Here is a 57,671-nt window from a genome sequence, read left to right as displayed (position 1 = left end):
CGTGCGGCGCAGGCTCTCCCCCGCGCTGCCGCCCTCGCTCGACGGCAAGCTGGAGTTCCACGTGCGCATCGTGCCCGGTGGCTGGTGCTCGAGTTCGATCGTGGCCGACACCCAGCCCGGCGATCAGTGGCGAATCAACGCGCCGCACAGCGTTTTCCACATCGATCCCGAGGCCGCCGAGGTCGTGATGATCGCGGGCGGCACCGGTCTGGCGCCGTTGCGCGCGCAGATCCTCGATCTGGCCCGGCACGAGAACCCGCCGCGCACCTACCTGTTCTACGGCGGCCGCTCCCCCCGCGACCTCTACGCCTCGGACATGCTGTTCCTGCTATCCGGCGAATTGCCGTGGCTGACAGTGATTCCGGTGGTCGAGAGCCCCGACGACCCCGCCATCCGCGACGAATGGCACGAGCACTCGCGCGTCGACATCGGCTTCGCCCCGACGGAGATGCTGCACGGCACCCTCGCCGACGTCGCCGCCGCCCACGGCCCGTTCCACCAGCATCAGGTGCTGGTCTGCGGTTCCCCCGCGATGGTGCGCACCACGGTGGACACGCTTGTCGCCGCAGGTACGCCGTCGGCCAACATCACCGCCGAGGGTGCCTGAGCTTCACTGCGGCGCGGGAAAATTGGCTATCTGAACCATTTCCTGCTCCCGGGTGCGCGACGCCAGGATGCCGCGGCCAGGGGGAAGCTTCATCGGCCGGACGTCGCCGATGATTCTTCCTTCGTCGCGGGGGCCGCTCATCACCAGCGTTTCGACGGACAGGTTCCGCAAAGCGCCGAGGACGGGGTCATACAGTGCCCGCGAGACACCACCCGTGCGGCGGGCGACGATGAAATGCAGTCCGACATCGCGGGCCTGCGGAAAATACTCCACCAGTGACTGGAACGGATTCGCCACCGAACTGGGGGCGACCAAATCGTAGTCGTCGACCACGAGGTAGATCTCCGGCCCCGACCACCAGGCGCGCTCCCGTAACTGCTGCGCGGTGATGCCGGGGCCGGGGATGCGCGCCGCCAAGGCATTCACCACCTCCGCGATCATCGGCGCGGTCGTCTGCGATGAGGTGGAATATCCCGCCAGCGCGTTCCCGAACTCGCCGAGCATTCCGCGCCGATAGTCGATCAGCACTACCTGCGCCGCCGCCGGGCTCGCGTTCTCGACGATGCCGGTGATGATATTCCGCAAGAGTGTCGTCTTGCCGTGCGCTACGTCCGCGAAGACCATGAAGTGCGGCTCGGCCGCGAAATCGAGTACAAAAGGCTGCAACTCGGATTCGCAGAGGCCGACGACCACCTTCGTCGGGCCCAGCGAGATACCGTGCTCCGCCGCGAGCGCGGGCAGCGCTTCCCGGCTGAATTCCAGCGGCAACGTCCGCACCTCGGGCGCTCGGCGCCGCCCGTACATCGCGCTGAGTTCGGCCGCGGCCTCGCCGAGCCCCTCGCTGAGGGACGACGGATCGGAATCGGAATCCAAGCGGGGCAACGCGATCAGCATGTGCAGGTGATCGGCGGTTATCCCACGCCCCGGCCGTTCGTCCGGAACCTGCTGCGCGACACGACGATTGATTTCCGAATCAGAGGGATCGCCCAATCGCAGTTCGATCCGGGTGCCGATCTGATCCCGGATCATCGGCCGGATCTCCGGCCAGCGCGACGCGCTGATCATCAGGTGGATACCGTAGGACAGTCCCTGGGTGGCAATGGCATTGATCTGCGGCTCGAGCACTTCGAACTCTTCGCCGACCGCCCGCCAGCCATCGATGACCAGGACGACGTCACCGAACCTGTCCGGTGACGACGAAGTCGCGGAATCCGCTGCCTCGGACGCGGCGGACTTCCGTCGCCGATACTCCACGATCGACTCGATACCCAGTTCGGCGAATCGCTGCTCGCGCAGGCGCAGCAACGTCGTCAGCTCGGCGATCGTGCGACGTACCCGATCACCGTCCAAACGGCCTGCCACCGAACCCACATGCGGCACCCGAGCCAACCTCATGAGACCGCCGCCGCCGAAATCCAGGCAGTAGAACTGCACCTGCTCCGGAGTGTGCGTCACCGCCGCGGCAAGCACGATCGTCTCCAACGTCGTCGACTTGCCCGCGCGCGGACCGCCGACAACGGCGACATGCCCTTTGGCACTGGAGAGATTGATCGTCAGCACTTCGCGACGATGCTCGGACGGCTTGTCGATCACTCCGATGGGCATCCGCAACCGGCCGGCCCGATTCACGGTCGACCGCCAATCCCGGTCGGGCAACAGCTGATCCAGCGTCGGAGATTCGTCCAGTGGCGGCACCCACAGCGGATACGCCGGCTTGCCGTGCCCGTGGATCCTCGACACCACCGCTTCCAGCAACGTGCGCTGCTCGACACTGCCGGTGCTCGCGCCGGGGCCGACCCGTTCCGACCGGCTCACGTAGGCCGACTTGAACCGCAGCGGATCGGAAGCATCGACCTTCAGATAGCCGGAGCCGGGATCGCTGGCCAGATGGTAGGCGTCAGCGGTGCCGATGACGGCCCGCGACTCGGCGGCGGAGAACGTGCGCAGCACGATCCGGTAGGACAGATGTCTTTCCAGCCCGCGCACCTTGTCCTCCTCGAACCGCTGCGAGGCGAGCAGTAGGTGCACGTGCAGCGAACGTCCGAGCCTGCCGATCATCACGAACAGCTCGATGAAGTCCGGTTTCTGGGCGAGCAGCTCCGAGTACTCGTCGACCACGATCAACAACGCGGGCAGCGGGCCCACCTGCATACCCGCCGCACGGGCTGTCTCGTAGTCGGAAACGTCGGCGAATTTCCCCGTCGCCCTGAGTATCTCCTGCCTGCGTTTGAGCTCGCCGGCCAGCGCGTCCTGCAACCGGTCCACCAGGGACAGATCTTGTTCCACGTTGGCGATGACGGTCGACACATGCGGCAGCGATTCCAGACCGGAAAAGGCCGCGCCACCTTTGAAGTCGACCAGAACCAGATTCAGCGCATCCGGGGAATGGGTGGTGACCAAGGCGAGGATCAGGGTGCGCAGGAACTCCGATTTGCCGGAACCGGTGGCGCCGATACACAGCCCGTGCGGGCCCATGCCGTACTGGCCCGCCTCCTTGAGATCCAATTCGACGACGTCCCCCGTGGCGGTGACCCCGATCGGTACCCGCAACCGGTCGCGACCGTGCCTGGGCCGCCACATCTCATCGACGTCGAAGTCCTGACCGGAACCGATGCCGAGCAGATCGGTGAAGTCCACCTCGCCATCCAGCGGAGACCGGCCGAGGCCGTCGAGCGCGAGCTCTTGCTGGTATCCCCGCACCAGATCGACCAATTCGGCGGCGCCATCGGAAATTTCCGCCGCGCTCAGCAACTCCGGCTGCAACTCGCGCAGATCCGGCATCGCGACGCGAAACGGCCGCTCCCCGAACAGCGCCCACCCCGGCCCGTCGGGAAGGCGGGCGGCGCGCTCCGGATGCAGACGCGAATCGGCGGGGCGGTGCAAGCGCAATTCGATATGCGCCGACAGCAAGTCGACCAGCTCGCCGGGCGCCTCGTTCCAGTCGCGCGCGGTCACCACCAGATGAACGCCGTACTCCGGGCCCGCGCTCGCGATCTGCTTGATCCGGCCGTCGAATCCGGGGATCTGCTCGCGGAAATCGCCGAGCCGGTCGATGAGCAGGAATACATCGGGCACCGGACCGGCCAGCGACGGCCGGGCGGCGCGCAAACTGGCCGGTGAATCGATACCGGATTCCCGATACAGTCTCTTGCGGCTGCGGATCTCGGCGGCTACCCGGTCGAGGACCGCGCCCACCTTGTCCAGCTCGTCGTCGCCCACCGCGCTCGCGATATGGGGTAGCGCGCTCATCGAACCGAGGCGGTTGCTGGATTCGAGCACATACAGTTTCACCTCGTCGGGTGAATGGGTCAGCGCCAATGATCCGGTGAGCGTCCGCAGCAGCGTGCTCTTGCCCGACCCCGCGCGGCCGACGATGAAGAGGTTGCGATCCGCGCCGGCCAGATCCAGCCACACGGTTTCGCCCGGCACACCGTCGGTCCGCCGCTCCTGCCCGATGGGAACCTTCAATCGGCCGGTCCCCCACCAGTTCGCCGCCCGCAGTCCACTGTCGGGCGTCTGTTCGAGCCGCCCGACGAGCGACCCGAGCTGCACTCGATCGCCCACCTCGATGAGGCTCGATTGCCGCCGCCGAACCCGGGCGATATAGACCTCGTCCTTGAAGACCCCGTAGTGGTTCGGCGTCTGCCTGGTTGTCCGGCTGCGGACATCGGCGTGCACGAACGTCCACAGATCGTGGGTGCCGATCAGGCCGCTGCCGTTGTCGGCCTGACCGGTGCCGATTCCCTTCACCAGCGCCGAGGTGAACACCGACAGGGGTGCCGAGTCACCGTCGGCGCGCCCCTCGGCCGCGGTCTCCACCGCGCTCGACGCGGTCAGCACGCAGATCCCGTCGCCCGCCGCGAGTTGCTGGGCGACATCGTCGATGGTCGGTGCGGACTTCATCACCTCGGAGCCGAGAAACGCGCCGCTGTAGCAGCAGTCGAGCACGATGATCTTCGCCGCAGCCGCGGACTCCCGGATCAGCTCGCGGATGAACGTCGAGGACACCGCCGTGCTGCTCAGCAGCTGCGGGTCGGTATTTCCGACAGCCAGGTACAGATTCTGGCGGGTGCGCAGTCCGTGACCGGAGAAGTAGAACAGGATGACGTCGTCTGGTTCGGCGCCGCGGAAGACCCGCTCGATGCTGCGCTCGATCTCGGCCTTGGACTCGTTGATCAGCAACTCGGTCGGGCGGAAGCCGCCGATCTCGGGGTCGCGCAACAGTTCCCGGAGTTGCTCCGCGTCCGAGATCGGCGCGTAGAGCCGCGACAAGCCGTCGAAGTGATAGGTGTCGTTCGCTACGAAGAGCGCGATTCGCCGTCCGGTCGGACTACTCATCGGCCAGCAGGTCGCCGAACTTCTCGATGGCATTGTCGACCTGGGCCATGCCCGGGCGGACGATGGTCACCTCTCGATCACCCTTCTTGATCGTGATCGAATCCGCCTTGGTTCGCTCCAGGAACCTGAGGCTGACATCCCGAATCGACCACACCACGGCACCGATCGTCCCGCTGGACACCAGCAGCTGACCGATCTGCTCGACGGCGCCGGATTTCTGGCCGTCCGCCGCGGCGGTCGTCACCCGGCTGACGTGTAGTCCGCCGATCTCGGACAGATCGGTCTGTAGCTCGCCGGTCACCTCGTCCAGCCACTCGGCGTCGCGACGCCCCCCGGAATTGATCACCAGCACAACGTCATCCATCGATCCGCCCTCCCTCACTGTGATCATCCTCGTCAGACCACTCTAACCAGGACGAAGCGAACCGACAGGTCGATTCACGGCGCGGGGGCGCGCGCTCAGAACAGTGGGTCGTGGCGGATCGACTTGGCCTGGGTGCCCGCCGCCATCAGGCGGAACTTGGTGGTCTGCACCATCGATGGCGATCCGACGATCTGCACATCGCGATCCGCCCACGAGCCGTAGCTGGCGACGACCTTGCCGATCTGGCCGGTCATTCGCGGTTCCAGGCCGGGCAGATCGCCCTGCGGTTCGCCGGACTCGTAGTACCACCAGGGGTTCTCGTCGCTCTCGGTGACGGGGGTGACCGAGAGCCACTTGTTGGCCATGGCCAGCTGGCTCAGGACCTGTAGGTCGTAGAGGTCGCACGGGTGGTGGCCGCCGACGAACAGGTGGACCTTCGGGTTGACCCTGCGCTGGGCCATCGCCATGATCTGGGCGCGCAGCGGCGCGATGCCGGTGCCGCAGCCGACCATCAGCATCTTGCGCTTGGTGTTGCGCGGCACGCCGAGGCCACCGAGCGGTGAACCGAGCAGCCACTGGTCACCGACGGCGGTGTGCGAGACCATGGACGGGCTGACCCAGCCGCCCAGCACGCTGCGAACATGGAACTCGATCTCGCCGTTGGCATTCGCGGGGTTGGCCGGGGAGAGGTAGCGCCACATCCGCGGCCGCGCCGGTATCTGCACGCTGAGGTACTGGCCCGCCGCGTACTGCATCGGCTGGTCGAGCTGGACGCGGATGACGGCCAGGTTGCGCAGCACCTCGCGGCGTTCGACCACGGTCGCCGACCACGCGGCGGGTGTCGTCTCCTTGTCGGCGGCGCTGATCATCGCGCCGCTGATGGTGGCCAGGCCCTCGTCCCAGGCGGTGGCGACCTCGTCGGTCCACATCTCGGTGCCCGCGAACTGGCGCATGGCCGACTTCAGCGAGTTGGCCACCGCGACATAGTGGGCCGGCTGCACACCGTACTTGCGGTGGTCGCGCCCGAGCTGGGCGAGGAACGGCAGCAGCTTGTCGGGCTCTTCCAGCCGGTCCAGCGCGTAGCCGATCGCCGAGACGAGCCGTTCACGCTGGGAATCCATGGCCGCCGGGAAGTAGTCACGGATGCCTGGATAGTCCGTGAACAGGATCGAGTAGAACGACCTGGCTAGCTTCTCGGGCCCACCGTCTTCCGCAGCAACCGCCTTGAACGTAGTACGGATCAAAGCGACAGTCCGCGAATCCATATGTGTCACAACCTCGTTTCGCCATCGAACGCTAGCCGCGCCGGCGAGTGACGGGCTGGGGAGGACACTCGTCAGCAGCCGATGCGAGAAGTCTAGGCGAGGTTTGCCAGCTTAGGAATCGTACTCTTAAACATCACGCATGTAATTCGTTTAAAACCGGGCGGTACCTGTTCAGTACCAGCTAAAAACATACCAGTGGACCGTGAATCTTGGGTGAACATGACCTCAAGATTCTCCGATCTTCCCGGCAATTGCGGCAATAGCGACCCAATGTGCCTGGTAGAGCGACCTTTCCGCTACGGACCCGATCTCTCCGGCCCGACGCGCCGTGCCACGACACGCAAGGAGGGTGTGCCGGAGTGGCTGGTCGACGGGAGGGAATTAGCCTCCGATCGAGCCGAATTCAGCGTCCTATCAGCAACCTTTCGTGATGATCCCGAGATATACGCCCACCTCAGAGCCCTGCGGCCCCACAAGCCCCGGCCAAGATCACGAATAAATAGGTTGCTGGATAGTCACCAGCCGATCGCCGGGGATTGACCGGGCACGAACGAGCCCCCGGCCCGCGTCCGCCGGAGCGGATCGCGAACCAGGGGCTCGGGCGAATCGTGGAACCCTACCGCCGGTGCCGCGGCTGCCACACCACGAGCGCGGTGCTGCGCTGGGGCGGCGACAGATCGGGCCGGTAGCCCGCCCGCAACTGCTCCAGCTCCGCGCTCATCTCCTCGACGCGCTGCTGCAGCGCCTCGACCTGATTGGTGAGCTCGATGATGCGCTTGATGCCCGCGAGGTTGACACCCTCGTCCTGCGACAGCCGCTGCACCTCGCGCAGCAGCTCGACGTCGCGGGTCGAGTAACGGCGTCCGCCACCCGAAGTGCGTTGGGGGGTGACCAAACCCAGCCGGTCATACGTACGCAACGTCTGCGCGTGCATACCCGCCAGCTGAGCCGCCACCGAGATCATGAAGAACTCGGCACGCGAGGTCCCACCCGACGCGGACTTCGGACTATCGGACATCAAGCACCCGCCCATCCCGCACGCGGATCGAAGCCACCGGCCTTCTCCGCCTCCTGATAGCGCTTGAGCGCATCGGTGGCGTCGGAGTCCAGATTCTGCGGAACCGCGACCTTCACCGTGACCAGCAGGTCACCGGCGCCGCCCGCCGCGCCGCGCTTGGGCACACCGCGACCGCGTACCCGCAGGATACGCCCGTCGGCGGTGCCCGGCGGCACCTTCACGCCGACCCGGCCGTCCAGCGTCGGCACGGAAACAGTTGTCCCCAGCACCAATTCGCTGTAGCTCACCGGGAGCACCAGGGTCAGGTCGTCGCCCTGGCGGCCGAATACCTTGTCCTGGCTGACGTGCACGGTCACGTAGAGATCGCCGGAGGGCGCTCCACGCAGGCCGGCTTCGCCCTGCCCGGCCAACCGGATCTTCTGCCCGTCACTGACACCGGGCGGGATACGCACGGTGATGGTGCGGGTGCGGTTCTGGATGCCGGTGCCCGAGCAGTCGGTGCACGGGTCGTCGATGATCGACCCGGTGCCGCGGCAGTCGTCGCAGGGCTCGCTGAAACCGAACGCGCCCTGATTACGGCTGACCACGCCGGAACCGTTGCAGTGCGGACACACCCGCGGGCTGGTGCCCGGCTTGGCGCCGCTGCCGTGACACGTGGTGCACGGCGACGGACTGGTCATCCGCAGCGGGACGGTGACACCCTGGGCCGCCTCGCGGAAGCCCAGCGTCGTCTCGGTCTCCACATCGGCGCCACGGCGCGGACGGCTCGAACCGCGCGCGCCACCCCGGTTGAACAGCCCGCCGAGCAGATCGCCGAGGCCGCCGTCGCCGGGTGCGCCTGCGCCACCGGCCTGACCGAAGATGTCACCGATGTTGAAGTCCTGCGAGAAGCCGCCGCCCGCACCGGGTGTGAATCCGCCGCCGTAACCGCGACCGCCACCGCCCGCGAACAGGCGGCGCGTCTCGTCGTACTCCTTGCGCTTGGCCGGATCCGACAGCACGGCATTGGCCTCGCTGACCGCCTTGAACCGCTCCTCGGCCTTGGTGTCACCCGGGTTGGAGTCCGGGTGCAGGTCACGAGCGAGCTTGCGGTAGGCCTTCTTGATCTCGTCCTGCGAGGCGCCGGAGGAGACACCCAGCTCCTTGTAGAAGTCCTTTTCGATCCACTCCCGTTGGCTCACCGAGCATCTCCTCCTCTCGCGTTCCTATTGGTCGTCGCCGTCGGCATCCGAATCCGATGCCCCCACGGCCTCGGCATCGGTTACCCCGACCAGCGCGTGCCGAAGCACCCGTTCGCCGAACCGATAGCCCTTGCGCATCACAACGCCGATGACCGGATCGGCGCCCGAACCCTCGTGCTGCACTGCCTCGTGCAGCGTCGGGTCGAACGGGTCACCGATCGCACCGAACTCGACCAGACCCTGCTTGGTGAGCGCGGTCTCGAGCTTGTCGGCGACGGCCTTGAGCGGGCCGGTCTCCAGGTCGCCGTGCGCCCTGGCGCGGTCCAGATCGTCGAGCACACCGAGCAACTCGGTCACCACCACGGCCTTGGCCGCGTCGATGTTGGCCTGACGATCCCGCTCGACCCGGCGGCGGTAGTTCGCGTATTCCGCGGTCAACCGCTGCAGGTCGGCGGTGCGCTCGGCCAGCTCGTCGCTGACCGGCGCCTCGGCCTCGCCGTCACCGGAGGGCTCCGCCACCTCGGCGGCGGAGTCTGTCTCGGTGTCTTCGACGATGTCTTCGATCAGCTCCTGCTCGGAGTTGGCCTCGGTCACTTCTTCTCCGTGTCCACCGGCTCGTCGACAACCTCGGCGTCGACGACCTGGTCGTCGTCGGCCTGGCTCGGGCCCGCGCCGTTACCGGACTGGCCCTCGGCGGCGCTGGCCTCGTAGAGCGCCTGGCCAAGGGCCTGCGACTCGGTGGCCAGCTTCTCCACGGCGGACTTCACCGCGGCGATGTCGGTACCGGCGAGTGCCGTGTTGGCCTCGGCGATGGCCGCCTCGACCTTGGACTTCACGTCCGCGGGCACCTTGTCCTCGTTGTCCTTGATGAACTTCTCGGTCTGGTGGACCAGCGACTCGGCCTGGTTGCGGGTCTCGGCCTCCTCGCGGCGGGCCTTGTCCTCGGCGGCGTGCGCCTCGGCGTCCTTGACCATCCGGTCGATCTCTTCCTTGGACAGGCCGGAGCCGTCCTGGATCTTGATCTTGTTTTCCTTGCCGGTGCCCTTGTCCTTGGCGGTCACGTGCACGATGCCGTTGGCGTCGATGTCGAAGGTGACCTCGATCTGCGGCACGCCTCGCGGGGCCGGGGGCAGGCCGGTCAGCTCGAAGGAGCCGAGCAGCTTGTTGTGCGAGGCGATCTCGCGCTCACCCTGGAAGACCTGGATCTGCACGGACGGCTGGTTGTCGTCGGCCGTGGTGAAGGTCTCCGAGCGCTTGGTCGGGATGGTGGTGTTGCGCTCGATGAGCTTGGTCATCACGCCACCCTTGGTCTCGATGCCCAGCGACAGCGGGGTGACATCGAGCAGCAGGACGTCCTTGACCTCACCCTTGAGCACACCGGCCTGCAGGGCGGCGCCGACGGCGACGACCTCGTCCGGGTTCACGCCCTTGTTCGGCTCGCGGCCACCGGTCAGTTCCTTGACCAGGTCGGAGACGGCGGGCATACGGGTGGAGCCACCGACGAGCACGACGTGGTCGATGTCGGCCACGTTGATGCCCGCGTCCTTGATGACGGACTGGAACGGCGCGCGGGTGCGATCCAGCAGATCGGAGGTGATCTTCTGGAACTCGGCGCGGGTCAGCTGCTCGTCGAGGAACAGCGGGTTCTTGTCCGCGTCGACGGTGATGTAGGGCAGGTTGATCGAGGTGCTCTGGCTGGAGGACAGCTCGATCTTCGCCTTCTCGGCGGCCTCGCGCAGACGCTGCAGCGCCATCTTGTCCTTGGTCAGGTCGATGCCCGAGCTGGCCTTGAACTTGTCGACCAGCCAGGTCACGACGCGCTCGTCCCAGTCGTCGCCACCGAGGTGGTTGTCACCGGAGGTCGCGCGGACCTCGACGACGCCCTCGCCGATTTCCAGCAGCGAGACGTCGAAGGTGCCGCCACCGAGGTCGAAGACCAGGATGGTCTGCTCTTTGTCGCCCTTGTCCAGGCCGTACGCCAGCGCGGCCGCGGTGGGCTCGTTGACGATGCGCAGCACGTTCAGGCCGGCGATCTGGCCGGCTTCCTTGGTGGCCTGACGCTGGGCGTCTTCGAAGTAGGCCGGGACGGTGATGACCGCGTCGGTGATCTCCTCACCGAGGTAGGCCTCGGCGTCGCGCTTCAGCTTCATCAGCGTGCGCGCGGAGATCTCCTGCGAGGTGTACTTCTTGCCGTCGATCTCGGTGCTCCAGTCGGTGCCGACGTGGCGCTTGACCGAGCGGATGGTGCGGTCGACGTTGGTGACGGCCTGGTTCTTCGCAGGCTGGCCGACGAGGACCTCGCCGTTCTTCGCGAACGCGACGACCGACGGGGTGGTGCGCGAGCCTTCCGAGTTCGCGACGACGACCGGCTCGCCGCCTTCGAGAACGGCGACGACCGAGTTCGTGGTCCCGAGGTCGATTCCGACCGCACGAGCCATAGTGATTTCCTCCTGTGTGACGTACTTGGGGCAATAGTCTCAGCAACGCTGAGTGTGGTGGGCTCAATCCTGCCTTCCGAGGCCTCCGGGCGTCAACCCGAACTTGAGTCCATCACACTCAACGTCGTTGATCAGCACAACCGGTAGCTGCGGCGATTCATTCCCGCCACCCGAAAAATCTTTCCCGCCCCCGGGCCATTCTTGCCACGACCGCGCTCAACTGTGGCGGCTGATGCGCGATCGTGACGGATCGTTCATGCCGGCCGAGCCCCGAATATCGGGGACCGCGCCTCCGCCGCTATCCGTTTCGCGCGGGCTTGACGAAGGCGGTTGTCGCCAAGGCGAGGACGAGTAGGCCCGCGCACAGGTAGCTCGACACCTCGATACCCGCCGCCATGGCTCCCCTGGCCGCCTCGGCGACGGGGAGCGCGTCTTCCGCGAGGGCCGGGATCACCGATCCGGCGCTGTCGGTGACTGTCGACGTCAGCTGGTGTGCCTCGGATTCGGACAGTCCCGTATCGGTCAGGCGGTCGCGCAGGCCGGTTCCGAGGGTGCTGAAGAAGACGGTGGTGAGGACGGCGATCCCGAGGGCCGAGCCGAGTTCGCGTGCGGCGCTCTGGATTCCCGACCCCTGCCCGGCGCTCTCGGCGGGGACGTCGGCGAGCACGACATTGGTGACCTGGGCGGTGGCGAAGCCGACGCCGATACCGTAGACGAACAGGGCGACGGCGATCGACCACCAGCTGCTGTCGGCCGCGGCGAACAGCCCGAGCAGGGCGAGACCGGCGGCTTCCAGTAGCAAGCCGATCCTGACCTGACCCAGCGCCGAGACCGACGCGGTCATCGAGAAGCTCGCGCCGCTGGCGACGAAACTGCCGATCGCGAGCGGCACCAGGGCCAGGCCCGCCTGCAGGGCGGTGTAGTCGAGGGCGAACTGCATCCACAGCGGCAGGACCGCGATGATGCCGAATTCACCGAGGCCGACGAGCAGGGTCACCACATTGCCCTTGCGGAACGAGTCGATGGCGAACAGCCGCACATCGAGCAGGGGCTGTTCGTCCGCGAGCCTCGCTTGCCTGCGCCAGAACATCCCGAGCGCGAGGATCGCACCGGCCAGCGCGACGAGCACCGGCGATGGTCCACTACGCCAGGTGAATTCACCGATGCTCAGGGGTTCGGTGACGATCAGCCATCCGTAGTGACGGCCTTCGATCAGAGCGAAGGCGAGCAGGCCGAGGCCGAGTGCCGACAGCGCGGCGCCGAGCCAGTCCACGCGGCCCGCCGAGCTCGGCGACACCGGGAGATAGATCAGCACCGCGGCCATGATCACGGCGACCATCGGGATATTGACGCCGAAGGCCCAGCGCCAGGAGAAGTCGGCGAGCCAGCCGCCGAGCAGCGGGCCGACCGCGGCGGCCGCGCCGATCGTGGAGCCCCAGATCGCGAAGGCCTGCCCGCGCGCCTTTCCGGTGAACGCGGAGTTCACCAGGGCCAGGGAGGTCGGCAGGATCATCGCCCCGCCGATGCCCTGCAGGAAGCGCGCCAGGATCAGCAGACCGCCGCTCGGGGCGAGCGCGGCGAGCAGGCTGGTCACGCCGAAGACGACGAGACCGATCAGGAACAGTTTGCGCGCGCCGTAGAGGTCGCTGAGTCTGCCGGTGAGCAGCAGCAGCGCCGCGAAGACGATCGCGTAGGACTCCTGGATCCATTGCGCCTGAATCGAGGTGATCGCGAGGTCGTCGACGATCGGCGCGACGATCACGTTCACGATCGTCAGGTCGACCACGATCAACGCGACGCCGAGCGAGACGGCGATCAGGCCCAGCCACAACCGCAGCGGTGGGGTCTCGGTTTCGGTCTGCAATTTACCTCCATCATCAAGTGACTTTATGATGAAGGTAAATTGCAGCCGGTAGGTTGTCAATGAGCGGCCAACGAGAGGACGACATGGCGAAGACATCCGGCGATGTCGCGGGGCAACGGCAGCGACTCGCCGCCGGGCTCATCGGCTACGGCGCGAGCTTCACCGAACTGGGCCGCCGGTTCGCCGAGACGCTCGGCGTGCACTCGACCGACGCCTTCGCGCTGATGGAGATCGCCGCCGCCGAGGCAGCAGGCGCTCCGCTGTCCCCCGCGCTGCTCGGCAAGCGGATCACCCTCACCTCCGGGGCGATGACCACCCTGATCAACCGGCTGGAGCAGGCGGGATACGTCACCCGCAGCCGCGAGCACACCGACCGGCGGGTGGTGACATTGCGATGCAGCGAGCAGGCCCGCCGCCTCGCCGACGAGTTCTTTCACGCGGTCAATACCGAGCAGGACGCGATCCTGGCCGAATACTCGAACCACCAGCTCGAGCAGTTCGAGACCCTGATCGCGCGGTTGCGCGCGACGATGGACGGGTCGTCCACCTAGACAAGGGAGAAACCGTGCACACCGTTGATCTTCTCGTCGTCGGCCGCGGCCAGAGTGTGGTCGACACCTCCACCGCCTACATCGACGGCCTCGGCTTCCGTGTTCTCGGCACCACCCTCGACGAGGAAGCGCTGGGCATCCTCGACCGCGAGCGGGTTCGTCTGCTCGTCATCGGCGGCGGTGTCGAAACGGAATCACGAAAGACGCTGACGGCCAGGGCCGATGAGCGCGGGACCACCGTGGTGGCGGCGGAGCGGGCCGGGCGCGGGGTGGAGCAGTACCTCGCCGAGGAGATCGTGCCGGTACTACAGAGCTAGCACCGGCCTTGCGGAGTGGCCCGCGTCAGCGGGGGAGTTCGGAGAGGACTCCTTCGGCGCTGCGGGCGGCGGCTCGGCAGGCGGTGGCGGTGGATTGGTCGGCCAGGGGGTGGGCGGCTCGGGATCGCCAGGTGCGGACCGCGGTGGAGGCTGCGGTGCGGAGGGTGTTCGGGTCGGCTTCGGCGGGGAGGCCGAGGCGGAGGTGTGGTGCTACGCCGGTGCCGCCGAGGATGCGGTGCAGGTCGGCGAGTACCGGTGGGGGGAGGGGGAGCTCGTCGGTGCGTAGGCGGCCGAGGAGGCGGAGTTCGGTGAAGCCGTGGACGTCGGCCAGGCGGGCGCGGACGCGGGGCAGCAGACGGTCGGCTTCGGTTCCGGGGTAGGCCGACAGGATGCGGTTCAGGGTGCTCAGGGCGGAATGGGCCTTCAGTTCTTCTGCGCGCTGGCCGAACTGGATCTCCAGTACCGAACGCAGTTCCTCGATGCCGCTGCGTGCGGCCAATTCGGCTGCCAGCGAGGAGGAGTCGCGGACGCCGAGGCGGATCAGCATGGTGGCCATGCGGATTCCGAACAGGCCGAAGCGGTCTGCCAGTTGGGCGCGCAGTTCGGGGGCGACCGGGAGGGCGATGTCGGCGCGGGCGAATCGGTCTGCCGAGAGCAGGGCGATGCCGAGGTCTTCCGCGGGGACCGTGGACAGGGCCTCGAAGGCCGCGAATTCTGGTTGCCGCAGGGTCGAGGCGGCGAAGGCGAGCAGGCCCGCCACCGGAATCACCGCCTGGCACAGGCCTGTTCGCTCCAGTTCGCCGGCGAACCGGGCTGCCACCTCGCGGGCGGAGTGCAGCGCGTCGATGCGGCCGGCGCCGATCTCGTCGGCGCGTGACACCACTCCGATCACGCCGAGCGGGCCGGCACCACCGGCGCCGGCGCCGATCTGTTCGAGAAAGCTCACGTCGGTGGCGTCGAGGCGGCGCAGCAGGTAGACGACCGCGTCGGCGCCGGGCGCCGAGATCGCCGACCGGCCGCGCGGGTTACCTTCGGCGCCTGCGGGGGTGAGCAAGCGCGCGGTGCGCAGCGAGACCTCGCGTGACAGCGACGAGGTGCCGGGAGTGTCGATGATCGTCGTCTGGGCCAGGGCGGCCGACGGCCAGCCGACCTCGAGGTGGTCCACCTCGCGGGGGCCGTAGGCATCCCAGTTCAGGGCGCTCAGGTCGAAGGTGAGACCGTGCGCGCCGCCGCCGCGCCGCACGATCACATTGGCCCTCGCGCCGTCGGCGGCGTGGGCGGTGACAGTGGGGGTCGAGGCGTCGCGGTACCAGGTGACGACCCGGGTGCACTCGGTGGCGTCGGTCGGGGCGACAGCCTGGCCGACCAGTGCGTTCAGCAGCGTCGACTTGCCTGCCTTGATCGAACCGGCCAGCGCAACCCGCAGCGGCTCACGCAGTCGGAATTCGCAGTCGGCCAGCAGCGTGCGCGCGTACTCGTCACGACCGAATACCCGCGCCGCCGCGCCGACCAGCTCGTGCGCCTCGGCCAGGATCCTGGGTGCCTGACCGCCGGGCGCGGCGGTGTCGAAACGGTGGGTCACCCAGATACCGTACCGTCGGCCCGTCCTGGTTCGAGTTGCATCGTTTCCGCGTAGCGACGCAGCTCGGCGACCGCGTTCAGCTGGCGTTCGAGCACGACGGTGCGCTCGGCGCGGTGCGTGGCTGCCATCGCGGCCGCTTCCTGGGCGGCGCGCAGAGAGGCATCGATCGAACGCAGGCTGCGCTCGGCGACACCGGCGAAGTGGTCGCGCAGGGCGCGGTGGATGCGGTGCAGGCGGTCCTTGGTGTCCTTGGCCGCCTGGAACGCGACGTCGTCGAGGAAGCGGCGCACCTCGGCGTTGGCTTCGATGCGGCGGCGAGCCAGTCGTGCGGTCTTGTCGTCGCGGTAGGCCTTGCCGCCGACGATCAGGCCTGCGCCGAGGGAGATCGGGTTCAGCATCGCGAGGCCTGCGAAGGTCGTGGCGAGGCCGATCATCAGCACGCCGCCGTAGGAGCCGCGCATGCCGACCAGCACCTTGCTGGTGAAACCGATGTCGGGTTCCAGGTCGGCCAGGGAACCCGAGCTGGCGAGGGTGCTTTCGTCGTCCATTCCGGCATGGACCTCGGGCAGCTCGACGGCGCCGACCTCGTTGAAGTGGTCGGCGATGCGTTCGGCCAGCAGTTCAGCGCGGCGGTGGGTCAGCAGGAGGTTGTCGCCGAGCGCGGTGTCGACGGTGCCGGACAGCCATTCGGCGATCGCGCCCCAATGCCTGCCCGGGTCGTTCTCGTCGATCCATTCCTGGCCGGTGCGGGCGACGCCGCGCAGGCGCTCGCGCAGGTCGTGGTCGACATCGCCGACGAGGTCGGTGATGCCGTCGGCGAGTGTCTGCTGCCAGCTCGCGGTTCGCCGCTGAAGTGCCTCGGCGGCGGCGCGGGCGGACTGGAGCTCGTCGACGGCGGCGGAGCCGAGCGCGGGATCGCGCAGGGCTACCAGTTCGCTGCCGAGGGCCAGTGCCAAATGTTCTGCTGCCGATTGCAATTCGCGGGCGACGGCCTGACGTGTGACGGCCTGGTCGCGGGCGACCACCCGGTCGCGGAGGAAACCGAACAGCACACCGAACCCGGACTCCTGGCCAAGCTGCGCGTCTTGCAGGCGCAAGGCGTGGGCGCGCAGCAGGGCCGACACCGGGATCAGGGTGACGTCGGCTTCGGCGCGGCTCAGGTGTGATCGGTCGGCTTCGAGTACCCGGTGCCAGTGCGGATACAGGTCGGTTTTGGTGAGCAGGACGGCGACCGTGGGGCAGAGTTCGCGGATCTGGCGGACGAAGGTGAGCTCGGGTTCGGTGAGCTCGGTGGAGGCGTCGGAGAGCACCAGTACCGCGTCGGCCGCTGCGGCCAGGCCGAGAACTCCTGCGGCACAGGCGCTTCCGTGGCCGCCGACACCGGGGGTGTCGATCAGGACGATGCCGTCGGCCAGCAGCTGGTTGGGCAGCTCGGCCTCGATCCGCACGATCTGCCTGCCCTGTGCCAGCGGGCTGCGTTGATCGACGACGCCGATCTCGTCGAACGGGATCTCCACCCGTTCGTCCTCGGCGCCGGGCGCGCTGAGCACCAGGTATGCCCGCTGCTGCGTGCCGTAGGACAGCTGCAGCGGGAGCACGGTGGTCGTGTCGTCGCCGACCTGGCACACGTCGAGCCCGAGCAGCGCGTTCACGAACCGGCTCTTGCCCTGACCGAGCTGGCCGGTGACGACGATGCGGTGCCGCGGATCGCGCACCCGCTCGGTGACCTTCTCCAGGCGCCCGACCAGGTCGTCGCGGCCTGCGGCGCGGGCCGCTGCGACGGTGTCGGCCAACACCGTCGTCAGCGGCACCGCATTCGGTGCGAGAGTCCCCATCGCAGCGCCCGTTTCGCTCAGTGGAACAGTCCGTCGGAGTGCACGTCGGCACCGGTCTCGGCGACAGTACTCGACTCGCCGAACAGCGATGTCTCGCCGCCGAGGCTCGAACCGTGCAGGCCGGAACCGAACGCGCTCGACACGTCGACCGAGGACCAGGTGTCGGCCGCGGTGGTGACCGCGCCCTGGGTGGTGCCGGAGGCGTCGGCCTGGGTCGTGCCGGTGAATTCGGTGGTCGCGGTGGTGCCGGTCTGCGCCGCGCCTTCCACGGTGCCGCCGAGGCCGCCGGCGATCTGCGTGCCGCCGGTCATCGTGCTCGACAGGCCCGCGTCGGCGGATCCGCCGAGGCCGGTCTCGAGGCCGGTGCCCGCCTGGGCGCCACCGGTCGCGGAGCCGGCCAGGCCGGTGCTGGTCTCGGCGAGACCGCCCAGACCCGCTTGCGCGCCACCGGCAGCGGTACCCGCCAAGCCCGTGTCGACGGCACCTCCCAAACCTGCCTGCGCGCCACCGGCAGCCGAACCTGCAAGGCCGACACCGGTTTCGGCGAGACCGCCGAGACCTGCCTGTGCGCCGCCGGCAGCGGAACCCGCCAAGCCTGCGCTGGTGTCAACGGCGCCACCCAGACCAGCCTGCGCACCACCAGCAGCCGAACCCCCTAGGCCGACACCGGTTTCCGCGAGACCACTGAGACCCGCCTGCGCGCCGCCCGCCGCGGAACCCGCCAAGCCCAAGCCCGCGTCCGCGGCACCGCCCAGACCGGCCTGAGCCCCACCGGCGGCCGAACCCGCAAGGCCTACACCGGTTTCGGTGAGACCGCCAAGACCTGCCTGCGCGCCACCGGTCAGGCCGGCGCCGGTCTCCACCGCCGCGCCGAGTCCAGCCTGCGCACCGGTGGCGACTGAGCCGGACACTCCGGTGCCGAGGGTTGCGGCGGTATCGAGGCCGCCCTGCAGACCGGTGGTCAGCCCGATACCTGTCGTGGCGGACAGTGCCGTGTCCAGCCCGGTGGTGGCCTCCGCGGCAGCACCGCCGGTGATCAGCCCATCGACACCGAAACCGGTGTCGAGCCCACCGCCGGCACCACCGGTCAGGCCGCCGATGAGACCGGTGCCCGCCGACGCGGCGCCGCCGAAACCGGTTTCCAGCCCGGTACCGATTTCCGCGCCCGCTCCGACCACACCGTCGAGCCCGGTGATCGCCGTGGTGGTCGCGGCAGCGCCGAGGCTGCCGGCAGCCTGCGCACCGGCATTGGCCGCCGCACCCAGCCCAGCAGTGGCCCCGGCGCCGAGCCCACCCACTGCACCGGCCGCACCGTTCAGCCCGGCATCCAGTCCGCCACCCAGCTGACCCCCCAGGTTCGCGCCGAAGTCCGTGGTGAGCCCAGCGGCCCCATCGACCAGACCGTCGACCCCAGCCGCGACATCGCCACCAGCACCAACTGCCCCGTTCAGGGCACCGTCCACACCGGCGCCTGCCGCACCGGTCAGGGCACCGCCGAGTCCAGCGGCGACATCACCACCAGCACCGACCGCCCCGTTCAGAGCACCATCGAGACCGGCACCGACACCAGCCGCACCGGTCAGCGCGCCATCGAGACCAGCGCCAACACCAGCAGCACCGGTCAAGGCACCGCCCAGTCCAGCGGCGACATCACCACCGACACCCGTCGCCCCCTCCAAGGCACCGTCGAGACCGGCGCCGGCGCCAGCCGCACCGGTCCAGGCACCGCCCAGTCCGGCAGTGAGATCGCTACCCGCGTCCACGACACCCGACAACGCGCCGTCCACACCGACGCCTGCCGCACCGGTAAGAGCACCGCCCAGTCCAGCGGCGACATCACCACCGACACCAGCCGCCCCGTCCAAGACACCGTCGATACCGGCATCGACACCGGCCGCACCGGTCAGCGCACCACCCAGTCCGGCAGTGAGATCGCCACCCGCGTCGACCGCACCCGACAACGCGCCGTCCAGGCCGGTGCCAGCCGCACCGTTCAGGGCGCCATCGAGGCCGGCACCGATGCCCGCGCCGGCATCAGCCGCGCCGGCCAGCGCACCACCGAGGCCGGCACCACCACCCACCGCGCCGTTCAAAGCACCCCCGAGGCCAGCTTCGACACCTGCACCTGCCCCCACTGCGCCGTTCAGGCCTGCAGAGAGGTCAGCGCCGGCACCAGCCACGCCCGACAGCGCACCACCGAGGCCGGCGCCAGCGCCCACCGCGCCGTTCAAAGCGCCATCGAGACCAGCACCCACACCGGCCCCACCATTCAGCGCACCGCCCAGGTCGGCAGCGATATCGCCACCCGCGTCCACCACGCCCGACAACGCACCACCGAGGCCGGCACCAGCGCCCACCGCGCCGTTCAAGGCACCGTCAAGGCCAGCTTCGACACCGGCACCCACACCCGCCGCGCCATTCAACGCACCGTTCAGGCCTGAAGAGAGGTCGGCGCCCGCACCCGCCGCGCCCGACAACGCACCATCGAGGTCGGCACCAGCGCCCACCGCGCCGTTCAAGGCGCCGCCGAGACCGGCGCCCACGCCCGCCGCTCCGTTCAACGCGCCATTCAGGCCGGTGGCCAGGTCGACGCCTGTGCCGACCGCGCCGTTCAAGGCACCGCCGAGACCGGCGGAGAGGTCCGCGCCTGCGCCAACCGCGCCATTCAGGGCGCCGCCGAGACCAGCGCCCACGCCCGCCGCGCCGTTCAACGCGCCATTCAGGCCGGTGGCCAGGTCGACGCCTGCGCCAACTGTGCCGTTCAAGGCACCGCCGAGACCGGCGGCAAGGTCCGCACCCGCGCCAACCGCGCCATTCAAGGCACCGCCGAGACCAGCGGCAAGGTCCGCACCCGCGCCGACCGCACCATTCAGGGCGCCCCCGAGACCAGCGCCTACGCCTGCCGCGCCGTTCAACGCACCGTTCAGGCCTGCGGCGAGGTCGGCGGCCGCGTTCACTCCGGCGTTGATGTCCACGTTGGCGCCGGTGACGGTGGACAACGCGACATCGAGGCCCGCGCCGACCTGGGCGGCGGCGCCGGCGACTGCCGAGGCGGCCGCGCCGAGGCCTACGTCGAGGCCGAGTTCGGCGTCGGCGGCGGCTGCGGCCGTGACGGCGGCGGCCGCGGTGGCGGTGGAGGCGAGGGCCGCGCTCGTGCCTGCCGCGGCGCCCGCGGCGACGATCGACTGGAGCTGGGAGCCACCGCTGACCAGCGCGGATTCCGCCACCATCGGGGCGACGGCGGAGATGTCTTCGGGGGTCACCTCGAGTCCCGCCTGGGCCAGCGCGACGCACGGGTTGGCGCAGTAGCTCGCCGCCGCGTCGGGGTCGCGCAGCAGGTTCAGGATGAATTCCAGAATCGCGTTGGGGGTCATCGAGATCAGCTCCTCCAGATCATGGGCGGTGGTGCCCGATCCGTTGTGGTCGGAATGTCTTTCACGCTAGGTCCGCCAGTCGTTACAGGTAATGGGGCGAATACCTAGTTCACTCGGGGCGCGTCCATTAGGGGCTCATCCCCGATTAGGGGCATTTCCCCGTATTTGCCCCGGCGCAGGTAACAGCGGCCTATCGGCAACCGACAGATCGGGTGGGACGTCGGCCACCCTGGCGATCTCGTTGTCCACACTGCCTACCGGTCCACCGGAAGTCCTGCGAACGGGGTTGTCCAATGACAGAGCGTCTGGCGCTCGGCATCACTGTCGGAGCCGCGAATTCGGTCGCCGCGGCCACGACCGCCGACGGGGCCGGTGCCACTGTTCGCAGACACCGCAGCACCTTGCTGCTCGGCGCGGACGGCTCGATCGGGTTCGCCGACGCTACCCGCCACGCGCGCGGAGTGGTTGTCGACGACTACCTGTCCAGGGTCGGCGACCCGGTAGACATGCTGGCAGAAGACGGTTCGACACACGACGCGGCCGACCTCGTCGCCGCCGCCACACGCGCGCTGGTCACCGAACTGTCCGGCGCCGCAGGCGAATCCGCCGAGGTGGCGACCATCGTCGCGTGCTGCCCGGCGTGGTGGCCGGAGCAGACGATCGAGAACGCGCGCGCCGCGCTCGCGCGCGCGGGACTGCCCGAAGTGACATTGGTCCCAGAGCCACTGGCCGCGGTGCGCCGGTACGAGATGGAGAACGGCCTGCTCGACGACGGCGCGCTGGCCGTGTACGACCTGGGCGCGAGCGGCCTGACGGTCACCGTGCTACGCACCGGCGAACAGGCGGGCCTGCTGGGCGCGCCGGTGCACAGCACCGCGATCGCCGGCTCGGAATTCGATTTGCTGACGATGCGCTACGTCCTGGCAAATGTTCTGGACGGAAATGACATCGATCCATTCGACCCGGTCGTCGAAGAAGAACTCTCGGCATTGCGAGCCCGCTGCAGAAATGCGAAAGAGGACCTCTCCAGAATTACCGCGACGGTGGTTCCGGTGGGCATGCTCGACCCCACCGGCCGCATCGAACAGGTCAGGCTGACCCGCGGCGAACTCGAAGATCTGCTGCGGCCGATCCTGCTCGACTCGATGAACCTGCTCCGCGACGCGGTGCGCCGCGCCGGACTCACCCCCGGCGACGTCAGCCGGGTGCTGCTCACCGGCGGCGGCGGGGCGATCCCGCTGGTCGCCGAGCTGATCTCGACCGAATTCGGGCTGCCCGTCACCGCCTGCGCCGACCCGGCGACCAGCGCGGCGCACGGCGCGGCCGAGATCGCGCTGGACGTGGCCGCGATCTCCGTGCCCACCGAGGCCATCCCCGCCGTGCGCGTCGCGCCGGTATCGGCGGCACCGGTCGTCGAGGAACTCGCGCTGCCGCCCGCCGATCCCGCCCCAGCCCGGATGTCGTCGGCCAAACGCGCGGCGCTCGTCACCGCGGCGGCATTGACCATGGCCGCCCTGGCCACCGGCACCCTCGCGATCGGCGGCGTCACCCAGCCAACGCCGAGCGGACCCGCCGCGACGACGAGCGCGCCGCAGATTCCCGGCGCCGCCGCGTCGACCAGCACCGGCGGAAATCCCGGGTCGGCGCCGAACACCACGGACTCGACCGTCGCCGATCCGTCCCGGCCTGGCGCGACCAGCGCTGCCGTGCCGCCGGGTGCGATCCCGGTCGGCACCACCGAAGCCGGGGCACCCGGCGGCGCGCCCGCCGCGGGAACGCCAGTACCGGCCGGTGCGACCGCCGACGGCACCACGGCACCCGCACCCGCACCGGCAGGTGGACAACCCGCCACCGGTCAACCCGCGCAGGCGCCACCCGCCGAACAGCCGCAGTCGCCCGCACCTGCCCCCGCTCCCGCACCCGCGCCCGCACCCGCGCCCTCCCCAGCCCCGCGCCCACAGGTCCCGCCCATCAAGGTGAACCCCGGCGACCTCCTCGACGGCGTCGGCGGCGCGGTCGAGGAGACCATCGAAACGGGCACGCAGCTGCCGGGACGGGTCCTCGGAGGAAACGGTGGCTGATATCGCACTCGACACCTTCCCGAACGCCCGAACCATCTTCCGCGAACTCGACACCGCGGCTCAGCAGCCGGTACTGCTGCTGATCCGCGGCCGGGCGGGAACCGGAAAGTCGATGCTGCTCAAGGCCGTTCGCGCGCACCTTCGTGGCCGTGACATCCCGGTCGCCGAATCCGCTCGCGACCACAGTCGCTCGGTCCTCATCGCCGACAACGTCCACCGCTACACCGACGCCGAGCTACACACCCTGTGCGCGGCAATCGAATCCGGGAACCGATCGATCGTTCTCGCCACCCAGCCGCGCCCACACGATCCCCGGCTGCGCGCCCTGTCCGAAGCCGTCGCGCGCCACGGCCGCACGGTGGACCTACGGGCGCTGGGCAGCGCCGACATCGCGTCGTTCGCCAGGGAACTCGGCATGGCCGTGTCCCAGCCACTCGCGCTGCACATCCACCAGCTGACCGCGGGCATTCCCGGCGGCGTGGTCGCGGCGCTGACCGCGGCCCGCTCGGCGCCGCTCGAGTCGTGCGTGAGCGCCGTCGACGCCGCCGTCGCCGCGTGGACGCGCACCATCCTGGACACGATCGAACCCGACCTGCTCGAAACGCTGGTCATCGCCGCGACCGGAACCGGTTTGGACGCAACCGAACTCACCGAAGTACTCGGTGTCGGCACCGAGACCGCGCACGACCTGATCGACCGCGCCAGGGCGGGCGCGCTGGTCACCGATGCCGACCTGCTCCTCGCGCCCGCGGTGGCCCCGCTGCGCACCCTGCTCGGCGACCGCCGCTATGTCGAGGTGCAGCGCAGGCTGCTCACCGCGCGGATCGACTCCGGCCTGCTGCGCGATCGGACGGCACTGATCCTGGCCGAGTCCGGCGTCGTCGATCCCCGTCTCGCCGAATTCCTGTGCCGCACAGCGGAGAAGTCGGATCAGGCGACCCGCTACTTCGCCGCCGCGGCCGCGGCGGGCGCCCCGGTCGAGTCGATCGCGGTGCGCTGGGCCGAAGCCGCCGCACACGCCGGTGACACCGACACCGCGCTGCGCCTGGCCGAACCACTGCTGACCACCGACAACGCCACCCACACCGAACTCGTTGCCGCGGTGCGCATCTGCGCGGGCGTGCTCACCCGGCGCGGCTTGGTCAGCCGCGCGGCCGGGCTCTACACCTGGCTCGGCCCCGACCGCGTCGGCGCGGACTGGGCCTCCGCGGCGATGGTGCTCACCCTCGCGGGCGACCTCGCCGGCGCTACCCAGATGTCCGGCGCCGCACAGCACTGGCCGCCGACCGAGGCCGACGCCGGCGCGCGGCTCATCGCCTCCGCGCTGCACGAATCGCTCGACCCGCACGGCGCGGGCACGACCGCCGCGATTTCCGCACTGATCCAAGCCGGCAACGCCGGCGACGATCGATACCTGCCCTGCACCGCGGTCTCGATCGCCACGCTGCTCTGCCTCGGCGCCGGTGAGCCGAGCCGCGCCAGGGACTCGCTGGCCAGGGCGGCCGGCGGCGCTCAGCTACCGGTGCTCGCGGCCTGGACCGCTCTGCTCGGCGGCGACGAACGCGGCGCGGCGAGCACACTGGCCGAGATCGACATCCCCGTGCTCGCCCCGCGCGATCAGCTCCTCGCGCACGCCCTCGCGGTGGGGCTGGCCCGCCGCGGCGGCGATCACGCGGCCCTCGCGCGCGCCTGGCAAGCCGCCTGCCCGCTGTTCGACCAGCTCGAGGCCGACCTGTTGAGCCTGCTGCCGATCGGCGAACTGTGGCTGGCCGGCATCCGGCTGCGCGATGTGCGCCGGATCGGCCCGCTGGTCGACGCGGCCAAGGCGCTGCTGCGCAAGCTCGGTCGCGCACCCGCCTGGACCAACTCCTTCCACTGGTACGGGGTGCAGGCCGCGCTCGCCGACGAATCGCCCCAGGAGCTGCTACCCCACGCCCACGCGCTGAAGACGGCCGCGGAGGCGGGCGACCGGCAGGCGGTCGTGCTGGCCGACGCCGGACGCACGTGGGTGCTCGTGCTGCGCGGCAACGTGGCCGCGGCCGAGGTGCAGGCCGCGGTATCGGCGCTGGCCGAACTAGGGCTCACCTGGGACGCTGCCCGCCTGGCCAGCGAGGCCGCGCTCGCGGCGGGCGATTCGGCGACCGCGACCACCCTGCTCAAGCTCGCCCGGTCGGTGCGGGTGCAAGCCCAGCCCGTCGAACCGTCGCGACCCGCGGCGCAGCCGCTGCCACAGACACCGGACGGGCCGGCGCCGCTGACCGGCGAGGCCGCCGCGCTCAGCGATCGCGAGCGCGAGGTTGCCGAGCTGGTGCTGCTCGGTCTGACCTATCGGGAGATCGGCGCACGGCTGTACATTTCCGCGAAAACCGTGGAGCATCACGTCGCGCGAATCCGACGCCGGATAGGCGCGCGCTCACGATCGGAATTATTGTCAATGCTCCGCGCCATGGGACACGGTTCACTGCTCGTGTAACCCGACGCGGAGGACGTCGACGCCGAAGCGAGGTAAATCGGATGGCCACTGGGGTCGGCCTGCGCATGGCCGATGACGAGTGCATCGCCGCGGTGGTCACCGAGGACGACACGGTGCGGATCGTCGCGCGCGACGCGGTGCTGCACATGTCCGACGACGGTGACGCGGCGCTCGGCGGGCCTGCGCCCTCCGGGCACACCCACTCGATCGCCGGTTTCGTCCGCGCGGTCGGCGACCCGGCCGGGGTGGATGTCGACGGCGGCGAGGCCTACCGCGCCGAGGATTTGCTGGCGACGGCGATGTTCTGCCTCATCGATCTCACCACCGAGCACCTCAGCGGCCCCGCCGAGTTCTACGCGACGCATCCGGCGCACTGGTCGCCGGAGATCGTGCGCGGTGTGCGCGAGGCGCTGGACTATCTGGGCCTGAAGTCGGTGGCGCTGCTCGGCGAGGACGAGTTGCCGCCCGCCGCCGACGATGCCGACGCAGGCCGCTCGTTCGCGACGGCCGCCGCCCAGGCCGCGCTGGTCGCGGTGCTGGCGACACCGGCGGGCGCGACCCCGCCCGATCCGATCGTCACCGAGAACGCGATGGTCGCCACCGATGTGATGCCCGCGGTGCCGCGTCCGGCGGCGACCGCGCAGGCGTATTCGGCGGCGATGCCGGTGATGTCGCAGCCGACGAAGGCGCTGAACCCGACCACGGCCATGCCGGTCGTGCCCGTGGAACCACCGGCGCCTGCGCCGGCTCAGCGCAGCCGGACCCCGCTGCTGATCGCCGCCGCCGCGCTCGTCGGACTGCTGCTCGGCGGCGTCGCGGTCTCGGTTGTCCTCAGCGGCGCCGAGCCGACCGCGCCGCCGCCGATCTCCGACGCGCGCCCCGACTCGCTCACCGTGACGCCGACGCCCGTGCTGCCCCCGCCGCCGGTCGCCGAAACCGCCACGCTGGAGCCGGTCGTCACCGCGACCACCGAGCCCGAACCGGAGCCGACGACCAGCACCGAACCACCGCCGACGACCACGCCGGAACCGACCACCACCGCGCCGTCGACCACGCCCGGCCGCAGCACCACCCGCCCGCTGCTGCCGTTCGAGAACTACCCGCCGGGCTCGCTCCCCTCACCCATGCGGATTCCCGGCTACAACTGATCCGGTGCGGGGGTACCGTAACCGCGCCCGCCGCGCGATCGTGCCCTAGAGTGATGCGCTGATCGACATCACAGCCGCCGGCGGTGGTCTCGATCACTCGTGCCGACGAAGGGATTTCATGCGCAAGTTGGTGGCGCGTCGCGCCGCAGTCAAGGCAGCCTCCGCCGGTTTCGCCGCGACTGTTCTCCTGGCACCCCTGCTCGGCTCAGGCATCGCCGCGGCTGAACCCGCCGCGCCGCTTCAGCTTTCCGCGGACGCCCTGCCCGCCGAGCTGGTGACGGCACTCTCGCGCGATCTCGGGATGACCCCGACCGAATACCTCGACCGCGCCGCCCGCGCGCAGCAGCTGCGCGACTACGCGACCGACTTCCGCGCCGAGAACCCCGACACCTTCGCGGGCGCCTGGCTGACCCCGGAAGGCAAGGCCGTCGTCGCGGTCACCAACGCCGAGGCGGGCAAGCTCGCCGCGGCGGACGGGTACCAGACCCACCTCGCGCCGATCTCGGCCGGCGGCCTGGAAGGTGCGCTGCTGCAACTGAGCCAGTGGATCGCGAGCCTGCCGCGCGAGATCTCCGCGCCGATCAGCTCGATCGCCATCGACGTGCTGAACAGCCAGCTGGTGCTCAACGTCGCCAACACCGGCACCGGCCACCTGCTGAACCTGCCGACCCTGATCGCCACCATCAAGGTGGTGCTCTCCCCCGGCGGCGGCGGACCGGTCGAGCGCAAGCCGATGGGCGGCGACACCTACATCACCGCGACCAAGGACCTGCGCGACGCGACCCTGCGCGGCGTCGACGTGTGCTCGTTCGGCTTCAACAGCACCGACGCCGCAGGCAACGCGCTCAATATCTCGGCGGGCCACTGCAACCCGAACATCGACAAGGGCGGCAGCGCGCCGGTCTACGTGCCGAACGTGCGCGACATCCCCAGCAGCCCCGAGGTCGGTTCGTTCGCCAAGGCCGTGCTCGGCGGGCCCGCCGCGCTGGACTACTCGGTGATCACGCTGAACGAGCGCGCGGTCAACGCGGGCATGGATCAGCCACGGGTGCGCGGCGCGAACGGTACGACGCTGGCGATCACCGGCACCGCCGAACCGGTCACCGGAGCCCCGGTCTGCAAGACCGGTCAGTCCTCCACCTTCACCTGCGGCTTCGTGTCGGCGGATCGGGTGGAGACCCAGCTGTTCACCGCCGAGGGCGTCAGCAAGACCATCCGTGGCTTCGCCAGCACCGCCTGCACCCTCGGCGGCGACAGCGGCGGCGCGATCGTCTCCGGCACCCTCGCGCTCGGCATCACCAGCGGCTCCAACGCCTCCGAGGCGCCCAACTGCACCGAGGCCAACACCCAGCTGGCCCCCTACGGCGGTACGGCCTCGCTCGGCGTGCCGATCCGGCCCATTCTGGCCGATATCGAGGCCACCTCCGGCGGAGGTCTCGGCAGCGGAATCTCGGTGCGCACCAAGCCGAACGCGGGCTGATCCGATAACGATCCGACCACGCGGACCGGGTGAGCGAAATCTCTTGCCCGGTCCGAGTGGGCATAACCCGCTCCAGCCCATATAGTTCGATCATGCTCCTGCCACGTATGGGTCGCACCCCGTCCGCGCGAAGCTCGAGAAGAGCTCGGAAGTCCATGATCGCCGCTTCGGCGGCGATTCTGCTGTTCGGCCCCACGATGGCGGTTGCCGATGCGCAGCCCACCCCCGACCTGCCCGCCCAGCTGGTGGAGGCGGTCACCCGCGATCTGAAGATCTCCCCGGAGGAGTACCTGCGCCGCGCCGATATCGCGCAGCAGGTCGCCGCGTTCTCCACCACCGCCCAGCGGCAGTTCCCGGCGACGTTCGCCGGCGCCTGGCTGAACGACGCCGGTAACGCCGTCGTCGCGCTCGCGCAGGGCCCCGGTATCGACGAGGCCCGCGAAGCCGCCCAGTCGGCCGGTTTCGAGGTTCGCAATGTCGCCAAGAGCGAGTCCGCGCTGCGCGGCGAGAAGACCGCGTTCGAGAACTGGCTGGCCGCCGCACCGCCGGAGGTCGCCGCCCTCGTGCGTGGCGTCGTCGTCGATCCCGTGAACAACGCGATCGCGGTGCGTGTCGACCAGGCCGGGCTGCCGCTGCCCAGCTTCATCGACCCGTCCCGCGTCGTCGTCACCGCGCCGCCCGTGGCAGGCGAGCGCGTCGAGCTGAACGCCACCCCCGTGGCCGGCGACGGCAACGGCGCACTGGCAGGCGGCGACGGCTACGCCTCGGTGGTCGGCCGCAGCTCGCTGCGCTGCTCGCTCGGCTTCAACGGCACCGACCGCGCCGGCAACGTCGTCAACATCTCGGCGGGTCACTGCAACCCCGATCTCGGTACGGCCGGTACCGCCGACGCGGCCGCCGTCTACGAGCTGAACGGTGATCGCGCGGGCGCCCAGGTGGGCACCTTCCAGAAGTCGGTGCTCGGCGCGCAGGACTACTCGATCATCCGGATCAACGACAACTCCCGTCCCCGCTTCGAGAACAACCTCGTGCGCGTGCCGGGCAACGCCCCGATCGCGGTCGACGGCGTGGCTACCCCGGTGGTCGGCGCCCCGGTCTGCAAGTCGGGTGCGCGTACCGGCTTCAGCTGCGGCATCATCAACGGCGTCGACCAGACGGTGCAGGTCGGCGATCGGCAGATGACCCAGAGCTTCTCGGCCAACATCTGCGCCCTGCCCGGCGATTCGGGCGGCGCGATCGTCACCGGCCGCCTGGCGCTCGGCATCTCCAGCGCGTCGTCGGTCGCCGACTACCCGATCTGCGAGATCCCGAACATCATCGGCGCGATCACCGGTGACGTCCCGCAGCTGTTCGCGCAGCCGCTGAGCGTCGTCCTCTCGGACAACCCGGGCCTGGCGGTCCGCACCAACTGATCGCGGTTTCCGCGGGCACAGAGCAGCTCGGAAAGGCCGGTAGCAGTGCGCTACCGGCCTTTCCGGCGTCCAGGGCATGCTGGGGGCATGTGTCTGGTTCTGCTCGCCTGGCGGGCGCACCCCGAGTACCGGCTGATCGTGGCCGCCAACCGGGACGAGTTCTACACCCGCGACACCGAGTCGCTACGCCGCTGGCCAGGGGAGATGCTGCTGGCCGGGCGTGATCTCGGCGCCGTCGCACCGGGTACGTGGCTGGGTCTGCGCACCGACGACCCGCGGTTCGCCACGGTCACCAATGTCCGCAATCCGCACGACGTCCCGCCGCACCCGCGCTCGCGCGGCGCACTGCTGATGGACTACCTGCGCGGCGCAGCGGCGCCGTCGGACTACCTGGGCGGGATCGCCACCGCGCCGGACGACTACATCGGCTACAACCTGCTCGTCGGCGACCTGCGCACGCTGTGGTGGCATTCCAATCGCAGCGGCACCGGCCCCGCCGAACTCGCGCCCGGTCTGCACGCGCTGTCCAATTCCGCCCACCTGGCGTCGGAGCCCGGATTGATCCACACCCGTCCCCAGGCTCCGGTGGTGACCGGTGCAGGCGCGCCGCCGCTGTGGCCGAAGGTCGCCACCGGGCTGGCCGGTCTGCACGACATCGTCGCGACCGCGCCGCATTCCGTCGAGGACTACTTCACGCTGCTCGCCGACCGCACCGAAGCGCCCGACGAGCTCCTGCCGCGCACCGGCATCCCGCTGGAGTTCGAGCGGGCCGTCTCGGCGCGCTTCGTCGCCCACGATCTGCACGGCACCCGCGCGAGCACGGTGCTGCTGGTGCGCGAGGACGGTCACTACACCATGGCCGAGCGCACATTCGGCCGTCACGGTGAAGCAGGCGGCTCGGAATCACTGTCCGGGGTCGTCGATCTCGGCTGAGAACGCGGAAGGCCCCGCTCCGGATCGGAGCGGGGCCTTCGCGGTGAAGCTGTGAATCAGTTGGCCGGAGCGGCGGCCGGAGCAGCCTTCGGCTTCTCGGCCCAGACGGTGGTGCCCTCGGGCGCCTGCATGACGTTGAGCAGCTCGATGCCCGCGGCCAGCATGGTCGGACCGCCGATGACGATCATGCCCAGGATGCCGCCGACAGCGGCGCCCAGCGGCAGACCGGCCAGGCAGCCGACACCGAACAGCGGCAGACCGAAGACGCAACCGACGACGGCGCCGATGGCGGTGCCGACGAAGGTGCCGATCGCGGTGCCGATGCTGAACTTGCTGGAGAAGTCGTTGATCGCCTTCTGGTTCTCCTGCGCCGAGGCGATCGGATCAGCCTTGAGGACCGGCTTCACGCCGACCGGCTCGGTGCCCAGCTGCAGGCCTTCCGGCTTCTCCGGGGTCAGCTCGAGGACGGTGCTGTCCTTGGTGACCGCGGACTTGGTCGGGATCTCGGTGCCGTTGACAGTGAAGTCGATCGGCAGCGAGACGACCGTGGCGCCGGTGGTGTCCTTGATCTCGGCGACCTTGGTCTTCGGCGCCTCGGGAGTCTCGCCGTCCTGCTCGACGATCGAGAAGGTGCCGTTCTGCAGGGTGGCGACGATGGTCTTGTCGACCAGCTTCACCGAGTACTTGATGTCCTGAGCCGGGGCGGGCACCGGCTCGGCGTGCGCAGTCCCCAGCGAAACAGTCATTGCGCCGATAACCAGTGCGGCTGCCGCAGTGGTCCTACGGAAGTTCATTCGGGTTCCAATCCATCAGGTGTGATGTGATGTGCGATCCGCGACACGCGAGACCCGTCAAGCAGGGACACACCATGAGGTGTCCCTTACTTCTCCCCGAGCAGTGTGAAGACCGGCACAGCAGCAGAACAGCTGGAGCCTAATGGACCGAAACCCGGGAAGCCAGAAGCAATCTCGGTCGACGGAGTTAGCCTGACCTTAGCTCCGCCGCAGATCACGCACGGTTTACGGTGTTCACCAGCAGACTTGGACACCTTGCGGCAAACATTTATGTGATATTGCTCACAGGCAAAACCTAGGTCAAGCCGCAGTAAACAAGGTCAGAGCGCAAATGCCGATCCTACGGTGGACACCGGTAGTTACTGGCCGGTAACTTAGCGCCGGTTACGATACGAGCCAACCGGGTGAGTTCGTCTCGCCCCAAGACCCTCGTGTTGCCTCTAAAGAAAGGTCGCGACATGAATGCCCTGACAATCACGTTGGGCACGATTGGAGCAGTGCTCAGCCTGTTCTGTTGGGCGTCGTTCCTCGGCGGCGCATGGAGCATCGGCAAGGCCGTGACGATCGGCCAGTCCGCGCCGGACCGGTGGCGACCGTTCTTCCCGCGGTTCAAGACCATGCTCGTCGAGTTCATCGCGCATACGCGGATGAACAAGTTCCGCACCGTCGGCTGGGCGCACTGGCTGGTCATGATCGGCTTCCTGGCCGGCGCGCAGTTCTGGTTCATGGCCTACGGGCAGACCTTCGAGCCCACCTGGTCGTGGCCGTTCATCGGCGAGACCTGGTGGTTCCATCTCGGTGACGAGATCCTCGGCGTCGGCACCGTCGTCGGCATCGCGACGCTGATGATCATCCGCCAGCTGAACCACCCGCGGTTGCCCGCGCGCCTCTCCCGCTTCAGCGGCTCGAAGTTCGGTCCGGCGTACTTCGTCGAGTGGGTCGTGCTCACCGAGGGCATCGGTATGGTGCTGGTGAAGGCCGGTGTGCTGTCGCTGACCGGGCACTCCACCTGGACCGACCCGGTCACCGGCCAGCTCGCCAAGATCATCCCGCCCAACGTCACGCTGATCTCGATCTTCGCGTTCGTCAAGCTGATGTCCGGCATGGTCTGGCTGCTCGTAGTGGGCCGCAACATCACCTGGGGCGTGGCCTGGCACCGCTTCTCGGCCTTCTTCAACATCTACTTCAAGCGTGAGGCCGACGGCACCGTCGCCCTCGGCGCGGCCAAGCCGATGATGTCCAACGGCAAGGTCCTCGACATGGAGAACGTCGACCCCGATGTCGACAACCTCGGTGTCGGCCGCATGGAGGACTTCTCCTGGAAGGGCTGGCTGGACTTCTCCACCTGCACCGAGTGTGGTCGCTGCCAGTCGCAGTGCCCCGCCTGGAACACCGGTAAGCCGCTCTCGCCCAAGCTGCTGATCATGTCGCTGCGCGACCACGGTTACGCCGCTGCCCCATACCTGCTGGCCGGTGGCCGCAAGGATCCCGGTGGCGACGAGATCGGTCTGGTCGACGCCGACGGCAAGCCCGACGAGGCGAAGCTGGCCAAGATCTCCGAGGCCGCTCGCGCCGAGGCCGAGCGTCCGTTGATCGGTGGCGAGGACGTGCACGGCGTCATCGACCCCGAGGTGTTGTGGTCGTGCACCACCTGTGGTGCGTGTGTCGAGCAGTGCCCGGTCGATATCGAGCACGTCGACCACATCATCGACATGCGCCGCTACCAGGTACTGATCGAGTCGGAGTTCCCCTCCGAGCTGGCCGGTCTGTTCAAGAACCTGGAGAACAAGGGCAACCCGTGGGGCCAGAACTCCAAGGACCGCCTCAACTGGATCAAGGAAGTCGACTTCGACATCCCGGTCTTCGGTAAAGACGCCGACAGCTTCGACGGCTACGAGTACCTGTTCTGGGTCGGCTGCGCCGGCGCCTACGAAGACCGCGCCAAGAAGACCACCAAGGCCGTGGCCGAACTCCTGGCCACCGCGGGCACCAAGTTCATGGTCCTGGGCGCGGAGGAAACCTGCACCGGTGACTCGGCTCGCCGCGCGGGCAACGAGTTCTTGTTCCAGCAGCTGGCCATGCAGAACATCGAGGTCATCAACTCGGTGTTCGAGGGTGTGGAGCAGTCGCGTAAGAAGATCGTCGTGACCTGCGCGCACTGCTTCAACGCGCTCAACAACGAGTACCCGCAGGTCGGTGGCACCTACGAGGTCGTGCACCACACCCAGCTGCTCAACCGCCTCGTGCGGAACAAGAAGCTTGTTCCGGTCGCGTCGGTGTCGCAGAACATCACCTACCACGACCCCTGCTACCTGGGTCGGCACAACAAGATCTACAACGCCCCGCGTGAGTTGATGGAGGCCTCGGGTTCGACCCTGGTCGAGATGCCGCGCCACGGCGAGCGGTCGATGTGCTGTGGTGCCGGTGGCGCCCGGATGTGGATGGAAGAACAGCTCGGCAAGCGCATCAACGTCGACCGTGTCGACGAGGCGCTCTCGACCAACCCGACCAAGATCGCGACCGGTTGCCCGTTCTGCCGGGTCATGCTCAACGACGGTGTCACCGCCCGTCAGGAACAGGGCCTGGGTGAAGGTGTCGAGGTCGTCGATGTCTCGCAGCTGATGCTGGACTCGATCACCCGCATCGACCCCGCCGAACTGTCGGCGAACCTGCGCGTCGTCCAGGAACCCAAGGCCGAGCCCGAACCGGAACCGGCCCCGGTCGCCGAGGTCGCGACCGAAGCCGCGCCGAAGGCCGCGCCTGCCGGTGGTGGCCTCGGGATGAAGGGTGCCGCCAAGGCACCCGGTGGTGGTCTGGGCATGAAGGGTGCCGCGAAGGCACCCGGCGGCGGACTCGGCATGAAGGGTGCTGCCAAGGCTCCGGGCGCGAAGGCGCCTGCCGCCGAAGCCGCACCGGCCGCCGAGGCGGCTCCGGCCAAGGGTCTGGGTATGAAGGGTGGCGCCAAGGCACCCGGCGGCGGACTCGGCATGAAGGGCGGTGCGAAGGCTCCGGGTGCGAAGGCAGCCGAAGCGGCACCGGCCGCCGAGACCGCGGCTCCCGCGGCACCGGTCAAGGGTCTGGGCATGAAGGGTGGCGCCAAGGCACCCGGCGGCGGACTCGGCATGAAGGGTGGCGCGAAGGCCCCCGGCGCGAAGGCTCCGGCCGCTCCCGCCGAAGCCGCCGCTCCCGCCGAAGCCGCTCCCGCCCCGGCAGCCCCGCCGGTCAAGGGCCTCGGCCTCAAGGGTGGCGCCAAGGCTCCGGGCGCCAAGGCTCCGGGCGCCAAGGCTCCGGGCGCGAAGGCTCCGGGCGCGAAGGCTCCCGCCGCCCCGGCAGCTGCGACCGCCCCGGCAGCGGAAGCGGCCCCCGCCGCCGAAGCTCCCGCCGCGGCCCCGGTTTCGGCCCCCACCGAGACCAAGCCGACGGTGGCCGCCAAGGGTCTGGCCATGAAGTCGGGCTTCAAGCGCCCCGGCCCGAAGGCCCCCGGCGCCGCGGCCCCGGCCGCACCGGAAGCTCCGGCCGAACCGGAAGCCCCCGCGGCGGAATCGGCCCCCAAGGCCGAGCCCACCAACGGCAACGGCAACGGCACCCCGCCGGTAGCCCCGCCGACCGCCAAGCCCGGCGGCCTCGGCTTCAAGTCCGGCGCAAAGGCCCCCGGCCGCAAGAACTGACAACTGAACAAACAAAGAGGCGCGGATTCCCGGAATCCGCGCCTCTTTGCTGTCTATCCCCAGGTTGTCGCCACACACCAGCGCGCCGCTGCAATCCGGTCACGCACCAGCCGCCGCCGGAATTCGGCGGGGCGCCCTTCGCGTAGAACTCCGCGAACCTTGGGCCAGGAAACCCACTGTGACTGCCGGTTACGAGGAACCGGTGTTCGCGGTGCGCGGTGCGCGATCAGCAATCCGCGAACAAGGCCTTGGCGTATCCCGCGGATTGGTAGGCATAGTCCCAGGCCCAGCGGGCCGGTGAGAGGTGGGGTTTCGGGTCGACGAAGAGGACTTCGCCGGACCAGCACTTGCCGAGGATGTAGCGAGCGCGGGAGACGTGGGGAGTGAAGGTGACGACGATGACGCGGTCCCAGTTCGCACCGAGGCGGGCCAGCTCGCGGCCTTCGCCGAGCGTAGTGCGGGGGCTGGGGTCGAAGCAGAAGACGTCGAAGCTGTAACCGCCGTGGCAGATCCGGTTGACCATCGGGCTGTGCTCGTAGGGGTTGGAGATGAGGACGCGGGGTGCGTACCCCTCGGCTGCCAGGCGTAATCCGAGCTGTTCGCGGCCGTCGTGTGCCCCGCCGAGGACGAGAATCGCGTCGGCGCGAGCCAGCTCGTCGGTCTGCGGCCGCACATAGACCGGCCACAGCGCGACCACCGCGACCAACACCGACAATCCACCAGTGGCGAACAGCATCCGGCGCATACGCGAATGCTAGTGACCTCCACCGGTCCGGCGTAATCGTGCAATTCGCGTTCGTCCAGTCAGATATCTGGTTACGAAGACGCCGATTGCACGATTACACCGGAGCTCCCGCGAGCCGAGCGGTTCGCCGGAATGCAGGCCGACGATCCGAACCCCGCACCGACCGCCACCACATCACCGCAGGTGGAAGCCCTGTACAGCAACAACCCGATCCCGCGTTTCCCCCTGTACACCAGATGTTGCGCCCGCTCTTGCCTCGCTGACGCGGCGTAGCCACGCGCGCGGCTTACCAACAGAAGCATGCGATGCACAGTCTTCGGAACGGGGTACCTGGGGGCCACGCATGCCGCGTGTATGGCCGAGCTGGGGCACGATGTGGTCGGGGTGGATGTGGATCCCGGCAAGGTGGCCAAACTGGCCGACGGTGTGGTGCCGTTCTACGAACCGGGCCTGGACGAGGTGCTGCAACGCAACCTCGCCGCGGGCAGGCTGCGGTTCACCACCGACTACGAGGACGCGGCGGCCCACGCCGACGTGCACTTCCTCGGGGTCGGCACACCACAGAAGAAGGGCGAGTACGGCGCCGACCTGAAATACGTACACGCCGTGGTCGATACCCTCGCCCCGATGCTGGAACGCCCGGCGATGATCGTCGGCAAGTCGACGGTCCCGGTGGGAACCGCCGCGGCGCTGGGCGATCGGGCCCGCGCGGCCGCGAATGTCGACGTCGAGGTCGCCTGGAACCCGGAGTTCCTGCGTGAGGGTTTCGCCGTGCAGGACACCCTGCGCCCCGACCGCCTCGTCCTCGGCCTCGACCACAGCCGCGAACGTTCGGGCTGGGTCGAGCAGCAGATCCGCGAGATCTACGCCGACCTGATCGCCGCCGAGATCCCCTTCCTGCTGACCGACCTGGCCACCGCCGAATTGGTGAAGGTCTCCGCGAATGCCTTTCTGGCGACGAAGATCTCGTTCATCAACGCGGTGTCCGAAGTCTGCGAGGCGACCGGCGCCGACGTGACGATGCTGGCCGACGCCCTCGGCTACGACGCCCGGATCGGCCGCCGATTCCTCAATGCCGGACTGGGTTTCGGTGGCGGCTGCCTGCCCAAGGACATCCGCGCCTTCATGGCCCGCTCCGGCGAGCTGGGCGCCGACCACGCCGTGGCCTTCCTGCGCGAGGTCGACAACATCAACATGCGCCGTCGCACCAAGGTGGTCGACATGGCCGCGCGCGCCTGCGGCGGCTCGCTGCTCGGCGCGAACGTGGCGGTCCTCGGCGCCGCGTTCAAGCCGGAATCCGACGACGTGCGCGATTCGCCCGCGCTGAACGTGGCCGGGATGATCCAGCTGCACGGCGCGGTCGTCACCGTGTACGACCCGAAAGCGGTGGAGAATTCGCGCCGGGTGTTCCCGACGTTGAACTACGCCACCTCGGTCGCGGAGGCGTGCGATCGCGCCGATGTGGTGCTCGTCCTGACCGAGTGGAACGAATTCACGGCGTTGACACCGGCCGATCTGGACCCGGTGGTGCGGTCCCGTTCGATCATCGACGGCCGTAATTGCCTTGACCGCGCTACCTGGCGGGAAGCCGGGTGGGTGTACGCCGGACTCGGCACCCCGTAGAGTGGCGATCCAAGCGGGGGCTGCCGGACCATAGATCCGAGTACGCAGGCTCCGCATGTCGTGCAGTAGGAACGAGATGGGCAGCTGATGAGTGCGGTATTGGGAGTATCGGTGGGGGCCGGCACGGTGCGCCTCGCACGCCCACAGCACGGTGGCCCCCACGGGTTCGTCCCCCCGTATTCGTTCGAGCTGCACACCATTTCGATGCCGGAGCACCAGGCCGAGGAGTCCGCGGCCGAGACGATCGCCCAGGCGCTGGCCGCATCGCCCGAGGTCACCGCCACCACGGTCACCTTCCGCAGCGATCGGCAGGCCAGGGCGATCAGGGCCGCGATGGCGCGCCGCCAGCTCACCAACTATCAGCTGGTCCCCGAAGCCGTTGCCGCCGTGCACTTCGCGCACGCGACCAGCGATATGCGCGAGGTGTCCACGCTGGCGGTCTACGACCTGGGCAGTTCGGGTCTCACCGTGAGCGTGATCAACGCCCGCACCAGCGACGTATACCAATGCGAGCGGATCAGTGACATCAGCGGCGACTACCTGGATTCGCTGATCAGGGAACAGCAGATCGCCTCCGGCCGGATCGCGCATCCGGCCGATCCGGTGGGGCTGGCCGCGCTGGACGCGCTGTGCCGGGCCGCCAAGGAACAGCTGTCGAGCAACAACGCGGTGGCGCTGCCCAGTGAGCAGGGCCTGGTGCTGCTCACCCAGGAGAACTTCGAAGCGCTGATGATGCTGGCGATCGAGTCGTCGGCGCGGATGACCCGCGATGTCATCATCCGCGCGCAGCATCCGGTGCAGGCGATCATGGTGATCGGCGGCGGCGCCCGGATTCCGCTGATCGCGCGGGTATTGGAACGCACGATCGGCGTTCCGGTGATCGTGCCCGCCGAGCCGGAGACGGCACTGGCCCGCGGCGCGGCACTGCTGGCCCGTCCCGCGCAGGTGCAGCAGGCGCCGGTCGGTCCACCGGCCGCCCCGATCGGTGACGCCGAGGACGCGACCCCGGCATGGCTGACCGCACCGGCCCGCCGTCGTCCGCTCAGCGCGCTGACCAGCCGCGGCCACAACCGCCGCGAGCTGAATGCCGCCGTGCTGACGGTGAGTTCGCTGGTGGTGGTCGCCGCGATCGGACTCGGCCTCGGCTACGGGCCGGAGGTGCTCGAGCGCGGCAATTCCAGCGACGGTCCGCAGGCGGTCCCCGCGACGACCTCGCCGCGTCCCTCGATGGCCGGTCCGACCTCGGCCGCGGCGCCGACCACGGACGCGATGCACGCGACCGTGGCCGCGCCGCCCACCCGTCAGCAGGGTGCCCAGCCGACCACCTCGGCCTCGCCGACGCAGGGCCCCAACACCTTCACCGTGGTGCCGGGCCTGCCGCCGATCGTGGTGCCGACGCTGCCGCCGGTGGTGTTGCCGGGCTTCCCGCCGCCCGACCAGTAGGTCAGGTCCTGGCGTGCCTGGCACGCTGCGGCGCCACCGCGACCGGCTTGGCGCCGAACGGCCGGGCGAGCAGCACCGCGATGCCGGTGGTCAACGGCACCGACAGCGCGAGCGCGATACCGCCGACCGCGGACCGGGTGATCTCGATGGCGACGGCGTCACCGGTGAGCACGTCGGTGATGGATCGCCCGGCGACGCTGAACAGCAGCAGCAGCGGCAGTGCGCCACCGGCATAGGCGAGCACCAGGGTGTAGACCGTGCTGGCGATGTGGTCGCGACCGACGCGCATGGTGGCGGTGAAGATCTCCCGCCGCGACGCGTCCTCGTCGAGCGCGGCGAGTTCGAAGGCGGCCGAGGCCTGGGTGATGGTGACGTCGTTGAGCACGCCGAGCGAACCGATGATGAACCCGGCCAGCAGCAGTCCGGTGATGCTGACGTGCTGAAGGTAGGTGGCCACGTTGGTGTTCTGCTCTTCGGACAGGCCGGTGAGGTTGGTGACCTCCAGCGTCAACCACGACAGGAAGGCCGCCAACAGCATCGAGGCGAGCGTCCCGAGCAGCGCGGAGCTGGTCCGCAGATTCACCCCGTGCGCGAGGTAGAGCACCACGTAGAGGATCAGCGCTCCCGAGACCAGCGCGACCGGAATCGCGGGCTTGCCGTCGAGCAGCGCGGGTAGCAGGAACACGACGACGACGGCGAACGCGAAGAGCAGCCCGATCAGCGCCCTGAACCCGCGCCACCGCGCGACGACGCAGATGACGACGACGAACGCCAGCACGATCAGCAGCAACGGCAGCCCGCGAGAGTAGTCCTCGAACGCGTACAGGGTGGCGCCGCTCGGATCCTCGGCCCGCACGACCCGGATCCTGTCACCGGCTCGCAGATCGGGTTGCCCTGGCCCCGGCGCGATTTCGAACAGCGTCTTGTCTCCCTTGTCGGGCCCCGACCGCAACTCGACAATGCTCCGCTGACACGTATAGGCCCCCGTCCGCGGCGGCTCGGGCTTGTCGCTGAACACCTTGCCCTGCGAGGGACTCCCACAGGGCCCGATGTCCTGCAACACCACAGTCCCCGCCTCGGTATGCACCGCCTCCCCGGTAGCGGTCTGCATAGGCAACGGGATCTCGACGTGCTGCGCGCTGGGCCACAGAATCACCGTCGCAACCAACACCACCACCCCGATGACCGCAAGCAGCCCCACAACAACTTTCGCCGCAGTAGCACTGATAGCGATAGGCCCTGAATGATCGTGATGATGGTGGTGATGATGATCGCTCACCGGGCAGAGCTTAAAGGATCTCGTTTTCAAGAACGACCCGACGCAACCCACTACTCACGCAAGAACATGGGTAACTCACCGGGAACGGGCTACCCCGACCAAACCCCCCAACCGCCGGCCGCAAACACAAAACCTCCCCGCGCCTAGGTCTGGCCTAGATTCGCGGAGAGGCGGGTTTGTGGGGGCGGCGGAGAGCAGGGGGATGTCTCCGCCGCCCGCAGGCAGGCGCCCAGGGGGGTAGGCGCGCGTACCTGAGGCTCTCGGTTGTCCAGGGGGGGTAGACAACCGGGCCGGGCGCCGAAGCGCCGAGGACCACTGTACACAAAAGCTGGACTTTTGCACTAGTAGATCTCTAAAAACTCCAAGATTCCGAACCCCGAGTCTGTTTTGGTCCCCCTATCTAGATGACCAGGTTGCCCAGCCCCTACGAAACTCACAGGTCAAGACCCTGACAGGTGAGCACTCACTGCCGGTAACTGGACAAGAAATTGCCGAATCGCTCGATCGCCACCGCCAGATCCCGCGCCCACGGCAGCGTCACGATCCGCAGATGATCGGTGTCGGGCCAGTTGAACCCGGTGCCCTGCACCATCAAGATCTTCTCCTGCAGCAGCAGATCCAGCACGAGCTTTCCATCGTCGTGGATCTCGTGCACGTTGGGATCCAGACGCGGGAACGCGTACAGCGCGCCACGCGGCTTCACACACGACACACCCGGGATCATGTTGAGCCGCTCCCACGCCACATCGCGCTGCTCGAGCAGCCGCCCACCGGGCAGGATCAGGTCCTCGATGCTCTGATGCCCGCCGAGCGCCACCTGAATGGCGTGCTGCGCGGGCACGTTCGGGCACAGCCGCGACGAGGCAAGCAGGTCGATGCCCTCGAGGAAACCGGCGGCGTGTTCTTTCGGTCCGGTGATCGCGAGCCAGCCCGACCGGTACCCGGCCACCCGATACGCCTTGGACAGGCCGTTGAACGTCAGGCACAGCAGGTCGGGCGCGAGCGAGGCCAGCGAGACGTGCTTGGCGTCGTCGTAGAGGATCTTGTCGTAGATCTCGTCGGCCAGCAGCAGCAACCGATGCTTGCGCGCCAGGTCCACGATCTGCTGCAGCACCTCCGCCGAGTACACCGCGCCCGTCGGATTGTTCGGGTTGATCACCAGCAGAGCCTTGGTCTTGTCGGTGATCTTGGCTTCGATATCGGCGATATCGGGCTGCCAGCCGTTCGACTCGTCACACAGGTAGTGCACCGGGGTACCGCCTGCGAGGCTGGTCATGGCCGTCCACAGCGGGTAGTCCGGCGCCGGGATCAGCACCTCGTCGCCGTTGTCGAGCAGCGCCTGCATGGTGACGGTGATCAGCTCGGAGACGCCGTTGCCCAGGTAGACGTCGTCCACGTCGAGCTCGGGGAACCCGGGCACCAGCTCATACCTGGTGACGATCGCGCGCCGGGCCGACAGGATGCCCTTGGACTCGGAGTACCCCTGCGCGTACGGCAGCGCCGCGATCATGTCGCGCATGATCACATCGGGCGCCTCGAACCCGAACGGCGCCGGATTGCCGATGTTCAGCTTGAGAATGCGATGACCCTCGGCCTCCAGGCGTGCCGCCTGTGCGTGTACCGGCCCACGGATCTCGTAGACCACGTCCTGCAGCTTCTTCGACTGCTCGAGGACGCGCGGCGGCACATGCGGGATTTGAGGACTCACCCGGTCCATGGTGCCATCCGCCGCAAACCGGTTTTCGCGGCACCGCCCCTCATCTGCCTGGTGGCAGGCCCGCGGCGGCGGTGGCGCCGCAGAATTCCTCGATCCGCTCGTCGAGCTGGCGCGCCTCGAAGGCATCGCGGTAGGCGGGCGCGGCGATGCGGCGCCGGACGCCGACCAGCCGCTCGCCGAGCTGGGCGATGCGGCGATCCTCGGGCAACCCGAGGACAGGGCGCAGGGCGTCGGCGGCGCCGTCGATGCTGCCGTTGATGAGGTGGGCCGCGGCGTTGTCGACCCGGGCCAGGGATTCCGCGCCGTAGGAGCGTTGCAGCGCGGGGCCGGTCGAGTACAGCGTGATGGCGCGTTCGGTGGCGGCCAGCGCCTGTTCGGCCCGGCCGAGCTGGATGCAGGTGGCGCCCGCGTAGTAGGCGGCCTTCGGCGCGCCGAAGCCGAACACGCCGCCGATCTCGTCGTGCAGTTCGTCGCGCCGGTCGCTCACCACGGCCTCGGCCGCGCGCAGGCAACGGTCGGTCTCGGTGTCGCTGCCGAGCCGCGCCCACACCCTGGCCTCGATATTGAGCAGCCGCACCTTGGCCAGCCCCAGGCCTGCGAATTCCTGTCCGCTGCGCGCCAATTGGACGGCGTTGCGCGGCCGGTCCGACCAGTTCTCGATGAGGGCGTGCATGCCCCTGGTCCACGCGCGTAAGCCGTTGTGGCCGCTGAGTTCCGCGTAAGCCCAAGCGGCCCTGATCTGTTCGCCCGCGGCGTCGAGGTAGCCGAGGTCGGTGCTCGCGTTGGCCATCAGACCCGACAGTGTGCCCGCGAGCAGGTAGAGGTGACTGGTGTCGACCGGCTTCTGCTGCCCGTCGAGTAGTCGGTACACCCGGCGCCGCACCCGCAGCATCTCCACCATCATCGGCGCCGGCGCGGCGTGCACGTATTCGTTGGCGATGCGCCGGACGTCGGCGTCGAGCTGGGCCAGCGTCGTCGCGCCGACATTGGTGCTCTCCGCGGCGGCCGCGTGCTCGCTGGCCTCGTGCGCAGCCGCCATGATCAACTCCCTCTCCGACATCATCTCGGGCACAGCGCTTTTGACCGCACCGGCGTCGACGAAGGCGAGCAGGTCGGCGTCGGCGCCGGTGGGCGCCAAAAGAGTAGAGAAACGTGCGCGGACCACGTCGTCGGAGCGAGCCAGCGACGTGTCGAGCGCGGCTTGATTCACCGGCCGCGGGCGCACGCGCTCGCCACCGGCCTCCCACTTCGACACCAGCCGTTCGTGCACGCCGAGATGAGCCGCGAACTCCCGGATGCTCATTCGTTTGGCATCGCGAAGAGCTCTGGCCTCTCTGCCTGTCCACTCCCCGACCACGGCGTCACCTTTCGAGACGGACAACTGACTCCAGAGTACGAGTGCGACAGTGAGACACGCCACAGCTTCGCGGAATCGGTTGCCTGAGGCAGTGAAAGGGCGGTGCGGGGCAGTGGTCGCGAGCGCGCGCACCCGGGATCCTTGGAAGGGTGGAAGCCAGAACTGTCGATGACTGGGTGTCTTGCTACCAGCGCGAATTCGGGCTACCCGTTCGCGAGCGCGGTGGCTTCGTGATGCTGCCGATTACCGATCGGCTCTGCGTGGTGCACCTGCCGACCACGCGAGCCGAGTTGGTGCTGGCGGCGCTACGGGAGCAACGCAGGGCCGGGCCGGTGCTGGCCAGGCAGATCCGCTGGAGCCTGCTCGCCGACCCCGACGCCAGGCCGCCTGACGACGTGGCCACCGAACTGCGCGGCCTCGATATCGACGTCCCCGGCATCGGCAGCGCGGTCATGCTGCCGACCAGCCTGGGCCGATGGAGCCGCGAGGGCTGTCACTGGGTGCGCCCGCCCAGCGGCGACGACGTGTTACCGCCGCTGTCGCTGGTGCTGCACCTGGCCCTGTCGCTGACCTCTCAGCGGGTCTCGACGGCGTCGAGCGAGGCGGGCGGCAAGGGGAAGTTGAGGTACGACCGCGACGGTGTCGGCCCGCGCTGCCCCTGATACTTCGAGCCGGCCGCCGCGCTGCCGTACGGGTGCTCGGCCGGACTGGTCAGCCGGATCAGGCACAGCTGCCCGATCTTCATCCCCGGCCACAGCGTGATGGGCAGGTTCGCCACATTCGACAGTTCCAGGGTGATGTGCCCGCTGAAGCCTGGGTCGATGAACCCCGCCGTCGAGTGGGTGAGCAGCCCGAGCCTGCCCAGGCTCGACTTACCCTCGAGCCGCCCGGCCAGGTCGTCGGGCAGCGAGCACACCTCGAGCGTCGACCCGAGCACGAACTCCCCAGGGTGCAGCACGAACGGCTCACCCGGCTTCGGCTCGACCAGACTGGTCAGCTCGTCCTGCTGCATGGCCGGATCGATGTGGGTGTAACGACTGTTGTCGAACACCCGGAACAGCCCGTCGAGCCGCACATCGATGCTCGACGGCTGCACCATCGACTCCAGCATCGGTTCGACACCGAGCCGCCCAGCGGCGATCTCGGCCCGGATGTCACGATCGGAGAGCAGCACGCGCCCAGTTTAAGCAGCCGACACCGCAGGTAGACCGCCCGCACCCCGCGAAGGGCCGGCCCGGCGGGTTCGCCCGTCCCCGGCCGAGGGGCGATCGACATGCACCGGCTCGCCCCTCGGGTCCGTGGTTCGCCGAATCCGGCGCGCCGCTCGCGGCTACTGCGTCGGCTGCACGATGCCGGTAGGTCCGACCGGCGGCTTCGGTGTCGGCGGCTTCGCGGTGGGCTGCACGATGCCGGTGGGTCCGACCGGCGGCGGCTGCTGTGTGGTCGGGTTCACGATGCCGGTGGGCCCGGGCGGTACCGCGGTGGTGGGTTCGACCGGCGGTGGCACGGTCTGGCCCCCGTCCTGCGCCGGCGTGGTCGGATGCTGATGTCCCGGGTCACCGTGGCCTGGGTCCTGCTCAACCGGACTGGTGGTCGTGGTGGTTGTGGTGGTTGTGGTGCCGGTATCGGACCCGGAATCATCGGAGCACCCCGCTCCGAGCATCGTCAACGCCGCGATCACCGAAACGAACAGAACCCGCTTCATTCGTCAGCCTTTCGTAATCCCAGCCCGACGGCCCGGCTGACACCGAGCCGAAATATCGAGCCGGAGAACCTGTTACGCCGTACCACACGGCGCGACCGGGTGCCCGCAAGCCAACGCTTGCCTACTGTGCAGAACCCGTCGACGAACTGTAAAACGCGCGAACGCCGATCCGGCCCGTAATCGGCCGATGCCCACCCCCCTTACGGCACGGCGGCCACTCCGGCGGCGCCGTCATCGCCCACCTCCACGTCGGCGACCGCGCGATCGGCCAGGCCACCGCCGTCCTGACCTGGCCGTCGCCACCCTTACCGTGACAGTCCTCTACTGCTACTCCGAGGGTGTCCGATCAAGAGTTGACCGGCACACGAGCCGGTCTGATAGAGTCGCGAACGCGCTCGATGAACGCACGCCGATGTAGTTCAATGGTAGAACTTCTGCTTCCCAAGCAGACAGCGCGGGTTCGATTCCCGTCATCGGCTCTTCCGCCTCCCCGCGTATTTAGGCCAGACCTAGGCGCGGGGAGTTTTTGTGCGCGGCCGGCGGTGGGGTGGCTGGTTTCTGTAGCCCGTGCCCGGTGAGTTACCCATGTTCTTGCGCAATCAGGCGGCCGGGGTCAGCCTGTGTGCAAAGTGCGGAATTTGCTGGCGTGGAAGACGAGTGGGTCCAGGTCTTCGCGGGCGGCTATGCGATTGACGCGCAGGAGGACGACGAGGTGGTCGCCCGCGGGGACGTGGGTTTCCGGGACGCCTTCGATCCAGGCGGTGGCGCCGTCGATGAAGACCGCTTCGCCGGTGCCGCGGTGCAGGGCGGTTTCGCGGAAGCGGTCGCCGTTGCGGGCGCCGAGGGCCCTGGCGGCTGCCTGTTGGTCGGTGCCGAGGAGGCTGAGGCCGAGGTGGCCCGCGGCGGCCAGCTTGGGCCAGGTCGACGAGGAGTTCTGCACGCAGAACGAGACCAGCGGTGGGTCGAGCGAGACGGGGACGAAGGTGCTCACCGCCAAACCGTGTGGGGTGCCGTCGATCTCGGCGCACACCGCGACGACGCCGCTGGGGAAGTTGGCGAAGGCGCGGCGCAGGCCGTTGCCGTCGGCGGGAAAGTCCAAGAGTTCATGCATGATTCGTTGCCTCCACGGGCCTGTCGGTCAGTGCCGCGACGACGGGTGCCCAGCGCTGCGCGTACGCCTCGATGACGCCGTCCTCGGCGAAGCTGCGGTCGGCGAGGTAGAGCCCGGGCAGTGCCGCGGTCCCGCCGAGCTCCACCAGCACCGGCTTGAGCAGCAGGTCCGGTGCGAGTGCGTGCGCCGGCCCCGCACCGAGCATCACCGGCACGGTGAGCACCCCGGCGAGCCCGGTGCCACCGTCGAACTGCTCGAGGAACAGCTTCAGCAGTCCGGTGTAGGTGGCTTTGAAGGTCGGACTGGCGAAAATCACCAGCTCCGAAGCGGATACGGTGCGCGCGGCACTCACCACCGCTGGATCGCCCCACCCGAGCAACCCTGGCCCGAGGGTCACGAGGTCGATCACCTCCGGCTCGGCGGCGGGGCGCAGCGCCCGCGCGACGCGCACAGCCGCGTCCAGGGTGCGCGACGCCGGTTTCGGATTTCCGACGACAACGGTCACTGTCACGGGGATGTCCTCACTCTCTTATCGACCGGTGCTCAGATGACGCCGTGTAGCGGCGGCGGACGGTCCTGCAACACCGCGCGCCCGATGTGCTGGTACTTCCAGCGGACCGGGTCGTGCAGGGTGTGGGTGCGCGCATTGCGCCAGTAGTGGTCCAGTTGGTGCGCGGCCACGGCGCTGCGCGTTCCGCCCACCTCGAAGATCGCCGCCGACACTTCGTTCGCAGCTCGATCGGCGAGTATCTTCGCCGTCGCAACCGCGATCGAGGCCTGCGCGGCGTCATGACCCGGGCCCGGCGCCGCACCGGTCAGCCTCGCCGGTCCTAGCGCCCCGTCGGTCGGCCCTGCCGAATTTCGCGCCCCATCGGCCAGTCCCGCCGAACCTCGCCCCCCATCGGTCTCTTTCACCCGGCCCTGCGCCGCATTGCTCAGTCCCGGCGGACCTTGCGCCCCATCGGCCGCTCTCGCCGGGCGCACCGCCTCGTCGACCGCCGCACCGGCCACAAAGAGCGACGATTCCGCCGCCGCGACCGACACGGCCAGTTCCCCGAACCGCTGCACGACCAGCGGATCGTCGACAGCATGCGCGACCTCCGCCTCGAACCACGGCCTGCTCCGCGTGCGCACGAACTCGGCGCCCGCTTCGAGCGCACCACGCGCGATACCCGCGTCGATGGCGGCGTGCAGCAGCTGCGCGAAAGCCCCATATCCGGTCGGCGCTTGCACCGCGGCAGCCCGGGCAACCAGCTGCTCCCGACCCACCTGAACCCGATCGAACTCGACGGTGCCACTGCCGGTGGTGCGCTGCCCCAAAGCATCCCAGTCGTCGACGATGCGAACACCTGGTTCCAGTGCGGCGACAAAAGCCACGTACTCGCCTGGCGCCAGGCCCGAAACATCCTGCGGGTCATCGAGTCTGGTCAGTACGGCAAGGACATCGGCGAACAGCGATCCAGTGCAGTAGTACTTCGTCCCCTCGACGAGGAACCCCCCGTCACCCGGACGCAATGTCGTCGCGATCTCGGCGACACTCGCCCCACCCCGCTCGGACTGCGCGTTCGCGATCCGCGCACCCGCGAGCACCCGCCCGAAATACTCCCGCTGCTGCGCGGGACTTCCCGCCAGCCGCAACAGGTTCAGATACACGAAGTGACTGTGCGGCACCTGCGCGATATTGGGATCGGCCGCCGCCAGAGTCCGGAAGACCTCGGCGACCACACTCGGCGGCAGATCAGCACCACCGAAGGCCGCGGGCACCGTGATCGCCAGCAGCCCACTGGCCGAGAGCTGGTCCAGCTCCTCGTGCGGCAGCCGGCGCGCGTGATCGCGTTCGGCCGCGCCCCTGGCGAATTCATCGGCGAGTTCGGCGGCGATCGCCAATGCCTGTGCGGCCGTGGCGATCCGCTCGGCGGTCACCACCGTCATCGGCGTCCCGCCGCGACCGGGGTCGCGGCGGCCTCCAGTTCACGTACCAGCGGCAGCACCTTCGCGCCGAAGTACTCGATCTCCTCCTGGAAGTGCAGGAACCCGGCCAGGATCAGGTCGACGCCGAGTGCCCGGTACGCCACGATCCGCTCGGCGATCTGCTCCGGCGTGCCGATCAGGCCGGTGCGGAAACCGTCGTTGTACTGGACCAGATCCTCGAAGGTCGAGTCGGCCCACATGCCCTTGCGATCCGCGGTCGACGCACCCGCCTGCTGCACCGCGTCCCGGAATCCCTGCACCGCAGGCTTGTTCGCCTTCTCGACGATCTCGCGCAGGGTGTCGCGGGCTTCCTGCTCGGTGTCGCGCGCGATGATGAACCCGTTGAGCCCGAACTTCACCTCGCGATCGTTGGCCCTGGCGACCTCGCGCAGATCGTCCAATTGCTCGGTGACCCCGTCGAAGTCCTTGCCGTTGGAGAAGTACCAGTCGGCGTAGCGGCCGCCGTTGCGCCGGGCCGCGGTGGAGTTACCACCTTGGAACAGTTCGGGATTCGGTCGCTCGGGGGTATTGAGCGGCTTGGGCTTGAGGGTGAAATCGCGGATCCGGTAGAAGTCGCCGCCGTAGTTCACCGCGTCCTCGGTCCAGATCTTGCGGATCACCTCGAGGAATTCGGCGCTGCGCCGGTAGCGCTCGTCGTGCTCGAGCCACGGCTCGCCCAGCGCCTGGAACTCGCCGGCGAACCACCCGGACACGACATTGATCGCGAACCGGCCACCGGACAGATGGTCGGCCGTCGCCCCGAACTTCGCCAGCACAGCCGGATGCCACAGCCCCGGATGCACGGCCGCGATCACCTTGAGCCGCTCGGTCGCCCCGAGCAGCGCGAGGCTGAACGAGGTCGACTCGTGCTGGAACTCGGCGCCGTAGGACGCGGTGTAGCGGACCTGCGAGAGCGCGTAGTCGAAACCGTTGCGCTCCGCGGTCTGCGCGAGCTTGCGGTTGTACTCGAAATCCCAGCCGGTCCGCTGCTCGATATCGCTGGTCACGAGCCCACCGCTGACATTGGGGACCCAGTACGCGAACGAGACCTGATCGGCGATTCTCTCCGTGGTCATGATGGCTCCTCCTCGTCGACGGCGCTTTCAGTGCAACACCGGCGAGGTGAGCCCGACGAGAGTTTGAATCGGCGCGATCGATACGCGCGAGCCTCAGCTACCCAAACGCACGCAGTCCGCGGCGATCTTCGACTGGGCGGCGCTCACCTTGGCCGCGTCGTCCTCACCGAGCAGTTTCGCCGGATCACCGGACTGCGAGTTGGACACCATCACCCGCAACCCATCCTGCGACATCCCCGAGTCGAGGAAGACCTTGGCCGCGCAGTCGGCGAGCTCGGGGTTCTTGAGCCCCTTGTCCTGCAACGACTTCGACAGTTGCTCCTGGGTGACCGCGGGCGCGTCGTCGCCACTTCCGCACGCAGCAAGCATCGGCGCGGCGATCAGCGCCGCGGCGATCAGACAGATTCGCACTACTCGAGTCCTCTCGATCGACGCGCATCGGCCGATGCGCAGCCGTGGAGGATCATGCCGCACCACCGTCCCCATGGCCACACCGAACCACCGCACATAACTGACTCGCGAGTAAGATAACCCCATGGGAGACCACATCACCACACGCTTCGAGAGCGACCGCGCATATATCACCTTGAATCGGCCCGGCAAACACAATGGGCTCACACTGGAAATGCTGCGCGATCTTGTCGCCGCGGCCCGAAAAGTGGCCGAGCACAAAGAAACCCGGGTCGTCATCGTGAGCGGTAACGGGCCGAGTTTCAGTAGCGGACTCGATATCGCGGCCGCCACCCGCGATCCTCTGGCTATCGTCCGCGAATTCCTGCCGCGACCGTGGCGCGGCACCAACACATTCCAGGAAGCCTGCTGGGCTTGGCGACGCCTGGACGTTCCGGTGATCGCCGCGGTGCACGGACGCTGTTTCGGCGGCGGATTGCAGCTCGCGCTCGCCGCAGATTTCCGTATCGCCGCGCCGACAGCGGAATTCTCGGTCATGGAAGCCGCGCACGGCCTGATCCCGGACATGTCGGGCGCCGTCTCGTTGTCCCAGCTCATCGGCATCGACCAGGCCCTGCTGCTGACCATGACCGCCGACCCCGTCGACGCCGCGCACGCTCGGAAAATCGGCCTGATCACCGACATCGCGGACGACCCACAGGCGGCGGCGGAAATCCTCGCCGACCGGATCACCGCCCGCGATCCGCGCGCGGTCGCCGCGGCCAAGCGCCTTTTCGACCGCTCCTGGCAGCGGAACTCCCGCGCGACCTTCGCCGCCGAGCGCGCGGCCCAGGTGCCATTGCTGCTGCGTAAGGCACTGACTCGTAGCTAGCGCCAGGCAATTGGACAATTGTTCATGCCGACTCACGAATCGAGGTAGCCCACTCCACTCCGATTGACTGTTAACATCGCTGCGATTCATCCATCAGCCGGAATGTGGTCCGCGGCACAGTTGAAGCTGGCGCCTCCCCCATTTCGGCGTGACCTGGAGGCGCCGACGATCGTGCACAAGACCGGTCCCATCTTGCTGGCCGCACTGGCGGGTGCCACGGCCTTGCTGGTGAGCGGAGCGACGCCAGCCGTGGCGAACCCGAACGCGATCAACCCGATTCCCGTCCTCAACGGCACCCACGGCTTGCCCGCGCTGTACGGGCGCACGCAAGCCGTCTTCCAGGTCACGGGCATGGCGAGCCCGAACAACACCCAGAACTACAACGTCCTCGGCACCGACCTCGGCATCATGTGGGACAACGGCCGCGGCGAGATGCTGACCGCCTTCGGCGACACCGCCGGGATCGGCTTCCCGAACCTGCTGGCGGGCAGCACCTGGGCGTGGCGGTCCAACATCCTGGTCCGCAGCCACACCAAGGACCCGTCGGGCGGCATCTTCTTCGACACTGTCGTGCGCGATGTCATCGGCCAGGCGCGCGATCTCATCCCCAGCCCGAAGATCCCGTTCCTGGAGATCAGCCGCATCCCGACCGCGGGCATCTCCGCCAACGGCGTGCAGTACCTGTCGCTGATGTCGGTGAAGACCTGGGACGCGCCGGGCGAGTGGACGACGAGCTACTCGGGCCTGGCCGCCTCGGCCGACAACGGCGAGACCTGGGCCGATCTCACCCACACCCGCCGCCCCGACGAGGGCGGTAACGCCAACTTCCAGATGAACGCCTTCCTCAAGGACGGCGGCTTCGTCTACGAGTACGGCACCCGCTCGGGCCGCAACAACGACGCGTTCATCGCGCGCGTCCCGGAAGCCGCGATCGAGAACCTCGGCGCCTACGAGTACTGGGACGGCAGCGGCTGGAAGCTCAACGACGTGAACGCGGCGGCCCCCATCATGGGCGGCGTCGGCGAGCTGTCGGTGATGTACAACGAGTACCTCGGCCAGTTCATCTCCCTGACCACCGACCCGTTCAACTCCGTGGTGATGCGCCGCGCGCCCTCCCCGGCGGGCCCGTGGAGCGCCCCCGAGGTCCTGATCGACGCCCGCGAACTCCCCACCGCCTACGCCCCGTCGATCTTCCCGTACCAAACCGGCCGCGACCTCTACTTCATGACGACCATCCACACCCAGTACAACGTCGTCCTGATGCGTACCCAGCTGTAGCGTCGCCCCCATACACTGCAAGGCATGGACGCGGCGGAGTGGGATCAGCGCTATGCCCACAGTGAATTGATCTGGGGCGCACCGCCGAACAGCACGGTGGTCGAATACGTCTACGGCCTCGATCGCCGCGTCCCCCTCCTGCCCGACGAAACCGGTGGCACCCCGCCTCCGCTGCCACGCGCACTCGACCTGGCCTGCGGCGAGGGCCGCCACGCGCTCTGGCTGGCCACCCACGGCTGGCACGTCGACGCCGTCGACTTCTCCCAGGTGGGCATCGACAAGGGCAGAACGGTGGCGGCGCGCCTGTCCCGCTCGGTCCGCTCCCGGGTGAACTGGCACTGCGCCGACATCACCGATCTCACCGCAGCCGGGATCACCGGCCCGTACGAGCTGATCCTGATGGTGTTCGTGCACCTGCCCGCCGAGCGGCGCGGCGCCCTGCTGCGCGAACTCGCCGCCATGATCTCCCCCGGCGGCATGCTCCTGGTCCTCGGCCACGACACCCGCAACCTCACCCAGGGTTACGGCGGCCCGCAGGACCCGGCGATCCTGTTCACGCCCGAGGACATCCGGGCCGAACTCGGCGCGGCGGGCGACCATCTCACGATTCGCATCGCCGACGCCGTCCTGCGCCCGACCGAGGGTCCCGACGCGATCGACGCCCTGGTGGTCGCCGAACGCGACCTACCGGAATCAGGCGAAGCGTCCGCGTAGCTGTTCGGCGAATTCGCGCGCCGAGGTCAGGTCGTCGGCGCTGGGCCGCCCCTTGTTCAGCCCGCCGACAAGCCCGAGCGGTCCCATCGTGTCGAGCCCGCGGCAGGCGAAGCCACCGACCACCTCGAACCCCTTGCCGGCGAGCTGGTCGCCGAGATTGCGCAGGTAGGGGCGAAATCCCGGCTCGGGCAGCCCGCTGGTGGCGAAGACGAACGCCTCCTGGCCCGCGCCGGCGGGCAGCCCGTCGACGAACTCGCGCAGCCGCGCGTCGAGTGCCATCCAGTACACCCCCGAGCCGAAGCCGACCAGGTCGTACGCGGCGAGCTCGGCCGGGCTGATCTCCGCCGGGTCGACCACCCGCGCGTCCAGCACCGACCCGATGGTGTCGGCGACCTTCCTGGTGTTGCCGTGCGACTTGGACGTGCACACGATGAGCGCTTTCATGGTGCCCCCTGCCTCTTCGACGAAGCTGTCCGCCGAAGCCTAACGCCAGCGGGCGAACCAGGGTTCCACTGTCGCCGCGATCACGTCGAATCCGGTCCGGAACGAATGCGCCTGCTTCGGAATCACTGTCACCTCGGCCGCGTCGGCGGCATCGGGCACCCCGAACGGGTCGCTGCCACCGTTGATCACCACGACCTCGATATCACCTGGCGCGAGCAGTTCCTCGCGCCTGCTCTTCTCCGGTTTCCCGGGCGGATGCAGCGGGAAAGACAGCGCGATCACCCCGCGCGCGCCCACCGCTACGGCCGTCCGGCACGCCACCCTGGCCCCGTTGCTGCGACCCCCCTGAACAACCGGCACCCCGGCAAACCGATCACGCAACGCGGCGACGATCTCGAGCCACGCCTCGTCCTGCTTGTCCGCCGAGCCCGGCGCCCGCCGCCCGGCAACCCGGTACGGCTGCACGACCCGAGCGACCATTCCACCGGCTGCGATCGCCGAATCCCTCACCGCCAGAATGTCTTTCGCGTCGACACCGCCACCGGCCCCGTGCGTGATCACCAACAGGAAGGCCGGCTCGGCGACCTCGTCGAGCTCGATCTCGGCGGGCCCGGCACTCGTCTCGATGCGCACACCTCACGGTAGCCCCGCCGCCGCGGCGAGCAACATCTCCGCGCTCGCGCGTGTTTTTCACGTCACATTGCTCCCAGCCCCTTTGCCGAGACGATTACCCACCGGTAATATGGTCGGTAAGTTACCCGCGAGTAGCATGCGGAAAACCGGCAAGGCTACCCGGTGGACGTCAGACGGGCGGGAACGGCGCACAACCGACCGCACCAGACTCAATGGAGAGTGAGTACTCACATGGGCCACTACAAGGCTAACGTTCGCGACCTCGAGTTCAACCTCTTCGAGGTCCTCGGCATCGACAAGCTGCTCGATGCCGGCACCTTCGGTGACCTGGACACCGACACCGTCAAGGAGATGCTCTCCGAGGTTCGTCGCCTGGCCGAGGGCCCGCTGGCCGAGTCGTTCGCCGACGCGGACCGCAACCCGCCCACCTTCGACCCGAACACCCACGCGGTCACCCTGCCCGAGTCCTTCAAGAAGTCCTACAAGGCGCTCGAAGAGGGCGAGTGGGCCAAGGTCGGCGTCGTCGAGGAGCTCGGCGGCCTGAGTGCCCCGTCCGCCATCACCTGGGCCCTGTCGGAGATGGTGCTCGGCGCCAACCCGCCCATCCAGATGTACGCCGCGGGCGCCGGCTTCGCCCAGGTCTTCTTCAACAACGGCACCGACGAGCAGAAGCAGTGGGCCGCCAAGATCGCCGACCGCAACTGGGGCGCCACCATGGTGCTGACCGAGCCGGATGCCGGCTCCGACGTCGGCGCGGGCCGCACCAAGGCGATCAAGCAGGAAGACGGCTCGTGGCACATCGAGGGCGTCAAGCGCTTCATCACCTCGGGTGACTCCGACGACCTGTTCGAGAACATCATGCACCTGGTGCTGGCTCGCCCCGAGGGCGCGGGCCCTGGCACCAAGGGTCTGTCGCTGTTCTACGTGCCGAAGGTCCACTTCGACTTCGACACCGAGACCTACGGTGACCGCAACGGCGTGTTCGTCACCAACGTCGAGCACAAGATGGGCATCAAGGCCTCGGCCACCTGTGAGGTCACCTTCGGCGGCCACGGCGTTCCCGCCAAGGGCTGGCTCGTCGGCGAGATCCACAACGGCATCGCGCAGATGTTCGACGTCATCGAGAACGCGCGCATGATGGTCGGCACCAAGGCCATCGCGACCCTGTCGACCGGTTACCTGAACGCGCTGGAGTACGCCAAGACCCGCGTCCAGGGTGCCGACCTGACCCAGATGACCGACAAGGCCGCGCCCCGCGTGAGCATCACCCACCACCCGGACGTGCGTCGTTCGCTGGCCATGCAGAAGGCGTACGCCGAGGGCCTGCGCGCGATCTACCTCTACACCGCCGCCCACCAGACCGAAGAGATCGCCCTCGCGGTCTCGGGTGCCGACAAGGACGTCGCGTTCCGCGTGAACGACCTGCTGCTCCCGATCGTCAAGGGTGTCGGCTCCGAGCGCGCCTACCAGTACCTGACCGACTCGCTGCAGACCTTCGGTGGCTCCGGCTTCCTGCAGGACTACCCGATCGAGCAGTACATCCGCGACGCGAAGATCGACTCGCTGTACGAGGGCACCACCGCCATCCAGGCGCAGGACTTCTTCTTCCGCAAGATCGCGCGTGACCGCGGTGTCGCCCTGGCCCACGTGGCGGGCCAGATCCAGAAGTTCCTGGAGTCCGACTCCGCCAACGAGCGCCTCAAGGGCGAGCGCAAGCTGCTCGCCACCGCGCTCGAGGACGTCCAGACCATGGCCGCCACCCTGACCGGCCACCTGATGGGCGCCCAGGAGCAGCCGACCGAGCTGTACAAGGTCGGCCTCGGTTCCGTCCGCTTCCTGATGTCGGTCGGCGACCTGTTCATCGGCTGGCAGCTGCTGCAGCAGGCCGAGATCGCCCTCGCCGCCCTCGACAACGGCGCCACCGGCTCCGACGTCGCCTTCTACACCGGCAAGGTCGCCTCCGCGCAGTTCTTCGCCCGCAACGTCCTGCCCGAGCTGACCGCCACCCGCGCGATCCTGGCCAACCTGGACAACGACATCATGGACCTCGACGAAGCCGCCTTCTGATCCATTGATGGCCTAACCATCGCAGCGAAGGGCTCGGAGTCTTCGGACTCCGAGCCCTTCGCTGTATCTGCGCAGGTCAAGATTCGGTTTCGTCTTGGCGAACAGCCTCTGTAGACTCGCCATCACCTGTAGGGTGATGAAGGGGGAACGGAGTGCGACTCGAGTTCGCGAAAGCCGAGCTTCGCTCCCTCTGGGAAGTGGACAAGTTCCGGATCAACGGGCTGGACCCGGAGGCTGTCATCGCCTACCGGAAGAAGGTTCAGCTACTCCAGGCAGCCTCGAGCGAGATCGAACTTCGAAACTTCCGCTCACTGAATCTGGAGAAGCTGAAAGGCGATCGGCAGGGGCACTACTCGATCAGACTGACCCGAAAATGGCGCCTGATCCTACAGTTCAAGACCGATGACGAGGGACGCGCAGTAGTGATCCTCGAACTGTGCGACTACCACTGATCTGCCGTGAGGGGAGGCCTGAGAAATGAATGAAGATGCCGGGCTGCCTGCGCAGGCGTTTCCGGCTGGCGAATACCTCCGGGACGAGATCGAGGCACGCGGCTGGACCGTCGCCGAGTTCGCCCAGATTCTGGGTAGGCCGACGCAGGCTGTTTCCGAGATCCTCAACGGGCACAAGGAGATCACTGCGGAGACTGCGATGGAAATCGCGGCAGCGACCGATACGGAAGCTGCCACGTGGCTACGGCTGCAGAACATCTACCGCTTGTGGACGCTGTCTCGCACCGCAGGGTCGGAGCGAACAGCCGTGGTTTCGAGGCGTGCCCGTCTCGCACAACTCGTGCCGATGCCCGAACTTCGGCAACGAGGGATCGTCCCCACCGGCGCGGGAATCGATGAGGAGGAAGCCGCGGTCTGCGAATTTCTGGGCATAGACGACCCGTTGTCGATGCCGGTCATCGAGTTCGCGGCACGACGATCCGACGAGGGCAGGCCGATTTCACCGGCGCAGTTGGCTTGGATCTCGTGCGTTCGGCGCACCGTCCGGCTGAATCCGTCGGAGGTAGCTTCGCTGGGAGATACTCGGAAACTCGCGGGCGAAGTCGTCCGGCGCGCTCGCGTACCTTCCGCACTCGCCAGCTTGCCTGACCTGTTCCGACAGTATGGAATTCGATTGGTCTACGTAGCGCCTTTCAAGTCGGGAAAGATCGACGGCGGCGCCTATCTGGACAAGTCGGGGGCGCCGGTAGTCGCACTATCCGGCCGCATTCAGCGCATCGACAGTGTCGTGTTCACACTGCTGCACGAACTTGCCCACGTGCACTTGGGACATCTGGCCAGTGGCATCGCCTTGGACTCGGACGTGTGCACCGCCACTCAGAACGAAACCGAACACGCAGCAGACAAGCTCGCCATGGAATGGGCACTGCCCGGCAGACTTGAGTTCTCCACACCGATTTCCAAACGCGCGGTCACCGCCCGCGCGGCATCCATGGGTGTACACCCGGGGCTCATCGTCGGCAGGCTTCAGTACCAGGGCAGACTGCCCTGGTCGCACCTACGAGACCTGACCCCCAACGTCAGGAGCTATCTGAGCGCCTGGGTGTGACGTTTCGAAGGCCAGGTCCCGAACCCGGCGTACCCTGGGAATTGCCGTCGGTCGGGGTGAGGCTCGGGGGTTGTGATGGGTGAAAATACTGCGCTCAGTGTGTATTTGCGCGAGCGACGGATGGCGGCGGGTCTGGCGCGCACCGAGCTCGCGGTGCGGGCGCAGATGGCGCCGCTGCTGATCAGTCAGATCGAGTCGGGCGCGCTGGTGCCGAATCCCGCTATGTTGCAGCGGCTTTTCGACTCGCTTGATGTGCCGCACTGGTATCGCAAGCACATTCTGGTACTCGCCTTGCCCGCTCTCGATTCCGGCACCGCGCCTGCCACACCGTCCGCGGAGGACCTGACCGATCTGGCCAGCCTCAACCATCCGGCCTGCCTACAGCGGTTCCCCACCATGGACCTGCTCGCCGCGAACGCCGACTACCAGCGCCTGTTCCCCGGCCTCGGCGCCGGCGTCAACATGCTCGAGTGGATGTTCCTCGACCCGGCGGCGAAGAAGGTCTTCATCGACTGGACCACCGAAGCCCAGCTCCTGGTCCACGCCTTCCGCATGCTCGCCCCGCTCGCGCCAACCCAGCGTGTCACCGCGATCACCGAATCCTGCGGTCAATCCCCCGACTGGGATCCCGTGTGGACCAGCGACGTCCGCCCCCAGGACATCGCCCGCAGGCACCTGCGTGTCCGCGAGCGCAGCACCGGCATCGAACGCCGCATGCTCCTGCGCATCTACGACCCGGCCTTCCCCACCCGCCCCTGGTGGCTCTACCGCCTGATCCCCGCGCGCTAGAGCCACCGCCGAAACGAAGAAACCGCCGCGGAGAGATGCCAGGAGGCACTCACCGCGGCGGCTTCGCACGCATGTGTGGCTGATTACGGCAGCGGCTTGGTCTCGCCCGAGCCGGAGCTCAACAGGTTGCTCAGGCCGGTAACCAGGTTCGCGG

General features: G+C 68.6%; 45 protein-coding genes and 1 tRNA gene (1 of these 46 running past the window's edge). 21 read left to right on the top strand and 25 right to left on the bottom strand.

Going from position 1 to position 57,671, the window contains the following annotated elements:
• Positions 1–607, top strand: partial view of an FAD-binding oxidoreductase gene (locus ACWF9G_RS04280; RefSeq protein ID WP_452513570.1) — the 3' portion only. It extends 155 nt beyond the left edge of the window; 607 of the gene's 762 nt are visible here — the last part of the coding sequence; its start codon lies beyond the left edge, outside the window; it ends in the stop codon at positions 605–607.
• Between the two features lie 3 nt (positions 608–610).
• Here the strand turns inward: ACWF9G_RS04280 and eccCb are convergent, their stop codons facing one another.
• The 8 genes from eccCb to ACWF9G_RS04240 all read right to left on the bottom strand — a co-directional run bounded on the left by eccCb (position 611) and on the right by ACWF9G_RS04240 (position 13,075).
• A complete protein-coding gene (eccCb, locus tag ACWF9G_RS04275; RefSeq protein WP_452513568.1) occupies positions 611–4,945 on the bottom strand; it encodes a type VII secretion protein EccCb in 4,335 nt (1,444 codons plus the stop codon).
• Positions 4,938–5,309, bottom strand: a complete 372-nt coding sequence (locus ACWF9G_RS04270) for a hypothetical protein (protein ID WP_379305496.1) — start codon at positions 5,307–5,309, stop codon at positions 4,938–4,940. The genes eccCb and ACWF9G_RS04270 overlap by 8 nt, the downstream gene beginning before the upstream one ends.
• Before the next feature lie 95 nt (positions 5,310–5,404).
• The gene (locus ACWF9G_RS04265; protein WP_379305497.1) at positions 5,405–6,574 is read right to left on the bottom strand and encodes a globin domain-containing protein; all 1,170 of its coding nucleotides are present in this window, start codon (positions 6,572–6,574) and stop codon (positions 5,405–5,407) included.
• A gap of 616 nt (positions 6,575–7,190) precedes the next feature.
• The gene (locus ACWF9G_RS04260) at positions 7,191–7,592 is read right to left on the bottom strand and encodes a heat shock protein transcriptional repressor HspR (protein WP_189034456.1); all 402 of its coding nucleotides are present in this window, start codon (positions 7,590–7,592) and stop codon (positions 7,191–7,193) included.
• Positions 7,592–8,773 carry a molecular chaperone DnaJ gene (gene dnaJ, locus ACWF9G_RS04255; protein WP_379305498.1) on the bottom strand — a complete coding sequence of 394 codons (1,182 nt, stop codon included), beginning with the start codon at positions 8,771–8,773 and terminating at the stop codon, positions 7,592–7,594. The genes ACWF9G_RS04260 and dnaJ overlap by 1 nt, the downstream gene beginning before the upstream one ends.
• Before the next feature lie 24 nt (positions 8,774–8,797).
• Positions 8,798–9,367, bottom strand: coding sequence for a nucleotide exchange factor GrpE (gene grpE, locus ACWF9G_RS04250; RefSeq protein WP_379305500.1), 570 nt, complete (start codon positions 9,365–9,367; stop codon positions 8,798–8,800).
• Complete coding sequence (dnaK, locus tag ACWF9G_RS04245; protein ID WP_452513565.1) at positions 9,364–11,211, bottom strand: molecular chaperone DnaK; 1,848 nt, start codon at positions 11,209–11,211, stop codon at positions 9,364–9,366. Before dnaK ends, grpE begins: the two co-directional genes overlap by 4 nt.
• 298 nt (positions 11,212–11,509) lie before the next feature.
• Positions 11,510–13,075, bottom strand: coding sequence for a DHA2 family efflux MFS transporter permease subunit (locus ACWF9G_RS04240; RefSeq protein ID WP_452513563.1), 1,566 nt, complete (start codon positions 13,073–13,075; stop codon positions 11,510–11,512).
• A gap of 83 nt (positions 13,076–13,158) precedes the next feature.
• Between ACWF9G_RS04240 and ACWF9G_RS04235 the strand changes: the two genes are divergently transcribed.
• Both ACWF9G_RS04235 and ACWF9G_RS04230 read left to right on the top strand, forming a co-directional pair.
• A complete protein-coding gene (locus tag ACWF9G_RS04235; protein WP_452513562.1) occupies positions 13,159–13,626 on the top strand; it encodes a MarR family winged helix-turn-helix transcriptional regulator in 468 nt (155 codons plus the stop codon).
• A gap of 14 nt (positions 13,627–13,640) precedes the next feature.
• Positions 13,641–13,943 (top strand): hypothetical protein, encoded by a 303-nt coding sequence (locus tag ACWF9G_RS04230; protein WP_379305508.1) that lies wholly within the window; start codon positions 13,641–13,643, stop codon positions 13,941–13,943.
• Between the two features lie 25 nt (positions 13,944–13,968).
• On the opposite strand, the gene ACWF9G_RS04225 is transcribed toward ACWF9G_RS04230, so the two are convergent.
• Genes ACWF9G_RS04225 through ACWF9G_RS04215 form a run of 3 tightly spaced genes read right to left on the bottom strand, consistent with a single transcriptional unit; the run spans position 13,969 to position 20,734 of the window.
• Complete coding sequence (locus ACWF9G_RS04225; RefSeq protein WP_379305510.1) at positions 13,969–15,525, bottom strand: dynamin family protein; 1,557 nt, start codon at positions 15,523–15,525, stop codon at positions 13,969–13,971.
• On the bottom strand, positions 15,522–17,360 hold the full coding sequence (locus ACWF9G_RS04220; RefSeq protein WP_452513559.1) for a dynamin family protein: 1,839 nt from the start codon (positions 17,358–17,360) through the stop codon (positions 15,522–15,524). Before ACWF9G_RS04220 ends, ACWF9G_RS04225 begins: the two co-directional genes overlap by 4 nt.
• Positions 17,361–17,377: 17 nt before the next feature.
• On the bottom strand, positions 17,378–20,734 hold the full coding sequence (locus ACWF9G_RS04215; protein ID WP_452513557.1) for an IniB N-terminal domain-containing protein: 3,357 nt from the start codon (positions 20,732–20,734) through the stop codon (positions 17,378–17,380).
• A 293-nt stretch (positions 20,735–21,027) separates the two neighbouring features.
• On the opposite strand from ACWF9G_RS04215, the gene ACWF9G_RS04210 reads away from it, so the two are divergent.
• From ACWF9G_RS04210 to ACWF9G_RS04185, 6 genes are all read left to right on the top strand, one after another.
• Positions 21,028–22,815 (top strand): Hsp70 family protein, encoded by a 1,788-nt coding sequence (locus tag ACWF9G_RS04210; protein ID WP_452513555.1) that lies wholly within the window; start codon positions 21,028–21,030, stop codon positions 22,813–22,815.
• The gene (locus ACWF9G_RS04205) at positions 22,808–25,288 is read left to right on the top strand and encodes a LuxR C-terminal-related transcriptional regulator (RefSeq protein WP_452513553.1); all 2,481 of its coding nucleotides are present in this window, start codon (positions 22,808–22,810) and stop codon (positions 25,286–25,288) included. Before ACWF9G_RS04210 ends, ACWF9G_RS04205 begins: the two co-directional genes overlap by 8 nt.
• Before the next feature lie 41 nt (positions 25,289–25,329).
• Positions 25,330–26,436: a hypothetical protein gene (locus ACWF9G_RS04200; protein WP_452513551.1), complete on the top strand. Its 1,107-nt coding sequence runs from the start codon at positions 25,330–25,332 to the stop codon at positions 26,434–26,436.
• A 118-nt stretch (positions 26,437–26,554) separates the two neighbouring features.
• Positions 26,555–27,916: a S1 family peptidase gene (locus ACWF9G_RS04195; RefSeq protein ID WP_379305522.1), complete on the top strand. Its 1,362-nt coding sequence runs from the start codon at positions 26,555–26,557 to the stop codon at positions 27,914–27,916.
• A gap of 155 nt (positions 27,917–28,071) precedes the next feature.
• A complete protein-coding gene (locus tag ACWF9G_RS04190; protein WP_379305524.1) occupies positions 28,072–29,328 on the top strand; it encodes a S1 family peptidase in 1,257 nt (418 codons plus the stop codon).
• A gap of 87 nt (positions 29,329–29,415) precedes the next feature.
• Complete coding sequence (locus ACWF9G_RS04185; RefSeq protein ID WP_379305526.1) at positions 29,416–30,261, top strand: NRDE family protein; 846 nt, start codon at positions 29,416–29,418, stop codon at positions 30,259–30,261.
• A gap of 56 nt (positions 30,262–30,317) precedes the next feature.
• Here ACWF9G_RS04185 and ACWF9G_RS04180 read toward each other — a convergent pair whose 3' ends face one another.
• The gene (locus ACWF9G_RS04180) at positions 30,318–31,007 is read right to left on the bottom strand and encodes a hypothetical protein (RefSeq protein ID WP_452513548.1); all 690 of its coding nucleotides are present in this window, start codon (positions 31,005–31,007) and stop codon (positions 30,318–30,320) included.
• Positions 31,008–31,513: 506 nt separating this feature from the next.
• Here ACWF9G_RS04180 and ACWF9G_RS04175 point away from each other — a divergent pair.
• Positions 31,514–34,723: a (Fe-S)-binding protein gene (locus ACWF9G_RS04175; protein WP_452513546.1), complete on the top strand. Its 3,210-nt coding sequence runs from the start codon at positions 31,514–31,516 to the stop codon at positions 34,721–34,723.
• A gap of 226 nt (positions 34,724–34,949) precedes the next feature.
• Here the strand turns inward: ACWF9G_RS04175 and ACWF9G_RS04170 are convergent, their stop codons facing one another.
• Positions 34,950–35,468: a YdcF family protein gene (locus ACWF9G_RS04170; RefSeq protein ID WP_452513544.1), complete on the bottom strand. Its 519-nt coding sequence runs from the start codon at positions 35,466–35,468 to the stop codon at positions 34,950–34,952.
• Positions 35,469–35,768: 300 nt separating this feature from the next.
• Here ACWF9G_RS04170 and ACWF9G_RS04165 point away from each other — a divergent pair, with 300 nt between their 5' ends.
• Positions 35,769–37,091, top strand: a complete 1,323-nt coding sequence (locus ACWF9G_RS04165; RefSeq protein WP_379310404.1) for a UDP-glucose dehydrogenase family protein — start codon at positions 35,769–35,771, stop codon at positions 37,089–37,091.
• An 87-nt stretch (positions 37,092–37,178) separates the two neighbouring features.
• Complete coding sequence (locus tag ACWF9G_RS04160; protein ID WP_452513542.1) at positions 37,179–38,534, top strand: Hsp70 family protein; 1,356 nt, start codon at positions 37,179–37,181, stop codon at positions 38,532–38,534.
• A 1-nt stretch (position 38,535) separates the two neighbouring features.
• On the opposite strand, the gene ACWF9G_RS04155 is transcribed toward ACWF9G_RS04160, so the two are convergent.
• The 3 genes from ACWF9G_RS04155 to ACWF9G_RS04145 form a co-directional block, all read right to left on the bottom strand.
• Positions 38,536–39,813 carry a YibE/F family protein gene (locus tag ACWF9G_RS04155; protein ID WP_379310406.1) on the bottom strand — a complete coding sequence of 426 codons (1,278 nt, stop codon included), beginning with the start codon at positions 39,811–39,813 and terminating at the stop codon, positions 38,536–38,538.
• 463 nt (positions 39,814–40,276) lie between these two features.
• Positions 40,277–41,530 carry a pyridoxal phosphate-dependent aminotransferase gene (locus tag ACWF9G_RS04150; RefSeq protein WP_379310407.1) on the bottom strand — a complete coding sequence of 418 codons (1,254 nt, stop codon included), beginning with the start codon at positions 41,528–41,530 and terminating at the stop codon, positions 40,277–40,279.
• Positions 41,531–41,570: 40 nt separating this feature from the next.
• On the bottom strand, positions 41,571–42,833 hold the full coding sequence (locus ACWF9G_RS04145) for a helix-turn-helix domain-containing protein (RefSeq protein ID WP_379310408.1): 1,263 nt from the start codon (positions 42,831–42,833) through the stop codon (positions 41,571–41,573).
• A 203-nt stretch (positions 42,834–43,036) separates the two neighbouring features.
• Between ACWF9G_RS04145 and ACWF9G_RS04140 the strand changes: the two genes are divergently transcribed.
• Complete coding sequence (locus tag ACWF9G_RS04140) at positions 43,037–43,549, top strand: hypothetical protein (RefSeq protein WP_379310409.1); 513 nt, start codon at positions 43,037–43,039, stop codon at positions 43,547–43,549.
• Here the strand turns inward: ACWF9G_RS04140 and dcd are convergent.
• Both dcd and ACWF9G_RS04130 read right to left on the bottom strand, forming a co-directional pair.
• Positions 43,462–44,061 carry a dCTP deaminase gene (gene dcd / locus ACWF9G_RS04135; protein ID WP_189034433.1) on the bottom strand — a complete coding sequence of 200 codons (600 nt, stop codon included), beginning with the start codon at positions 44,059–44,061 and terminating at the stop codon, positions 43,462–43,464. The genes ACWF9G_RS04140 and dcd overlap by 88 nt on opposite strands.
• Before the next feature lie 156 nt (positions 44,062–44,217).
• Entirely contained in the window at positions 44,218–44,592 is a 375-nt protein-coding gene (locus ACWF9G_RS04130; RefSeq protein ID WP_452513540.1) for a hypothetical protein, read from the bottom strand.
• A 408-nt stretch (positions 44,593–45,000) separates the two neighbouring features.
• On the opposite strand from ACWF9G_RS04130, the gene ACWF9G_RS04125 reads away from it, so the two are divergent.
• Positions 45,001–45,071, top strand: a tRNA-Gly gene (locus tag ACWF9G_RS04125).
• 134 nt (positions 45,072–45,205) lie between these two features.
• On the opposite strand, the gene ACWF9G_RS04120 is transcribed toward ACWF9G_RS04125, so the two are convergent.
• From ACWF9G_RS04120 to ACWF9G_RS04100, 5 genes are all read right to left on the bottom strand, one after another.
• Positions 45,206–45,703, bottom strand: a complete 498-nt coding sequence (locus ACWF9G_RS04120; RefSeq protein WP_452513538.1) for a flavin reductase family protein — start codon at positions 45,701–45,703, stop codon at positions 45,206–45,208.
• Positions 45,696–46,214 (bottom strand): NADPH-dependent FMN reductase, encoded by a 519-nt coding sequence (locus ACWF9G_RS04115; protein WP_452513536.1) that lies wholly within the window; start codon positions 46,212–46,214, stop codon positions 45,696–45,698. The genes ACWF9G_RS04120 and ACWF9G_RS04115 overlap by 8 nt, the downstream gene beginning before the upstream one ends.
• Positions 46,215–46,246: 32 nt before the next feature.
• Complete coding sequence (locus ACWF9G_RS04110; protein ID WP_452513534.1) at positions 46,247–47,635, bottom strand: acyl-CoA dehydrogenase family protein; 1,389 nt, start codon at positions 47,633–47,635, stop codon at positions 46,247–46,249.
• Positions 47,632–48,750 carry a dimethylsulfone monooxygenase SfnG gene (gene sfnG, locus ACWF9G_RS04105; protein WP_452513532.1) on the bottom strand — a complete coding sequence of 373 codons (1,119 nt, stop codon included), beginning with the start codon at positions 48,748–48,750 and terminating at the stop codon, positions 47,632–47,634. The genes ACWF9G_RS04110 and sfnG overlap by 4 nt, the downstream gene beginning before the upstream one ends.
• Positions 48,751–48,843: 93 nt before the next feature.
• Positions 48,844–49,161: a hypothetical protein gene (locus tag ACWF9G_RS04100; protein ID WP_379310415.1), complete on the bottom strand. Its 318-nt coding sequence runs from the start codon at positions 49,159–49,161 to the stop codon at positions 48,844–48,846.
• A gap of 124 nt (positions 49,162–49,285) precedes the next feature.
• Here ACWF9G_RS04100 and ACWF9G_RS04095 point away from each other — a divergent pair, with 124 nt between their 5' ends.
• The 3 genes from ACWF9G_RS04095 (at position 49,286) to ACWF9G_RS04085 (ending at position 52,024) form a co-directional block, all read left to right on the top strand.
• Positions 49,286–50,032 (top strand): crotonase/enoyl-CoA hydratase family protein, encoded by a 747-nt coding sequence (locus ACWF9G_RS04095; protein ID WP_452513530.1) that lies wholly within the window; start codon positions 49,286–49,288, stop codon positions 50,030–50,032.
• A gap of 171 nt (positions 50,033–50,203) precedes the next feature.
• The gene (locus tag ACWF9G_RS04090) at positions 50,204–51,310 is read left to right on the top strand and encodes a DUF4185 domain-containing protein (protein WP_452513528.1); all 1,107 of its coding nucleotides are present in this window, start codon (positions 50,204–50,206) and stop codon (positions 51,308–51,310) included.
• A 24-nt stretch (positions 51,311–51,334) separates the two neighbouring features.
• Positions 51,335–52,024 (top strand): class I SAM-dependent methyltransferase, encoded by a 690-nt coding sequence (locus ACWF9G_RS04085; RefSeq protein WP_452513526.1) that lies wholly within the window; start codon positions 51,335–51,337, stop codon positions 52,022–52,024.
• Here ACWF9G_RS04085 and ACWF9G_RS04080 read toward each other — a convergent pair.
• Complete coding sequence (locus tag ACWF9G_RS04080; protein WP_452513524.1) at positions 52,004–52,468, bottom strand: flavodoxin family protein; 465 nt, start codon at positions 52,466–52,468, stop codon at positions 52,004–52,006. The two genes, ACWF9G_RS04085 and ACWF9G_RS04080, sit on opposite strands and share 21 nt — an antisense overlap.
• 39 nt (positions 52,469–52,507) lie before the next feature.
• A complete protein-coding gene (locus ACWF9G_RS04075) occupies positions 52,508–53,101 on the bottom strand; it encodes an alpha/beta hydrolase family protein (RefSeq protein WP_452513522.1) in 594 nt (197 codons plus the stop codon).
• Between the two features lie 231 nt (positions 53,102–53,332).
• Between ACWF9G_RS04075 and ACWF9G_RS04070 the strand changes: the two genes are divergently transcribed.
• The 4 genes from ACWF9G_RS04070 to ACWF9G_RS04055 all read left to right on the top strand — a co-directional run bounded on the left by ACWF9G_RS04070 (position 53,333) and on the right by ACWF9G_RS04055 (position 57,517).
• Positions 53,333–55,168, top strand: a complete 1,836-nt coding sequence (locus tag ACWF9G_RS04070; RefSeq protein ID WP_379310422.1) for an acyl-CoA dehydrogenase — start codon at positions 53,333–53,335, stop codon at positions 55,166–55,168.
• Positions 55,169–55,320: 152 nt separating this feature from the next.
• On the top strand, positions 55,321–55,620 hold the full coding sequence (locus tag ACWF9G_RS04065; RefSeq protein ID WP_379309306.1) for a type II toxin-antitoxin system RelE/ParE family toxin: 300 nt from the start codon (positions 55,321–55,323) through the stop codon (positions 55,618–55,620).
• A 25-nt stretch (positions 55,621–55,645) separates the two neighbouring features.
• Positions 55,646–56,728 (top strand): HigA family addiction module antitoxin, encoded by a 1,083-nt coding sequence (locus ACWF9G_RS04060; RefSeq protein WP_379309307.1) that lies wholly within the window; start codon positions 55,646–55,648, stop codon positions 56,726–56,728.
• A 75-nt stretch (positions 56,729–56,803) separates the two neighbouring features.
• Positions 56,804–57,517 (top strand): MmyB family transcriptional regulator, encoded by a 714-nt coding sequence (locus tag ACWF9G_RS04055; protein ID WP_379309308.1) that lies wholly within the window; start codon positions 56,804–56,806, stop codon positions 57,515–57,517.
• Positions 57,518–57,671: the final 154 nt, after the last annotated feature.

It is taken from the genome of Nocardia sp. NPDC055029, from assembly GCF_053608525.1.
This window is presented reverse-complemented; position numbering and strand designations above follow the sequence as displayed.

What these genes read in the sequence shown, in the direction of transcription:
- eccCb (WP_452513568.1), bottom strand. Translation starts at nt 4,945, where the DNA reads ATGAGTAGTCCGACCGGACGGCGAATCGCGCTCTTCGTAGCGAACGAC.
- ACWF9G_RS04270 (WP_379305496.1), bottom strand. Translation starts at nt 5,309, where the DNA reads ATGGATGACGTTGTGCTGGTGATCAATTCCGGGGGGCGTCGCGACGCC.
- ACWF9G_RS04265 (WP_379305497.1), bottom strand. Translation starts at nt 6,574, where the DNA reads ATGGATTCGCGGACTGTCGCTTTGATCCGTACTACGTTCAAGGCGGTT.
- ACWF9G_RS04260 (WP_189034456.1), bottom strand. Translation starts at nt 7,592, where the DNA reads ATGTCCGATAGTCCGAAGTCCGCGTCGGGTGGGACCTCGCGTGCCGAG.
- dnaK (WP_452513565.1), bottom strand. Translation starts at nt 11,211, where the DNA reads ATGGCTCGTGCGGTCGGAATCGACCTCGGGACCACGAACTCGGTCGTC.
- ACWF9G_RS04235 (WP_452513562.1), top strand. Translation starts at nt 13,159, where the DNA reads ATGGCGAAGACATCCGGCGATGTCGCGGGGCAACGGCAGCGACTCGCC.
- ACWF9G_RS04220 (WP_452513559.1), bottom strand. Translation starts at nt 17,360, where the DNA reads ATGGGGACTCTCGCACCGAATGCGGTGCCGCTGACGACGGTGTTGGCC.
- ACWF9G_RS04215 (WP_452513557.1), bottom strand. Translation starts at nt 20,734, where the DNA reads ATGACCCCCAACGCGATTCTGGAATTCATCCTGAACCTGCTGCGCGAC.
- ACWF9G_RS04210 (WP_452513555.1), top strand. Translation starts at nt 21,028, where the DNA reads ATGACAGAGCGTCTGGCGCTCGGCATCACTGTCGGAGCCGCGAATTCG.
- ACWF9G_RS04200 (WP_452513551.1), top strand. Translation starts at nt 25,330, where the DNA reads ATGGCCACTGGGGTCGGCCTGCGCATGGCCGATGACGAGTGCATCGCC.
- ACWF9G_RS04195 (WP_379305522.1), top strand. Translation starts at nt 26,555, where the DNA reads ATGCGCAAGTTGGTGGCGCGTCGCGCCGCAGTCAAGGCAGCCTCCGCC.
- ACWF9G_RS04190 (WP_379305524.1), top strand. Translation starts at nt 28,072, where the DNA reads ATGATCGCCGCTTCGGCGGCGATTCTGCTGTTCGGCCCCACGATGGCG.
- ACWF9G_RS04185 (WP_379305526.1), top strand. Translation starts at nt 29,416, where the DNA reads ATGTGTCTGGTTCTGCTCGCCTGGCGGGCGCACCCCGAGTACCGGCTG.
- ACWF9G_RS04180 (WP_452513548.1), bottom strand. Translation starts at nt 31,007, where the DNA reads ATGACTGTTTCGCTGGGGACTGCGCACGCCGAGCCGGTGCCCGCCCCG.
- ACWF9G_RS04175 (WP_452513546.1), top strand. Translation starts at nt 31,514, where the DNA reads ATGAATGCCCTGACAATCACGTTGGGCACGATTGGAGCAGTGCTCAGC.
- ACWF9G_RS04170 (WP_452513544.1), bottom strand. Translation starts at nt 35,468, where the DNA reads ATGCGCCGGATGCTGTTCGCCACTGGTGGATTGTCGGTGTTGGTCGCG.
- ACWF9G_RS04165 (WP_379310404.1), top strand. Translation starts at nt 35,769, where the DNA reads ATGCGATGCACAGTCTTCGGAACGGGGTACCTGGGGGCCACGCATGCC.
- ACWF9G_RS04160 (WP_452513542.1), top strand. Translation starts at nt 37,179, where the DNA reads ATGAGTGCGGTATTGGGAGTATCGGTGGGGGCCGGCACGGTGCGCCTC.
- ACWF9G_RS04150 (WP_379310407.1), bottom strand. Translation starts at nt 41,530, where the DNA reads ATGGACCGGGTGAGTCCTCAAATCCCGCATGTGCCGCCGCGCGTCCTC.
- ACWF9G_RS04145 (WP_379310408.1), bottom strand. Translation starts at nt 42,833, where the DNA reads ATGAGCATCCGGGAGTTCGCGGCTCATCTCGGCGTGCACGAACGGCTG.
- ACWF9G_RS04130 (WP_452513540.1), bottom strand. Translation starts at nt 44,592, where the DNA reads ATGAAGCGGGTTCTGTTCGTTTCGGTGATCGCGGCGTTGACGATGCTC.
- ACWF9G_RS04120 (WP_452513538.1), bottom strand. Translation starts at nt 45,703, where the DNA reads ATGCATGAACTCTTGGACTTTCCCGCCGACGGCAACGGCCTGCGCCGC.
- ACWF9G_RS04110 (WP_452513534.1), bottom strand. Translation starts at nt 47,635, where the DNA reads ATGACGGTGGTGACCGCCGAGCGGATCGCCACGGCCGCACAGGCATTG.
- sfnG (WP_452513532.1), bottom strand. Translation starts at nt 48,750, where the DNA reads ATGACCACGGAGAGAATCGCCGATCAGGTCTCGTTCGCGTACTGGGTC.
- ACWF9G_RS04095 (WP_452513530.1), top strand. Translation starts at nt 49,286, where the DNA reads ATGGGAGACCACATCACCACACGCTTCGAGAGCGACCGCGCATATATC.
- ACWF9G_RS04085 (WP_452513526.1), top strand. Translation starts at nt 51,335, where the DNA reads ATGGACGCGGCGGAGTGGGATCAGCGCTATGCCCACAGTGAATTGATC.
- ACWF9G_RS04080 (WP_452513524.1), bottom strand. Translation starts at nt 52,468, where the DNA reads ATGAAAGCGCTCATCGTGTGCACGTCCAAGTCGCACGGCAACACCAGG.
- ACWF9G_RS04070 (WP_379310422.1), top strand. Translation starts at nt 53,333, where the DNA reads ATGGGCCACTACAAGGCTAACGTTCGCGACCTCGAGTTCAACCTCTTC.
- ACWF9G_RS04060 (WP_379309307.1), top strand. Translation starts at nt 55,646, where the DNA reads ATGAATGAAGATGCCGGGCTGCCTGCGCAGGCGTTTCCGGCTGGCGAA.
- ACWF9G_RS04055 (WP_379309308.1), top strand. Translation starts at nt 56,804, where the DNA reads ATGGGTGAAAATACTGCGCTCAGTGTGTATTTGCGCGAGCGACGGATG.